The organism is Streptomyces sp. CA-251247, assembly GCF_050952975.1.
Taxonomy (GTDB): Bacteria; Actinomycetota; Actinomycetes; order Streptomycetales; family Streptomycetaceae; genus Streptomyces; species Streptomyces achmelvichensis.
Genome location: NZ_CP191861.1, coordinates 3755961 through 3810605, shown reverse-complemented (window position 1 = coordinate 3810605; position 54645 = coordinate 3755961). Strand labels below are relative to the sequence as shown.

Annotated in this window: 54 protein-coding genes, 1 tRNA gene, 2 pseudogenes and 1 riboswitch (2 of these 58 running past the window's edge); of the genes and pseudogenes, 28 read left to right on the top strand and 29 right to left on the bottom strand. The window is 70.8% G+C overall.

Annotated features, from left to right (window positions below; genetic code table 11):
• Window positions 1-230, top strand: partial view of an MFS transporter gene (locus ACQPWZ_RS16640; RefSeq protein ID WP_340473853.1) — the 3' portion only. Its footprint begins 1384 nt before the window's first position; the window shows 230 of its 1614 coding nt (coding positions 1385-1614); the start codon falls outside the window, past its left edge; its stop codon occupies window positions 228-230.
• Window positions 231-264: 34 nt separating this feature from the next.
• Here ACQPWZ_RS16640 and ACQPWZ_RS16635 read toward each other — a convergent pair whose 3' ends face one another.
• The gene (locus ACQPWZ_RS16635; protein WP_433571733.1) at window positions 265-1605 is read right to left on the bottom strand and encodes an MDR family MFS transporter; all 1341 of its coding nucleotides are present in this window, start codon (window positions 1603-1605) and stop codon (window positions 265-267) included.
• Between the two features lie 153 nt (window positions 1606-1758).
• Here ACQPWZ_RS16635 and ACQPWZ_RS16630 point away from each other — a divergent pair, with 153 nt between their 5' ends.
• The gene (locus ACQPWZ_RS16630) at window positions 1759-2520 is read left to right on the top strand and encodes a phosphoglyceromutase (protein ID WP_340473851.1); all 762 of its coding nucleotides are present in this window, start codon (window positions 1759-1761) and stop codon (window positions 2518-2520) included.
• Between the two features lie 146 nt (window positions 2521-2666).
• Window positions 2667-3245, top strand: a complete 579-nt coding sequence (locus ACQPWZ_RS16625) for a dihydrofolate reductase family protein (protein ID WP_433571732.1) — start codon at window positions 2667-2669, stop codon at window positions 3243-3245.
• Window positions 3246-3293: 48 nt separating this feature from the next.
• Here ACQPWZ_RS16625 and ACQPWZ_RS16620 read toward each other — a convergent pair whose 3' ends face one another.
• Window positions 3294-3713: a PaaI family thioesterase gene (locus tag ACQPWZ_RS16620; protein WP_405575911.1), complete on the bottom strand. Its 420-nt coding sequence runs from the start codon at window positions 3711-3713 to the stop codon at window positions 3294-3296.
• Window positions 3714-3858: 145 nt separating this feature from the next.
• Window positions 3859-4401 carry an HAD domain-containing protein gene (locus ACQPWZ_RS16615; protein WP_433571731.1) on the bottom strand — a complete coding sequence of 181 codons (543 nt, stop codon included), beginning with the start codon at window positions 4399-4401 and terminating at the stop codon, window positions 3859-3861.
• Between the two features lie 120 nt (window positions 4402-4521).
• On the opposite strand from ACQPWZ_RS16615, the gene ACQPWZ_RS16610 reads away from it, so the two are divergent.
• Window positions 4522-5691 carry an amidase domain-containing protein gene (locus ACQPWZ_RS16610; protein ID WP_433571730.1) on the top strand — a complete coding sequence of 390 codons (1170 nt, stop codon included), beginning with the start codon at window positions 4522-4524 and terminating at the stop codon, window positions 5689-5691.
• Between the two features lie 378 nt (window positions 5692-6069).
• Here the strand turns inward: ACQPWZ_RS16610 and phoU are convergent, their stop codons facing one another.
• On the bottom strand, window positions 6070-6747 hold the full coding sequence (gene phoU / locus ACQPWZ_RS16605) for a phosphate signaling complex protein PhoU (protein ID WP_313945580.1): 678 nt from the start codon (window positions 6745-6747) through the stop codon (window positions 6070-6072).
• 208 nt (window positions 6748-6955) lie between these two features.
• On the opposite strand from phoU, the gene ACQPWZ_RS16600 reads away from it, so the two are divergent.
• Both ACQPWZ_RS16600 and ACQPWZ_RS16595 read left to right on the top strand, forming a co-directional pair.
• Entirely contained in the window at window positions 6956-8245 is a 1290-nt protein-coding gene (locus tag ACQPWZ_RS16600; RefSeq protein ID WP_340473846.1) for a sensor histidine kinase, read from the top strand.
• Complete coding sequence (locus tag ACQPWZ_RS16595; protein WP_142217884.1) at window positions 8242-8922, top strand: response regulator transcription factor; 681 nt, start codon at window positions 8242-8244, stop codon at window positions 8920-8922. Before ACQPWZ_RS16600 ends, ACQPWZ_RS16595 begins: the two co-directional genes overlap by 4 nt.
• Before the next feature lie 101 nt (window positions 8923-9023).
• Here the strand turns inward: ACQPWZ_RS16595 and ACQPWZ_RS16590 are convergent, their stop codons facing one another.
• A complete protein-coding gene (locus ACQPWZ_RS16590; protein WP_340473845.1) occupies window positions 9024-9779 on the bottom strand; it encodes a DUF461 domain-containing protein in 756 nt (251 codons plus the stop codon).
• Between the two features lie 615 nt (window positions 9780-10394).
• Between ACQPWZ_RS16590 and ACQPWZ_RS16585 the strand changes: the two genes are divergently transcribed.
• The 6 genes from ACQPWZ_RS16585 (at window position 10395) to ACQPWZ_RS16560 (ending at window position 16779) form a co-directional block, all read left to right on the top strand.
• On the top strand, window positions 10395-10877 hold the full coding sequence (locus ACQPWZ_RS16585; protein WP_003953493.1) for a CarD family transcriptional regulator: 483 nt from the start codon (window positions 10395-10397) through the stop codon (window positions 10875-10877).
• Window positions 10878-11159: 282 nt separating this feature from the next.
• The gene (gene ispD / locus ACQPWZ_RS16580; protein ID WP_433571729.1) at window positions 11160-11906 is read left to right on the top strand and encodes a 2-C-methyl-D-erythritol 4-phosphate cytidylyltransferase; all 747 of its coding nucleotides are present in this window, start codon (window positions 11160-11162) and stop codon (window positions 11904-11906) included.
• Window positions 11893-12411: a 2-C-methyl-D-erythritol 2,4-cyclodiphosphate synthase gene (gene ispF / locus ACQPWZ_RS16575; RefSeq protein WP_356703974.1), complete on the top strand. Its 519-nt coding sequence runs from the start codon at window positions 11893-11895 to the stop codon at window positions 12409-12411. The genes ispD and ispF overlap by 14 nt, the downstream gene beginning before the upstream one ends.
• Before the next feature lie 199 nt (window positions 12412-12610).
• Window positions 12611-14011, top strand: a complete 1401-nt coding sequence (gene cysS, locus ACQPWZ_RS16570; protein WP_340473842.1) for a cysteine--tRNA ligase — start codon at window positions 12611-12613, stop codon at window positions 14009-14011.
• A 94-nt stretch (window positions 14012-14105) separates the two neighbouring features.
• Complete coding sequence (gene rlmB / locus ACQPWZ_RS16565) at window positions 14106-15059, top strand: 23S rRNA (guanosine(2251)-2'-O)-methyltransferase RlmB (protein WP_433571728.1); 954 nt, start codon at window positions 14106-14108, stop codon at window positions 15057-15059.
• Between the two features lie 169 nt (window positions 15060-15228).
• Window positions 15229-16779, top strand: a complete 1551-nt coding sequence (locus ACQPWZ_RS16560) for a DoxX family membrane protein (protein WP_433571727.1) — start codon at window positions 15229-15231, stop codon at window positions 16777-16779.
• A gap of 203 nt (window positions 16780-16982) precedes the next feature.
• Here ACQPWZ_RS16560 and ACQPWZ_RS16555 read toward each other — a convergent pair whose 3' ends face one another.
• From ACQPWZ_RS16555 to ACQPWZ_RS16530, 6 genes and pseudogenes are all read right to left on the bottom strand, one after another.
• A complete protein-coding gene (locus ACQPWZ_RS16555; RefSeq protein ID WP_313945588.1) occupies window positions 16983-17705 on the bottom strand; it encodes a nucleotidyltransferase family protein in 723 nt (240 codons plus the stop codon).
• 57 nt (window positions 17706-17762) lie between these two features.
• A complete protein-coding gene (locus ACQPWZ_RS16550; RefSeq protein ID WP_356703971.1) occupies window positions 17763-18185 on the bottom strand; it encodes a hypothetical protein in 423 nt (140 codons plus the stop codon).
• Between the two features lie 198 nt (window positions 18186-18383).
• A complete protein-coding gene (locus ACQPWZ_RS16545) occupies window positions 18384-19520 on the bottom strand; it encodes an ABC transporter ATP-binding protein (RefSeq protein WP_356703970.1) in 1137 nt (378 codons plus the stop codon).
• Window positions 19521-19885: 365 nt separating this feature from the next.
• Entirely contained in the window at window positions 19886-20074 is a 189-nt protein-coding gene (locus ACQPWZ_RS16540) for a zinc ribbon domain-containing protein (RefSeq protein WP_433571726.1), read from the bottom strand.
• Entirely contained in the window at window positions 20022-21071 is a 1050-nt protein-coding gene (locus ACQPWZ_RS16535) for an RNA-guided endonuclease InsQ/TnpB family protein (protein ID WP_433571725.1), read from the bottom strand. The genes ACQPWZ_RS16540 and ACQPWZ_RS16535 overlap by 53 nt, the downstream gene beginning before the upstream one ends.
• Window positions 21070-21288 (bottom strand): annotated as a pseudogene (locus tag ACQPWZ_RS16530) (helix-turn-helix domain-containing protein); the annotation flags it as partial. The pseudogene ACQPWZ_RS16530 and the gene ACQPWZ_RS16535, both read right to left, overlap by 2 nt.
• A 153-nt stretch (window positions 21289-21441) precedes the next feature.
• Here ACQPWZ_RS16530 and ACQPWZ_RS16525 point away from each other — a divergent pair.
• Window positions 21442-21514: transfer RNA gene (locus tag ACQPWZ_RS16525), tRNA-Thr, on the top strand.
• 78 nt (window positions 21515-21592) lie between these two features.
• On the opposite strand, the gene ACQPWZ_RS16520 is transcribed toward ACQPWZ_RS16525, so the two are convergent.
• Window positions 21593-22990, bottom strand: a complete 1398-nt coding sequence (locus tag ACQPWZ_RS16520) for an NAD(P)/FAD-dependent oxidoreductase (protein ID WP_433571724.1) — start codon at window positions 22988-22990, stop codon at window positions 21593-21595.
• Window positions 22991-23114: 124 nt separating this feature from the next.
• On the opposite strand from ACQPWZ_RS16520, the gene ACQPWZ_RS16515 reads away from it, so the two are divergent.
• Window positions 23115-24029: an aminoglycoside phosphotransferase family protein gene (locus tag ACQPWZ_RS16515; RefSeq protein ID WP_433571723.1), complete on the top strand. Its 915-nt coding sequence runs from the start codon at window positions 23115-23117 to the stop codon at window positions 24027-24029.
• Between the two features lie 146 nt (window positions 24030-24175).
• On the top strand, window positions 24176-24646 hold the full coding sequence (locus tag ACQPWZ_RS16510) for a GNAT family N-acetyltransferase (RefSeq protein WP_356703966.1): 471 nt from the start codon (window positions 24176-24178) through the stop codon (window positions 24644-24646).
• A 15-nt stretch (window positions 24647-24661) separates the two neighbouring features.
• Here ACQPWZ_RS16510 and ACQPWZ_RS16505 read toward each other — a convergent pair whose 3' ends face one another.
• The 5 genes from ACQPWZ_RS16505 to ACQPWZ_RS16485 form a co-directional block, all read right to left on the bottom strand.
• Window positions 24662-25717, bottom strand: coding sequence for a zinc-binding dehydrogenase (locus ACQPWZ_RS16505; protein WP_433571722.1), 1056 nt, complete (start codon window positions 25715-25717; stop codon window positions 24662-24664).
• 93 nt (window positions 25718-25810) lie between these two features.
• Complete coding sequence (locus ACQPWZ_RS16500; RefSeq protein WP_433571721.1) at window positions 25811-27001, bottom strand: FAD-dependent oxidoreductase; 1191 nt, start codon at window positions 26999-27001, stop codon at window positions 25811-25813.
• A gap of 103 nt (window positions 27002-27104) precedes the next feature.
• On the bottom strand, window positions 27105-27602 hold the full coding sequence (locus ACQPWZ_RS16495; RefSeq protein WP_433571720.1) for a hypothetical protein: 498 nt from the start codon (window positions 27600-27602) through the stop codon (window positions 27105-27107).
• 85 nt (window positions 27603-27687) lie between these two features.
• Entirely contained in the window at window positions 27688-28311 is a 624-nt protein-coding gene (locus tag ACQPWZ_RS16490) for a response regulator transcription factor (protein ID WP_313945598.1), read from the bottom strand.
• Between the two features lie 183 nt (window positions 28312-28494).
• Entirely contained in the window at window positions 28495-29697 is a 1203-nt protein-coding gene (locus tag ACQPWZ_RS16485; RefSeq protein ID WP_405570751.1) for a sensor histidine kinase, read from the bottom strand.
• Window positions 29698-29931: 234 nt separating this feature from the next.
• Here ACQPWZ_RS16485 and ACQPWZ_RS16480 point away from each other — a divergent pair, with 234 nt between their 5' ends.
• Window positions 29932-30489, top strand: coding sequence for a GlcG/HbpS family heme-binding protein (locus tag ACQPWZ_RS16480; RefSeq protein ID WP_340473830.1), 558 nt, complete (start codon window positions 29932-29934; stop codon window positions 30487-30489).
• Window positions 30490-30586: 97 nt separating this feature from the next.
• Window positions 30587-31987, top strand: a complete 1401-nt coding sequence (locus tag ACQPWZ_RS16475) for a M1 family metallopeptidase (protein WP_433571719.1) — start codon at window positions 30587-30589, stop codon at window positions 31985-31987.
• A 169-nt stretch (window positions 31988-32156) separates the two neighbouring features.
• On the opposite strand, the gene ACQPWZ_RS16470 is transcribed toward ACQPWZ_RS16475, so the two are convergent.
• Window positions 32157-32732, bottom strand: a complete 576-nt coding sequence (locus tag ACQPWZ_RS16470) for a TerD family protein (RefSeq protein WP_266547139.1) — start codon at window positions 32730-32732, stop codon at window positions 32157-32159.
• Window positions 32733-32987: 255 nt separating this feature from the next.
• Between ACQPWZ_RS16470 and arfB the strand changes: the two genes are divergently transcribed.
• Window positions 32988-33413, top strand: coding sequence for an alternative ribosome rescue aminoacyl-tRNA hydrolase ArfB (arfB, locus tag ACQPWZ_RS16465; RefSeq protein WP_313945602.1), 426 nt, complete (start codon window positions 32988-32990; stop codon window positions 33411-33413).
• A 272-nt stretch (window positions 33414-33685) separates the two neighbouring features.
• Here arfB and ACQPWZ_RS16460 read toward each other — a convergent pair whose 3' ends face one another.
• Entirely contained in the window at window positions 33686-34240 is a 555-nt protein-coding gene (locus ACQPWZ_RS16460; RefSeq protein ID WP_433571718.1) for a flavin reductase family protein, read from the bottom strand.
• Window positions 34241-34532: 292 nt separating this feature from the next.
• Here ACQPWZ_RS16460 and cdgB point away from each other — a divergent pair, with 292 nt between their 5' ends.
• Entirely contained in the window at window positions 34533-36173 is a 1641-nt protein-coding gene (cdgB, locus tag ACQPWZ_RS16455; protein ID WP_340473824.1) for a diguanylate cyclase CdgB, read from the top strand.
• A 134-nt stretch (window positions 36174-36307) separates the two neighbouring features.
• Window positions 36308-37279, top strand: a complete 972-nt coding sequence (locus ACQPWZ_RS16450) for a CBM35 domain-containing protein (protein WP_340473823.1) — start codon at window positions 36308-36310, stop codon at window positions 37277-37279.
• A 69-nt stretch (window positions 37280-37348) separates the two neighbouring features.
• Here the strand turns inward: ACQPWZ_RS16450 and ACQPWZ_RS16445 are convergent, their stop codons facing one another.
• The 5 genes and pseudogenes from ACQPWZ_RS16445 to ACQPWZ_RS16425 all read right to left on the bottom strand — a co-directional run bounded on the left by ACQPWZ_RS16445 (window position 37349) and on the right by ACQPWZ_RS16425 (window position 42440).
• On the bottom strand, window positions 37349-38194 hold the full coding sequence (locus tag ACQPWZ_RS16445) for a class II fructose-bisphosphate aldolase (RefSeq protein WP_433571717.1): 846 nt from the start codon (window positions 38192-38194) through the stop codon (window positions 37349-37351).
• A 60-nt stretch (window positions 38195-38254) separates the two neighbouring features.
• The gene (locus tag ACQPWZ_RS16440; protein ID WP_433571716.1) at window positions 38255-39181 is read right to left on the bottom strand and encodes a 1-phosphofructokinase family hexose kinase; all 927 of its coding nucleotides are present in this window, start codon (window positions 39179-39181) and stop codon (window positions 38255-38257) included.
• A gap of 121 nt (window positions 39182-39302) precedes the next feature.
• Window positions 39303-40460 carry an N-acetylglucosamine-6-phosphate deacetylase gene (gene nagA / locus ACQPWZ_RS16435; protein WP_433573831.1) on the bottom strand — a complete coding sequence of 386 codons (1158 nt, stop codon included), beginning with the start codon at window positions 40458-40460 and terminating at the stop codon, window positions 39303-39305.
• 51 nt (window positions 40461-40511) lie between these two features.
• A pseudogene (locus ACQPWZ_RS16430) lies at window positions 40512-41375 on the bottom strand (ROK family protein); the annotation flags it as partial.
• 171 nt (window positions 41376-41546) lie between these two features.
• Window positions 41547-42440: an SIS domain-containing protein gene (locus tag ACQPWZ_RS16425; protein ID WP_340473820.1), complete on the bottom strand. Its 894-nt coding sequence runs from the start codon at window positions 42438-42440 to the stop codon at window positions 41547-41549.
• Window positions 42441-42745: 305 nt separating this feature from the next.
• Between ACQPWZ_RS16425 and ACQPWZ_RS16420 the strand changes: the two genes are divergently transcribed.
• From ACQPWZ_RS16420 to otsB, 3 genes are all read left to right on the top strand, one after another.
• Window positions 42746-44002, top strand: coding sequence for an extracellular solute-binding protein (locus tag ACQPWZ_RS16420; RefSeq protein WP_356703958.1), 1257 nt, complete (start codon window positions 42746-42748; stop codon window positions 44000-44002).
• A 173-nt stretch (window positions 44003-44175) separates the two neighbouring features.
• The gene (locus ACQPWZ_RS16415) at window positions 44176-44424 is read left to right on the top strand and encodes a DUF3263 domain-containing protein (protein ID WP_313945611.1); all 249 of its coding nucleotides are present in this window, start codon (window positions 44176-44178) and stop codon (window positions 44422-44424) included.
• Between the two features lie 9 nt (window positions 44425-44433).
• Window positions 44434-45279 carry a trehalose-phosphatase gene (gene otsB / locus ACQPWZ_RS16410; protein ID WP_433571715.1) on the top strand — a complete coding sequence of 282 codons (846 nt, stop codon included), beginning with the start codon at window positions 44434-44436 and terminating at the stop codon, window positions 45277-45279.
• Here the strand turns inward: otsB and ACQPWZ_RS16405 are convergent.
• The 3 genes from ACQPWZ_RS16405 to ACQPWZ_RS16395 are packed head-to-tail and all read right to left on the bottom strand — an operon-like array spanning window position 45235 to window position 48012.
• Complete coding sequence (locus tag ACQPWZ_RS16405; protein WP_433571714.1) at window positions 45235-46716, bottom strand: alpha,alpha-trehalose-phosphate synthase (UDP-forming); 1482 nt, start codon at window positions 46714-46716, stop codon at window positions 45235-45237. The genes otsB and ACQPWZ_RS16405 overlap by 45 nt on opposite strands.
• A 58-nt stretch (window positions 46717-46774) precedes the next feature.
• Complete coding sequence (locus tag ACQPWZ_RS16400; RefSeq protein ID WP_433571713.1) at window positions 46775-47032, bottom strand: hypothetical protein; 258 nt, start codon at window positions 47030-47032, stop codon at window positions 46775-46777.
• A 38-nt stretch (window positions 47033-47070) separates the two neighbouring features.
• The gene (locus ACQPWZ_RS16395; protein WP_433571712.1) at window positions 47071-48012 is read right to left on the bottom strand and encodes a glucosyl-3-phosphoglycerate synthase; all 942 of its coding nucleotides are present in this window, start codon (window positions 48010-48012) and stop codon (window positions 47071-47073) included.
• 116 nt (window positions 48013-48128) lie between these two features.
• A riboswitch (SAM riboswitch) is annotated at window positions 48129-48297 on the top strand.
• A 17-nt stretch (window positions 48298-48314) separates the two neighbouring features.
• Between ACQPWZ_RS16395 and thrC the strand changes: the two genes are divergently transcribed.
• From thrC to ACQPWZ_RS16370, 5 genes are all read left to right on the top strand, one after another.
• Window positions 48315-49598: a threonine synthase gene (gene thrC, locus ACQPWZ_RS16390; RefSeq protein ID WP_340473814.1), complete on the top strand. Its 1284-nt coding sequence runs from the start codon at window positions 48315-48317 to the stop codon at window positions 49596-49598.
• Window positions 49599-49628: 30 nt separating this feature from the next.
• On the top strand, window positions 49629-49904 hold the full coding sequence (locus ACQPWZ_RS16385) for a MoaD/ThiS family protein (protein WP_340473813.1): 276 nt from the start codon (window positions 49629-49631) through the stop codon (window positions 49902-49904).
• A gap of 434 nt (window positions 49905-50338) precedes the next feature.
• Window positions 50339-50542 carry a cold-shock protein gene (locus ACQPWZ_RS16380; protein ID WP_005315736.1) on the top strand — a complete coding sequence of 68 codons (204 nt, stop codon included), beginning with the start codon at window positions 50339-50341 and terminating at the stop codon, window positions 50540-50542.
• Between the two features lie 406 nt (window positions 50543-50948).
• Window positions 50949-52571, top strand: coding sequence for a chaperonin GroEL (groL, locus tag ACQPWZ_RS16375; RefSeq protein ID WP_313945618.1), 1623 nt, complete (start codon window positions 50949-50951; stop codon window positions 52569-52571).
• Between the two features lie 200 nt (window positions 52572-52771).
• Window positions 52772-54280, top strand: a complete 1509-nt coding sequence (locus tag ACQPWZ_RS16370; protein WP_405570729.1) for an alpha/beta hydrolase — start codon at window positions 52772-52774, stop codon at window positions 54278-54280.
• Here the strand turns inward: ACQPWZ_RS16370 and ACQPWZ_RS16365 are convergent.
• On the bottom strand, window positions 54277-54486 hold the full coding sequence (locus ACQPWZ_RS16365; protein ID WP_433571711.1) for a DUF397 domain-containing protein: 210 nt from the start codon (window positions 54484-54486) through the stop codon (window positions 54277-54279). The genes ACQPWZ_RS16370 and ACQPWZ_RS16365 overlap by 4 nt on opposite strands.
• Window positions 54467-54645: the final stretch of a helix-turn-helix domain-containing protein gene (locus tag ACQPWZ_RS16360; protein ID WP_433571710.1), read on the bottom strand. It continues 664 nt past the right edge of the window; 179 of the gene's 843 nt are visible here — the last part of the coding sequence; its start codon lies beyond the right edge, outside the window; its stop codon occupies window positions 54467-54469. The genes ACQPWZ_RS16365 and ACQPWZ_RS16360 overlap by 20 nt, the downstream gene beginning before the upstream one ends.

Sequence of the window (54645 nt, the reverse complement as noted above, 5' to 3'; positions counted from 1 at the left end):
CGGTCACCGGCAACCCGGACGCGAAGACACCCACCGGCGACGGGCCGATCGCGACGGCGATGCGCGACTCGATGAACGCCATCCGGATGGACTTCGCCGAGGCCAACCAGTACGTGTTCTACGGCATGGCCATCGCGCTCGCCATCGCGTTCGTGTGCTCGCTGCTGCACCCGGGGACGCGGGTGACGGAGGAGACGGACACGGCGTCGCGGGTGCAGGCGGACCGCTGACGCGTAGACGCCGTGGGCGGCGGGCGGCGCGCGGTCAGGCGCCGGCCTTCTCCGCCGTGCCGGTGTCCGTGAGGGTGATGGGGGTAACCGGCGTGACGGGTGTAACCGGCGTGACGGGTGCGACCGGCGTGACCGGTGCGGGGACCTCCACTCCGGCCGGTTCCTCCTCCGGGAGGCTGCGCATCAGCAGCCAGTACCCGAGCCCGGCCACCGTCCCGAGCGCGGCGCACATGCCCCACAGCAGCCCGGCGCCGTAGTGGTCGATGACGAAACCGGCCAGCAGCGGGGCGATCAGCGCGGCGACCGACCACGACATCGTGTACATGCCCTGGTAGCGGCCGCGGCCGTGCAGCGGGGAGAGCCGGACGACCAGCCCGGTCTGCGTGGGGGCGTTGACGATCTCGGCCAGCGTCCATACGCACACGGTCAGCGCGTAGACGGCGATGGACCCGGCGAAGGCGGTGAGCCCGAAGCCGTATCCCGCGAGCAGCGAGGAGATGATCAGCAGACGGCGCGGGTCGCGGTGCTCGATGTACCGGGTGACCGGGATCTGCATGACCACGATCAGCACACCGTTGATCGCGATGGCCGTGCCGAAGTCGGAGGCGGAGAAGCCGTCGGCGCCCATCGCGAGCGGCAGGCCCATGTAGCCCTGCATGAAGACCAGCGAGACGAGGAACGACAGCCCGACGACACCCATGAAACGGCCGTCGCGCAGCACGGTCCCGAGCCCGATCTGCGGCTCCGCGGCGCCCGTGGCGGACTCCTCGGCCGACCGTTCGGGCCGCGACTCCGGCAGCTTGACGAAGACGACGACGGCGCAGATGAGGGTCATCACGGCCTCGCCGAGGAAGCCCGCGAGATAGCTGTACTCGGCGATGAATCCGGCGGCGACGGAGGAGACGGCGAAGCCGAGGTTGATGGCCCAGTAGTTGAGCGAGAACGCCCGCACACGGTCCTGTGGCCGGACGATGTCGGCCATCATCGCCTGCACGGCGGGGCGCGAGGCGTTCGACGCCATGCCGACCACGAAGGCGACGGCCGCGATCGCCACCGGGTGCTGGACGAACCCGAGCACGGCCACGGACACGGCCGTCGAGCTCTGCGCGATCAGCAGGGTGGGCCGGCGCCCCAGCCGGTCGGCCATCACACCGCCGCCGAGGGAGGAGATGACACCGCCGAGGCCGTGCAGAGCGACGACGAGCCCGGCGTACGAGGCCGAGTAGCCCTCCTCCAGCGTCAGGTACAAGGCCATGAAGGTGGCGACGAACGCCCCGAGCCGGTTCACCAGCGTGCTCGTCCACAGCCACCAGAACGCCGGGGGGAGCCCCGAGACGCTTTCGCGTACGGCTCTGCGCAGTGTGGCTGTGGACATGTGTCTCCCCCGGGGCCTCGGCAGGCGTGTAAGTGGCTTCGCTGGTATCCGCAAGTTACTTAGCGCGGGGTCCCGGCCGCCAGTCAATTGACGGCTGCCGTCAACCGTGGACGCGAGCAGTCCGCCCGGGGGGCGTCCATTAGGCTCGGACACATGGCCGAAGCACCGTACAAGCTGATCCTCCTCCGCCACGGCGAGAGCGAATGGAACGCGAAGAACCTGTTCACCGGCTGGGTGGACGTCAATCTCACCGAGAAGGGCGAGAAGGAGGCGGTCCGCGGCGGTGAGCTGCTCAAGGACGCCGGCCTGCTGCCCGACGTACTGCACACGTCGCTGCAGAAGCGTGCGATCCGCACCGCCCAGCTGGCGCTGGACTCCGCCGACCGCCTGTGGATCCCGGTCCGCCGTTCGTGGCGGCTGAACGAGCGTCACTACGGTGCGCTTCAGGGCAAGGACAAGGCGCAGACCCTCGCGGAGTTCGGCGAGGAGCAGTTCATGCTGTGGCGCCGCTCCTACGACACCCCGCCGCCGCCGCTCGAGGACGGCACGGAGTTCTCCCAGAGCGACGACGCGCGCTACGCCACGATCCCGCCGGAGCTGCGCCCGCGCACCGAGTGCCTCAAGGACGTCGTGGTCCGCATGCTGCCGTACTGGTACGACGGCATCGTCCCGGACCTGCTGACCGGCCGCACGGTCCTGGTCGCCGCGCACGGCAACTCCCTGCGCGCGCTGGTCAAGCACCTCGACGGCATCTCGGACGAGGACATCGCGGGCCTCAACATCCCGACGGGCATCCCGCTGGTGTACGAGCTCGACGCCGACTTCAAGCCCCTCAAGCCGGGCGGCACCTACCTCGACCCGGACGCGGCGGCGGCGGCGATCGAGGCGGTCAAGAATCAGGGCAAGAAGAAGTAGGTCTGCACGATCACGCCCCCGAGCTGCGCCGATGGCGCGGATCGGGGGCGTTTTCGCGGCGCGGGCCCCTGGATGCGCGATGAGTCCCGCTGTCATGGCCAGTCTGTATCTCCAGGACGCGACCAACCGCACACGAGGAGAGCGCCATGACCGCCACCTACACGTTCGACGTCTTCTCCAGCCTCGACGGTTTCGGTGCCGCCGGCGGCGACTGGACCGGCTACTGGGGCAAGCAGGGCCCCGAGCTTCTCGACCACCGCCTCTCCTTGTACGGGGAGGAGCAGCGGATGGTCTTCGGGGCCAATACCTACCGGCTCTTCGCGCAGATGCTGGCCGAGAGCACCGAGGAGTCCGAGGTGCGCGACCCCTGGGTCACACGGATGAGGAGCCTGCCGGCGACGGTGGTGTCGAACACGCTGGACGGCCCCCTCGACTGGCCGGAGGCGAAGGTCGTGAGCGGCGACGCCGTCGATGTCGTCGCCCGGCTCAAGGCGGAGTCGGACGTACCGCTGCGCTCGCACGGCAGCCTCTCGATGAACCGGGCGCTGATGGCCGCCGGTCTGGTGGACCGCCTCCAGGTGACGCTCTACCCGGTGATCACCGGCCGGACCGGGCTCGACCCGATCTTCCAGGGGGCGGCCGACTTCGACCTGGAACTGATCGAGCAGCGGACGCTCGACGGCCACATCCAAGAGCTCGTCTACCGGCCCGCGCTGCACGGCTGAGTCCGTCGGTGCACCCCACGCGTCAAGCAGCCGAACCCGCACCCGAGTTCACTGCTCCGGCCGCGCCTCGACGCGGATCAGTGTCTGCTGGCCGGTGGCCACGAGCGACCGTTCGTCGCCCCGGACGCCGAACACCTCCAGCCGGCAGACGGTGAGGGTGCGTCCGGACTTCAGGACCGTTCCGATCGCCTCGATGTGGTCGCCCAGCGCAGGCGCCAGGAGATTGATCTTGTACTCGACGGAGAGCACCGAGGTGTCCTCGGGGAACAGGGTGAACGCCGCGTAGCCTCCCGCGCTGTCGGCGATGGCGCTGGTGGCTCCCGCGTGGAAGTAGCCGTTCTGCTGGGTCACCTCGGGCCGGTGGGGGAGGGTGATGCGGACGCGGCCCGGTGCGATGTGCGCGATGCGGGCACCGAGGTGGCCCATCAGGCCCTGGCTCTCGAAACTGGCCCGGATGCGCGCCTGCATCTCGGGGCTCGCCTCGTCCTGATGCGCCTGGTCGTCCACGTGCCCTCCAGGGGCGGTCGTCGGTGCCGGTCCGGCGGGCCGAGGTGCGGGCCACGCCCATGTGCACGGACGAACCCGCCGATGGCGATCATCATGACACCCCTGGTCAGGGCCCGTCCGTACCCCGCGGACTGTCCGGCAGCGCTGTACCGAGCCAGTCCGCGAGCACCCTGAAGTCCTTGTCGGCCAGTCCCACGCTCGCGTCCACGCGGTGCAGCAGCGCCGCCCCGCGGTGCTCGGCCGCGACCCACAGGCGGTCCATCGCGCCGATCTCGTCGTCGACCCAGATGAACGGCCGTCCGCCCGCCCACTCGACGACGGTACGGGTCTTCCAGTGCAGGCCCCGCGGCCCCTCGGGAACGGCATCCGGCCACCTCACCACCGGCAGCGGCGGCAGGCCGATCCGTGGAGCGACGACCTCGTTCGCGTCGTCCAGCCACGTCGTCGCCCACACCAACTCGCAGCCCAGCGCGGCCAGACGAGGCCCGACCGAGGGATCGAGGCGTTCCAGCAGCGGGTTTCTCGGATCCTCGGGGCCCCCGAAAGCGGAAGTAGATGGTCCGGAAGAGCGGGCCGGTGACGGTCCGAAGGGTATGAGAGGGCCGTCGACATCGAGGAAGAGCAGGGGGCGTTCCAGCGGGCCGGTCACGGGCAGAACACTAGGCGCGCAACGATCCCGCCATCTCTTGGGCAACCCCCTTCACACCCCGCACACCGGGCATGCGAAGATGCCCTGCCCCGGCAGGCGTCCGGGTGGGAGGGGAACTCAGTGAAATCAAGGAAATTGAGCCGCACGCGCCGCCGCGCGACCATAGTGACGGCAGCGGTCGCCTCGGTTGTCGCCGGTGCGGCCATGCTGCCCAACTGGAGTGCCGGTGCGGCCAGTGCCGACAACGTGGCGGTGGACCCGCAGACCAGGGCCACCTTCCAGCGGCTGGCGGACGCGGTCTTCACCGACCGCACGGACGCCCTCGTGGACCGCAAGCAGAACCCGGGCAAGGCGCCGCTGACGTCCGGCTTCTCCGGCGACGTACGGCTGTCCGCGTCGCTGGAGAACAAGGAGGACTCCGCGCTCTCCTCGCTCCGCAGCCGCAAGTCCCGCCTCGCCACCCTCGGTGAGCGGTACACCTCGGCGAAGACCAGCGTCACCCTCGACAAGGCGCGCACCCGGGGACGTCACGCCACCGTCGAGGTCACCGAGACCACGACGCTGACGTACCAGAAGATCCGTGGCGACGAGCCGGGCACCACCGGTTTCCAGGCCCGCCACGAACTCACCTTCGCCGCCGACCGCCAGGGCAACTGGCAGCTGACCGGCATCCGCGACACCGATGACGGCTACATCGCGGTGAACCAGCCCGCCCAGCCGCGCGCCGGGGTGACCGCGCGCGACGGCGGCATGCCCGTGGCCACGCGCGCCGCCACCACGCGGCCCGCGCCGGCCAAGCCGAAGGCCCTCAACTCCGGTACGTACAACTACAAGGCCATGGCCGCGTACGCGGAGAAGTACTGGACCAACTACAACACCGCCTACCCCAACTACCACTCGGCCGGCGGCGACTGCACGAACTTCGTCAGCCAGTCCCTGCGGGCCGGTGGCTGGAAGGACGTCGCGGGGACGTCCACCGACTACACGAAGTGGTTCTCCAACTCCACGCGTCAGGCGGACTCGTGGGTCGGCGTGAACGAGTTCTCGTGGTTCGCCCTGTCCTCCAAGCGGGTCACCAGCCTGGCGAACGTCTACCAGATGGATCTGGGTGACGTGATGCAGATGGACTTCGACAAGGACGGGTCCAAGGACCACACCATGGTCGTCTCGTACCGCAGCTCGAAGGGCGTGCCGTACCTGACGTACCACTCCAACAACACGTACCGCAGGTCGGTCGCGAGCATCATCGCCTCGTACCCGAACTCGGCGTACTACGCGTACCGCACCTGATCCGACGCACGACGCGCTTCGGCGTACGACCACGCACGTTGAAGCGCACAGGCACAGGTGGACAGACAAGGGCCCCGTCCGGCATCGGACGGGGCCCTTGTTCGCTGTCGCAGCCGCTAGCCGCAGCAGCCTCCGCACTGGCACGGTGCCCCCGACTGGCAGCCGCAGCCGCAGCCCGAGCCGCAGCCACAGGCACCGAGAACGGGCAGGAACGTCACGTCGGTCTGCCCGCCGGACGTTTCCTGCTGAGGGTCGGTCGTGGGGGATTCGGCCATGGGTCCCTCCTCAAGGGCGTACGAGATGTGCCGCCTCTGCCCATGTCATTCCCTCCGGGGCAGGCGCATCAACAGCGCGCGGAGGCACAATCGCCCCCGGCGACTACGCGCCGTCGACCTGCGTCGGCTGCTGGAGCTCGTCCGCGTGCTCGCCCGTGACCAGGTACACGACACGCTTGGCCACCGACACCGCGTGGTCCGCGAAGCGCTCGTAGTAGCGGCCGAGCAGCGTCACGTCCACCGCCGTCTCGATGCCGTGCTTCCAGCGGTCGTCGATCAGGTGCTGGAACAGCGTGCGGTGCAGCAGGTCCATCTCGTCGTCGTCCGTCTCCAGCTGAAGCGCCAGGTCGACGTCCTTCGTGATGATGACCTCGGCCGCCTTCGCCATCAGGCGCTGCGCCAGCTGACCCATCTCCAGGATGGTCGCCTGAAGGTCCTGCGGCACCGCGGTCTCCGGGAAACGCAGCCGGGCCAGCTTGGCCACGTGCTGGGCCAGGTCGCCGGAGCGCTCCAGGTCGGCGCTCATCCGCAGGGAGGTCACGACGATCCGCAGATCCGTGGCGACGGGCTGCTGGCGCGCCAGCAGCGCGATCGCCCGCGCCTCCAGGTCGTGCTGCAGGTCGTCGACCTTCTGGTCGGCGGCGATCACACTCTCGGCAAGCTTCAGATCGGCGTCGAGCATCGCCGTCGTGGCGCGCCCGATCGCCGACCCGACCAGCCGGGCCATCTCGACCAGGCCCTCGCCGATCGAGTCCAGTTCCTCGTGGTACGCGTCCCGCATGGGATGTCCCTCTCTCAATCTGACCGGGGTCCGGAGTGGTACGGGGGTGTCTCGGACCCCCACGCTCCCACGTTCTGTCCGGAACGCGTCCGGCTCCTCCCTCGGAAGTGAACCGGCCCCATCCCCTCGGTGAACTCTGAGCGACGAGTGTTCGAGGTGCCACCCGTTTGGCTGGGAGCATGCTCGTGACCACGCCTAACCTGGAGGCATGGACGTGAACGCGGCGGTTGCCGCAGCGGCAGCGATCGCCGGGTTGTGCACCGGCGTCATCGCCATGCTGGCGTTCCGCTGGAGCGAACGCGACCAGGCGAGACCCACCCGCACCTCTCTGCACACCGACGCCGCGCTGCCGCCCGGCGTCGACACGGTCCTTTCCGTACTCCGCTCCTCCGCGGTCGTCCTCGACGAGAGCGACGCCGTGGTCAAGGCCAGCTCCGCCGCGTACGCCCTCGGCCTGGTCCGGGGCGGCAAGCTCGCGGTCGAGCCGATGCTGCACATGGCACGCGACACCCGGCGTGACGGGGAGATACGGCAGGTCGAACTGGACCTGCCCCGCCGCGGCACCGGCCGCGGCGAAGCCCTCGCCGTCTCCGCCCGCGTCGCACCGCTCGGCTCCCGCCTCGTCCTCCTGCTGGTGGAGGACCTCACCGAGGCCCGCCGTATCGAAGCGGTACGACGTGACTTCGTCGCCAACGTCAGCCACGAGCTCAAGACCCCCGTCGGCGCGCTCTCCCTGCTCTCCGAGGCGGTCATGGACGCCTCCGACGACCCCGAGGCGGTCACCCGCTTCGCCGGCCGCATGCAGATCGAGGCGACCCGGCTCACCAACCTCGTACAGGAACTCATCGACCTCTCCCGGGTGCAGAACGACGACCCGCTGGAAGACGCCGAGCCCGTACGCGTGGACGAACTGGTCGCCGAGGCCATCGACCGCTCCCGGCACCCCGCGTCCACCAAACAGATCACCATGGCCGTCGGCGGGACCACCGCGCCCGGTGCCGAGGGAGCCGGCGACCTGCACATCTGGGGCAACCGGGGCCAGCTCGCCGCCGCGCTCGGCAATCTCGTCGAGAACGCCGTCAACTACTCCCCGGCCCGCACCCGCGTCGGCATCTCCGCCCGCCGCATCACCGCGCCCGGCGGCGACCTCATCGAGATCGCCGTCACCGACCAGGGCATCGGGATCTCCGAGAAGGACCGCGAAAGGGTCTTCGAACGCTTCTACCGCGTCGACCCCGCCCGGTCCCGGGCCACCGGAGGCACCGGCCTCGGACTGGCCATCGTCAAACACGTGGCCGCCTCGCACGGCGGGGAGGTCACCGTGTGGAGTTCCGAGGGACAAGGCTCCACGTTCACCCTGCGGCTACCGGAAGCGGGAGCCGTGCGGGACCGTTCATCCACCGGACCGGATCGCGTCGACGAGGACGACGACCGGCCCTTCGACAGCGAACCCTCAGACCAGAACACCGTGATCCCTGCCCCGGAGGTCCTTCCGTGACCCGAGTGCTCGTCGTCGAGGATGAGGAATCATTCAGCGACGCCCTGTCCTACATGCTCCGCAAAGAGGGCTTCGAGGTCGCCATCGCGACCACGGGCCCCGAGGGGCTCGACGAGTTCGAGCGCAACGGCGCCGACCTCGTCCTGCTCGATCTGATGCTGCCCGGACTGCCGGGCACCGAGGTGTGCCGTCAGCTGCGCGGCCGCTCCAACGTCCCGGTCATCATGGTGACCGCCAAGGACAGTGAGATCGACAAGGTCGTCGGCCTCGAAATAGGAGCCGACGACTACGTCACCAAGCCCTTCTCCTCGCGGGAGCTGGTCGCCCGTATCCGTGCGGTGCTGCGCCGCCGCGGCGAGCCGGAGGAGGTCACCCCGGCAGCCCTGGAGGCAGGCCCGGTCCGGATGGACGTGGACCGCCATGTCGTCACGGTCTCCGGCGGCAAGGTCGACCTCCCGCTGAAGGAGTTCGACCTGCTGGAGATGCTGCTGCGCAACGCGGGCCGCGTGCTGACCCGTATGCAGCTGATCGACCGGGTGTGGGGCGCGGACTACGTCGGCGACACCAAGACGCTGGACGTCCACGTCAAGCGCCTGCGCGCCAAGATCGAGCCGGACCCGGGTGCGCCGCGCTATCTGGTGACGGTCCGCGGCCTGGGCTACAAGTTCGAGCCGTAGACCGGCCCGGCCGGAGGGATTCCCCACTGAACGGCCGTTCCCGGGGCAACGACATGAGGGCGCCCCGCCGGAGTCCCGGCGGGGCGCCCTCATGTCCGCTGTCAGTGCTCCGCGTCGCCCTCGTTCGAGGCGGAGGAGGCGTCCGAGGGAGTACCCGGGTCGCCCGACTCGCCGTTGCCCGGCTCGTCCGACGCTCCGGCCTCGCCCTCCGCCGGCTCCGAGGTGCCGTCCGACGGCTCGCTCCCGTGCTCGCCCTCCGGCGCGCCCGGGCTCTTCGACGGCTCGGCCGGGGGCGTCTGCACCGGCGGCTTGGGCAGGACGCTCGGGCCGAAGCCCTGGTAGTAGCCCGCGGCCGGGTGGACGAACGCCTGGAGCTTCACGTCGCCGGTCTCGCTGAAGCGGACGACGACATCCTGCACCCCGCCGATGTTCTTCGTCAGCTCACGGCCGTTCTCGAGCACCGCGGACGCGTTGCCCTTGCCGCCGACGATGATCGAGCCCAGCGCCGGGACGGTGACCGGGCCCGTGCCCTGGGCCGGGGACAGCTTCACGGTGCCGTTGACGCCCGGCAGCGTGACCGCGTCGATCGTCTGCGGCTCGGAGTCCTCGTTGAAGATCGTCGCGGAGAAGGTCGCGGGACCGTCGGTGTCGCTCTGCGGCTGGGTGATGACCACCGCGTTCTGGATCTTGATCGCGTCGACCGAGACCTCGGCGTTGTCGGGCCTGACACCGAGCGTCTGGGCGTTCTCGCCCGCGCTGCAGGCGCCGAGCGCGAGGACGGAGAACGCGACGGCGGTGACGGCGAGGGCGCCGCGTCGAAGGCGGGCGCCCCCGGACGGAGTTTGGGGGAGGCTCACGGCGGCGGCATCTCCTTGAACGTTCGGACTGGCTACGGACGGGCCCCCGGCGCCCGGAGGCCTCGGGGAAGGTCGAACCGGCGCAATACCGGCCGGGGCCGCGTCAGTTCGCCGACAGATTACCGAGCCACCGCTCCCGCCCCGCACCCGACCCGCCCCTTCACCCGCGACGCGCCGCCCGGGTCCCGGCACAGATCCCTGCCGGGCCACGTCCGATGATGCGCATTCGAACGCTGTTCACATATCCGCGATGATCCATTTCCCGGCCCGTCCGCATTCCCCGCGAATAGCTCCGGTGATCAATTCCGGATTCCCGGCAGCATGCCTCCGTACGGGTGACCGACCGCCGAACGGAGTACGGGAAGTTCACCACTGGAAACCCGGCAAATCGGGACGTTCATCCACGCGCGGGGGTCCTGCGCGGTGTGTGACGTGTGCGTTTCTGTCCGCCTGTGCAGCCGCTCCGACCTGCGAATACCTCGTTCCGCAGACCGCCCGCAGCACGTCCACGTTGCAGTTGTCAAGCCCCGAGATATGCCCTGACCTGCGAAAACGCCATTCAGAAGAAGCCGTATCCGTGTTACCCTGGATAGCCACGGAAGGGGTACCTGTCACATGACGTTCAAGGTTGGCGACACCGTGGTCTATCCCCATCACGGGGCCGCGCTGATCGAGGCCATCGAAACTCGCCAGATCAAAGGCGTGGACAAGACCTACTTGGTGCTCAAGGTCGCTCAGGGCGACCTGACGGTGCGCGTGCCGGCGGACAATGCGGAGTTCGTCGGGGTACGCGATGTGGTCGGGCAGGACGGGCTGGACCGGGTCTTCGAGGTGCTGCGCGCGCCGTACGCCGAAGAGCCGACGAACTGGTCCCGTCGCTACAAGGCAAATCTCGAGAAGCTCGCCTCCGGCGATGTCATCAAGGTCGCCGAAGTAGTGCGCGACCTGTGGCGTCGTGAGCGTGAGCGTGGTCTTTCCGCAGGTGAGAAGCGGATGCTCGCCAAGGCTCGCCAGATCCTGGTGAGCGAGCTCGCGCTTGCGGAGAACACCAACGAAGACAAGGCCGAGGCTCTGCTCGACGAGGTCCTCGCGTCCTGACGCAGCTGCGCCGGATGCAAAAGCTGCTATCCACATAGTGCCGCGGTGCCCGCTGACAAGCTGTGACTACAGTTCTGTCGCCGGGCGCTGCGGCATGTTCGTCTCGCGTTCACAGCGGTACCCCACCCTGTGTGTGCCGGGCCCGGGCGGCTGGCGCAGACCGATGGTCACGGAAGGGTCCGGTCAAGGCGTCGCGCCCGGCACTCCCCCAACCTACGGTCGGGGGTACCCCCAGGCCATACCCATGTCGGCCGAGGAAACAAACCTGCCGGAGTGCAACCGATGTCTGACCAAACGCGTCCGTCCCGTACCGCAGCGGTGATCCCGGCCGCCGGCAAGGGCGTACGGCTCGGCCCCGGCGCTCCCAAGGCGCTCCGCACGCTGAGCGGCACGCCCATGCTCGTCCACGCCGTACGGGCCATGGCCGCCTCCCGCGCCGTGTCCCTCGTCGTGGTCGTCGCCCCGCCCGACGACGTCGCCGGGGTGAAGAACGTCCTCGCCGAACACGCGATGTCCGACCGCACCGAGGTCCTCGTGGTCGCAGGCGGCGACACCCGCCAGGAATCCGTACGGCTCGGCCTCGACGCCCTGCCCGAGGACATCGACATCGTCCTCGTCCACGACGCGGCGCGGCCCCTCGTGCCCGTCGACACCGTCGACGGCGTCATCGAAGCCGTACGCGACGGAGCGCAGGCCGTCGTGCCCGCCCTCCCGCTCGCGGACACCGTCAATGAAGTCGGACCCGCCGAGAAGGGCGAGCCCGAACCGGTCGTCGCCACCCCCGAGCGGGCCCGGCTGCGCGCCGTGCAGACCCCGCAGGGCTTCGACCGGGACACCCTCGTCCGCGCCCACCACATCGTCCGGCCGGACGGCGAGGGCGCCACCGACTGCGCCGGCATGGTCGAGCGGCTCGGCGGCCCGGTCGTCGTCGTCCCCGGCCACGAAGAGGCCTTCAAGGTGACCCGCCCCCTGGACCTCGTCCTCGCCGAGGCCGTACTCGCCCGCAGGAGGGCCAATGACGGCTTCTAGCCACCCGCCCGTGCCGCTGATCGGCATCGGCACCGACGTCCACGCCTTCGAAGAGGGCCGCGAGCTGTGGTGCGCCGGCCTGCTGTGGGACGGCCCCGACGGCGGTCACGGCCTCGCCGGACACTCCGACGGCGACGTCGCCGCCCACGCCGCCTGTGACGCACTCTTCTCGGCCGCCGGTGTCGGCGACCTCGGCGCCCACTTCGGCACCTCCCGGCCCGAGTGGTCCGGCGCCTCGGGCGTCACCCTCCTCACCGAGGCGGCCCGGATCGTGCGCGCCGAGGGATTCGAGATCGGGAACGTCGCCATCCAGGTCATCGGCGTACGGCCCAAGATCGGCAAGCGCCGGGACGAGGCCCAGAAGGCCCTCGGTGCCGCGGTCGGCGCCCCGGTCTCCGTCTCCGGCACGACCACCGACGGCCTCGGCCTCACCGGCCGGGCCGAGGGCCTCGCCGCCATCGCCACGGCCCTGGTCTACCGGGCCCCGGCGCCCGCGTCCCCGTGAGCCTCGCCACCCCCGGGCCCGGCGGCCTCCCCGGATGTCGCCGGTACGGGTGAACCACCCGGCCGCGGCCCACTGCGACAAGGCGTCGGACAGGAGCGCGGACAAGGCGTCGTACAACACCTCGTACAAACGTCACGAACTTGTCCCCGCGGCCCGAAAGGGTCGCGGGGCACTGCCGTGGGCCCACTACCCTTGTTGCGTGACCATTCGCCTGTACGACACCAGCGCCCGGCAGATCCGTGACTTCTCCCCGCTCACACCGGGCTGTGTCTCGATCTACCTGTGTGGCGCGACCGTGCAGGCCGCCCCGCACATCGGGCACATCAGGTCGGGGCTGAACTTCGACATCATGCGCCGCTGGTTCGAGTACCGCGGCTACGACGTGACCTTCATCCGCAACGTGACCGACATCGACGACAAGATCATCACCAAGTCGTCCGAGCAGAACCGCCCCTGGTGGTCCATCGGTTACGAGAACGAGCGCGCCTTCAACGACGGCTACACCGCCCTCGGCTGCCTGCCGCCCACCTACGAGCCGCGCGCCACCGGCCACATCACCGAGATGGTCGAGATGATGCGCGGCCTCATCGAGCGCGGCCACGCCTACGAGGCCGAGGGCAACGTCTACTTCGACGTGAAGTCCTTCCCCGGCTATCTCGAACTGTCCAACCAGGACCTCGACGACCTGCGCCAGCCCTCCGGCGAGGGCGAGACCGGCAAGCGTGACCCCCGCGATTTCGCCATGTGGAAGTCCACCAAGCCCGGCGAGCCCAGCTGGGAGACCCCGTGGGGCCGCGGCCGTCCCGGCTGGCACCTCGAGTGCTCCGCCATGGCGCACAAGTACCTCGGCACCGCCTTCGACATCCACGGCGGCGGACTCGATCTGATCTTCCCGCACCACGAGAACGAGATCGCGCAGGCCAAGGCCTACGGGGACGAGTTCGCCAGGTACTGGGTGCACAACGCCTGGGTCACCATGAGCGGCGAGAAGATGTCCAAGTCGCTCGGCAATTCGGTGCTCGTCTCCGAGATGGTCAAGAACTGGCGCCCCATCGTCCTGCGCTACTACCTCGGCACCCCGCACTACCGCTCGATGATCGAGTACAGCGAGGAAGCACTGCGCGAGGCCGAGTCCGCCTTCGCCCGCATCGAGGGCTTCATCCAGCGCGTCACCGAGAAGGCCGGGGAAGCCGTCCCCGCCGCGGACGAGGTGCCGCCGGCGTTCGCCGAAGCCATGGACGACGACCTGGGCGTGCCCCAGGCGCTCGCCATCGTCCACACCACCGTCCGCCAGGGGAACTCCGCACTGGCGGCCGACGACAAGGAAGCCGCCGTCGCGCGCCTCGCCGAGGTCCGTGCCATGCTCGGCGTCCTCGGCCTGGACCCGCTCGACCCGCACTGGGCCGGCGAGACCGACCGCGGCGAAGACCTCCACGGCGCCGTCGACACCCTCGTACGCCTCGTGCTCCAGCAGCGCGAAGCGGCCCGGGCCCGCAAGGACTGGGGCACCGCCGACGCCATCCGCGACCAGCTCACCCAGTCCGGACTCGTCATCGAAGACGGTCCCGACGGGCCACGGTGGACCCTCGGCCCCCGTTGAGCACTCATGCAGATGTGCCGCCCGGCCCGCCGGGCGGCACACTTTCTTACATACGCACGCACGCAGACTTGAAGAAACAGGGAAACAGGTAGTCATGGCCGGGAACAGCCAGCGCAGGAACCGCCGCACGTCCAACAAGAAGGGCGCGCAGGTCGGCAGCGGTGGCCAGCGACGCCGCGGCCTCGAAGGCAAGGGCCCCACCCCGCCCGCGTCCGCCCGCAAGGGCCACAAGAAGAACCGCATCGCCACCGCCCAGGCCAAGAAGGCCGCCGGCCGGCGCCCCGTCGCCCGCCGCGGCGGCAAGGGCACCTCCGAGATGGTCGTCGGACGCAACCCCGTCTTCGAGGCCCTGCGCGACGGCGTCCCCGCCTCCACGCTCTACGTCCAGCAGTTCATCGACAACGACGAGCGCGTACGCGAGGCACTCCAGCTCGCCACCGGCCGCGGCAACATCAACATCATGGAAGCCCCGCGGCCCGAGCTCGACCGCATGACCAACGGGCTCAACCACCAGGGCCTCGTCCTCCAGGTCCCGCCCTACGAGTACGCGCACCCCGAGGACCTCGCGGCCGCCGCCTTCGACGACGGCGAGGACCCGCTCATCGTCGCCCTCGACGGCGTCACCGACCCGCGCAACCTCGGCGCCGTCGTCCGCTCCGTCGCCGCCTTCGGCGGCCACGGCGTCGTCGTCCCCGAGCGCCGCGCCGCCGGCATGACCGCCGGTGCCTGGAAGACCTCCGCCGGCACCGCGGCCCGCACCCCCGTCGCCCGCGCCACCAACCTCACCCGCGCCCTGGAGTCGTACCAGAAGGCCGGACTCACCATCGTCGGCCTCGCCGCCGACGGGGACCACGAGGTCGGCGACCTCGCGGAACTCGGCGGCCCGCTCGTCATCGTCGTCGGCAGCGAGGGCAAGGGCCTGTCCCGCCTCGTCGGCGAGACCTGCGACTTCCTCGTCCGCATCCCGATGCCCGGTGGCGCCGAATCGCTCAACGCCGGTGTCGCCGCCGGTGTCGTCCTCCACGAGGCCGCCAAGCGCCGCGCCTGACACCGCATTTCCGCGCTTCCGACGCGATAACCGGCCAATTCACCAGCCTTGACGGGTCTCGGACAGATAGGGCCCGTCACGGCAGTGTCCTAAGTCCACGTCACTCGGTTAGATGAGTGTGGACACCAGAACGCCCCGGCCCGGGTTCGATGATCAGCCTGCGCTGAGCATGGTCAAGGTTGACTGCGATCCCGCGCAGGTCATCGTGAACCACGCCAGCTTCCGGGTGCGGCTCGCCCAGAGCCCGCGCCCCGCACGTGCCCTCGCGGAGACCGCCCTCATTCCCGTCGTCGGCGCGGCCGGCCGGGTGGTGCGCAGGCGGGCGCCCGTCGTCTGGAGCGGCAAGTCGGCGCCCGGGGACGCCGGCGCCACCGGCCTGCTCCAGGCCGTACGCAACACCACCGCCGAGCGCGACGCCTACGAGAGCGACCGCTACGACACCGGCGCCACGCAGACCATCCCGCGCCTCGACCTCGCCGAGGACACCGAGCCGACCCGCGTCGTCCCGGCCCCCGGCGGCGGCGACCGGCCCCTCCTGCCGCCCATGCGGCAGGCGGTCGGCGCCTACGACGCGTACCACTCCTCCGGCCAGGAGCCGTACGAGGACGACGAGTTCGACCTCACCGAGAACGGCGACGACGACCGTCCGCAGCGCCACGGCGCCGACACCGTCCGGCACGCCTACTACCCCGGCCGCCGGATGAACCTCGGAGTGGTCCTGCTGCCGCTCCGCGTGTTCCTCGGCTTCATCTCCATCTACGCCGGCATGGGCAAACTGTGCGACCCCGTCTACTTCGACGGCGGCGAACGCGGCTCCATGGTGAAGTGGCTCAACTCCCTCCACCCGTGGGCCCTTGCCGAACCCCTGCGGGACTTCGCCCTCTCCCACCCCGTCGGCGCGGGCCTCACCGTCGCCTTCCTCCAGGTCGTCGTCGGCGTCCTCACCGTGCTCGGCCTCTGGCAGCGCGTCGCCGCGGTGATCGGCGTACTCCTGTCCGCCGCGCTGATCCTCACCGTCAGCTGGAAGACCGTCCCCGCCTACGACGCGCCGGACATCATCTACCTCGCCGCCTGGTCCCCGCTGATCATCGCGGGCGCCCCCGTGTACTCCATCGACGGACGCCTCGCGGGCGAGGCCTGGCGCAAACTCGGCCCCCGCTCCGAACTGTGGGAACTGCGGCAGCGTGTGCTGCGCCGCGGAGCGATCGTCGCCTCCGTGGTCGTGGGCCTCACCCTCCTCATCGGCTCCGTACTCGGCGGAGCCGTCCGCTCCACCGACATGGTCACCGTCCCCGGCCCCAACCAGGACCCGACCAACCACCGCCCCGGCTCCCCGCTGGAGCAGGAGCCGACCAGCGGACGCAGCTCCTCGGGCCCGTCCGGTGACACCGACAGGCCCACCCCGTCCGCGAGTCGCGCCCAGACCCCCGAGCAGGAGAAGTCGACGCCCTCGGAGGAGGCCGTGCGCGACAGCGGACGCGTCGCCGAACGCCCCAGCGAGACGCAGGGAAGCAGCCAGGAACAGCCCGGCCGCTCCGAGCCGGCCGAGGAACCCCCGTCCGCCGGCTCGGGCCCCAGCTCCAGCGGTGGCAGCGGTGACGGCTCCGGCGGCGGTGACGGCGGCGGCGGTTCCTCCTCCGGCGGGAACTCCACAGGCTCGTCCGGCGGATCCGGCGGCGGTTCGGGCGGCGGACGCGTGATCGGCGGCCTGCTCGGCTGACCCGACGACGCACCACGACGAAGAGGCGGCCACCGGGAGTCCGGTGGCCGCCTCTTCGTCGTGTCCGGCCCTCGGAGGGTCCGGCATGGGTCCGGCCCGGCCCGCCGGGCTCTGTACGGCGCTGTACGGGCCCGTACGGCGCCTGCGGGGCGGTGTCGGGGGTTCGGGCGGGTTCGGGCGGGGAACTTGGGGAACGCGGCGCCTCAGCGGGCCTGCGCGGCAAGCTCCTTGGCCGCTTCCGTCAGATCCTTCGCCGTGTCGATGGCCCGCCAGTACGCGCCGTTCGGCAGCGGGAACCCCGCCAGACGCCTCTCCCGCGCCAGCCCCGGGAACGTGGTCCGCTCATGGTCGCCCCGGTCCGGCAGAAGCTCCGTGAAGGCGGAAGAGAACACGTACACACCGGCGTTGATCAGATACGGCGACGGCGGCGACTCGATGAAGTCGGTGATGTGACCGAACGCGTCGGTCTCGACCGCGCCCCACGGGATCCGGGGACGGGCCAGCGCGAGCGTCGCGAAGGCGTCACGCTCGGTGTGGAAGGCCGCCATGTCCCGCAGCGAGAAACGGGTCCAGATGTCACCGTTCGTCGCGTACCAGGGCTCGTCGGGGGCCGGGAGATGCCCGGCGGCGTACTTCAGTCCGCCGCCGCGGCCCAAGGGTTCGCTCTCGACGACCGTCGTCACCCGCAGCGGCAGGTCCGCGCCCTCCAGCCACTCCTGGAGAACCTCGGCGAGATGACCGCAGGAGACGACGGCGTCCGTCACGCCCTCCGAGGCCAGCCAGGCAAGCTGATGGCCGATGATCGGGGTCCCGGTGCCCGGGATCTCGACCATCGGCTTGGGGCGGTCGTCGGTGTACGGGCGCAGCCGCGAGCCCTGGCCGCCGGCCAGGACCACGGCCTGCGTCGGATACGTAGGCGTTTGCATGCCGTGAACGATATGCGGCGCAGGCGAAGGGAAGCGGCGCGGGCCGCGGCCGGCCGGTCAGCTCCCCTGCGTCTGCTGGGCGACGCCGGTGGCGAACGAGGTGTCGCAGACGGGCTGGGAGTAGGTCTGGGCGCGAGTCGGCCCGAACCGGTCCACGGCCGCGCGGCCGAGAGCCTTCGCGATCGACATGCAGTGCTTGGCGAGGGACGGACGCTCCTCCACCGCACGCTGGAGATGGGTCAGGGCGACGCTGGGGTCCTTCTCCTGGAGCTCGGCGAGGAGCTTGTCACGGAGGACATCCTGGGGCGCGCGTGACGTGGCGCGTACGGAGACGTTCTGGGAAGAGGCGGTGAGCATCTGCGACTCGCCGGAATGCCCGGCCCACGGCACGCTGGTGACCGCGAGGGTTCCGGAGAGCACCAGGACGACGGGCAGAACGAGAGCGAGAGTGCGGCCGATTCGGCGTGCTGTGTGGGTCACGCGAGCGAGCGTAGCGGTCAGTGATGATTTGGCGACATTTAGTCACTCGCCCGGGGGATGGTTCGACGAAGCTTTTCGAATCGGGTGTTGACGAGCGATGGTGAAATGCCCGATGTGTTGGGTTATTTGTCGACACGCAAAAACGGCCCCGCAGGAACTGCGGGGCCGTTTCAGCGAGTTGCGCGCGACGCCGGAGCGTCAGTTGCTCAGACGCTCGCCCGACGAGGTCGCGAAGACGTGAATCTCACCCGGACGCGGCACCACGTGCAGCTCCGCGCCCTTCTCCGGCACGGCACGGCCACCGACGCGGACCACGAGGTCCTTGTGCTGGCCGCCGACCTGGGCGGAGCCGTAGACGTAACCGTCGGCGCCCAGCTCCTCCACGACGTTCACGGAGACCGCGAGACCCGCGGGCGCGTCCTCGGAGTCCTTCGACAGCGACTTCGCCGCAGCGCCGTTGTGCTCGACAACGTCGAAGTGCTCCGGACGGACACCGACCGTCACCGTCGTGTCGCCGCGGTCCGCGGCGGCGGTCAGCGCCTCACGGGAGACCGGGACGACGCTGTTGCCGAACTTCACACCGCCGTCGGTGATCGGAACCTCGACGAGGTTCATCGCCGGCGAGCCGATGAAGCCGGCGACGAAGAGGTTCGCCGGCCGGTCGTACATGTTGCGCGGCGAGTCGACCTGCTGGAGCAGACCGTCCTTGAGGACCGCCACCCGGTCGCCCATCGTCATGGCCTCGACCTGGTCGTGCGTGACGTACACGGTCGTGATCCCGAGACGGCGCTGCAGACTCGCGATCTGCGTACGCGTCGACACACGGAGCTTGGCGTCGAGGTTCGACAGCGGCTCGTCCATGAGGAAGACCTGCGGCTCCCGCACGATGGCGCGCCCCATCGCCACACGCTGCCGCTGACCACCCGAGAGTGCCTTCGGCTTGCGGTCCAGGTACTCGCTGAGGTCGAGGATCTTCGCTGCTTCCTCGACCTTCTGGCGGATGGTGGACTTGTTGACGCCGGCGATCTTGAGCGCGAAGCCCATGTTGTCGGCGACGGTCATGTGCGGGTACAGCGCGTAGTTCTGGAACACCATGGCGATGTCCCGGTCCTTGGGCGGCAGGTGCGTGACGTCGCGGTCACCGATCCGGATGGACCCGGCGTTGACGTCCTCGAGCCCGGCGAGCATGCGCAGGGAGGTGGACTTGCCGCAGCCGGAGGGACCGACGAGGACGAGGAACTCGCCGTCCTGGGTCTCGATCTCGAGCTGGTCGACGGCGGGCTTCTCGGTACCCGGGTAGATCCGGGTCGCCTTGTCGAACGTGACAGTGGCCATGGTGAGGCTGCTCCTTCACCGGCAGGAACGTGCCGGACGATCCGTTGTAAGGGAGTGGTGTAGTCCAGCTGACGGGACTTGCCGTGACGCTACCTGGCGATGTGCGTTCTGTCAGTAGGAGCTGGGGGAGACTTTTTCGGCTCCGAAGACGAACCGGCCAGAGCGACGGACTTTTGGCCTCGCGCACGGCTGAGCAGAGCAGTTGCCTTGTGACGTACTGCCGCACCTCGGCGGCGCTTCCTGCTTCGACGCCCAGTGCCGGCCGGACGCGGCCTTCGAGGCCACCCCAGGACGGTCTTACGCGAGCTCCACAGGCATTCCGGCCGACAGCCCGTCGGTCCGTGACACGTACTGCCGGCGTATCTCTACGCAGCGAGGAGAACTTCGGGCAGTTCCGATGCCTTGATCACCGACGGTGTTGCCCTCCCCGGGGGCAATGCGGCGGCCACCAGCCAGTACAGCCGCATCCCCTCGTCCCGCAGATTCACGGCCGCGTTCTCGTCACGGCCGTGCACCGCGCCGCAGTCCGCGCAGGTCCACTCCCGTACGGACACGTCCCAGACGCGGTCCCTTGGTGTGGCACGACGAACATCGTCGCGTGGAGGGGAAGAAGCGGTCGACGATCACGAGGGTCCGGCCGTACCAAGCGCACTTGTAGCGCAGCCGGCGCAGCAGTTCGCCCCAAGCGGCATCCGTGATCGCCTGATTCAGTTTTGCCTTCCGCTGCCGGCCCTTGCCGACGGCAGGGCGCAGCAGGTTGGTGATCGGCAGGTCCTCCACCACGAGCACTTGGTTCTCGCGCACGAGGCGGGTGGTGAGCTGGTCGAGCATGTCCCTGCGCACATCGCTGATGAGGGCGTAGAGCTTGGCGATCTTCTTCCTGGCCTTCTCCCGGTTCTGTGACCCCTTCTTCTTGCGGTGCAGTTGTCTCTGGAGGCGGGCCAGTTCGGCGGCGTACTTCCTGAGCAGCCGAGGGTGCTCGACGCGCGTTCCGTCGTCGAGCGTCACCAGAGCGGCGAGGCCCAGATCGAGGCCGACCGCCTTCGGCTCGCCACTGCCGGGCAGGAACACCGGCGGCAGCGGCTCGATGCGTTCCTCGACGAGCACCGCCAGGAACCAGCGACCCGCCCTGTCCCGCGTCACGGTCAGCTTCAGCGGGACCTCGCCGTTCGGCAGCGGTCGTGACCAGCGGACGTCAAGAGGGGCCTTCTGCTTGGCCAACGTGATCATGCCGACTCCCGGATGATCGGGATCCTCGGCCCACCGGAAACTGGTGCGGACGTAGGTCGCCGAGTCCCGGGACCGCCGTTTCGTCTTCCGCTTCGGGTGCTTCGCCGTCCCTTTGAAGAACCGGGAGAAAGCACTCTCGAGATTCCGTAGGGCCTGCTGCAACACCGCTGACGAGACATCCTGCAGCCACGCCGTCTGCTCGGCCCTGCGCCACCCGGTCAGCGCCCGGCAGGTCTCCGCGAAGCCGACCCGACACCCGGTGCTTCTCCCAGGCCTCCGACCGGAGGGCGAGATCCTCGTTGTAGACCCACCGGCAGGCACCGAACGTCTGCTGGAGTTGCCCGGCCTGCTCCGCTGTCGGATAGAACCGGAAGCGGTAGACGCGCGACTGCGTCCCGCGTTCTGTGACCCGCTGCTTCAACGGTGTCGCCGGGCGGTCGTGGTGTTTCCGCCGACCGGCGATGCCCAGTGCCTCGCGCTTCACGTACTCGGCTTCCGCGCCGGTGACGCGGACCGGCTTTTCCCGTGATTCCCCCATGCCTCTTCCCCCCAGTCCGATCTTCGGAACGGCACACCAGTCCGTTCAACGAACGATTGGGCGAGTGGTTACGAAGGTCGAATCTTCTTGGCGGAGGGGTCCGAGCGCTGTGTAGAGTGGTGACGCTTCGTTGCGTGTTCGAGCGCGCACGATGCCGCCTTAGCTCAGTTGGAAGAGCTCTCCACTTGTAATGGAACGGTCGTCGGTTCGATTCCGACAGGCGGCTCAGACCACGCCAGTGCCCCGGACCGATGCGGTCCGGGGCACTGGTACGTTCCGGGCCTTTCCGGCGCCCGTCCCTGTTCTAGCCGCGCCCCGAGATCCTGTCCGCCAGCGTCGCCACCCGGTCCGTCGCCGTCGTGCGGCCCCTCGATTCACGGCGGTCCGCGCCGCGGTAGGCCGCGTACATCGACTGGACTCCGAGCCAGCGCAGGGGCTCGGGTTCCCACTTGCGGACCTTGTGGTTGACCCAGGGCAGCGTCGTGAGGTCCGTGGGGCCGGACTGGCCCGAGTCCTGTTGGATCAGGTCGCGCAGGGTGCGCGCCGCGAGGTTCGTGGTGGCGACGCCCGAGCCGACGTAGCCGCCCGCCCAGCCGAGGCCGGTGGAGCGGTCGAGGGTGACGGTGGCGCACCAGTCGCGGGGGACGCCGAGGACGCCCGACCAGGCGTGGTCGATGCGGACGCCCGCCGTGGTGGGGAAGAAGCGGACGAGGATGTCGCGCAGGGCCTGGATCGTCGCGGGCTGGGTGCGGCCGTCGTTGTCGGTGCGGGAGCCGTAGCGGTAGGGGACGCCGCGGCCGCCGATGGCGATGCGGTTGTCGGCGGTGCGCTGGGCGTACATGTAGGCGTGGGCCATGTCGCCGAGGGCTTCGCGGCCGTCCCAGCCGATGGTGTCCCAGACGGACTGGGGGAGCGGCTCCGTGGCGATCATGGAGGAGTTCATCGGGAGCCAGGCGCGGCGTTGGCCCTTGAGTCCCGCGGTGAAGCCTTCGGTGCAGCGCAGGATGTAGGGGGCGCGGACGGTGCCGTAGGGCGTGACGGCGTGTTTGGGCCTGATCTCGGTGACGGGCGTGGACTCGTGGATCGTGACGCCGAGCGCCGCGACGGTGTCGGCGAGGCCCGTGACGAGTTTGACGGGGTGGAGCCGGGCGCCGTGGGGTGTCCAGCTGGAGGCGACGGCTCCGGCGACGCGGACGCGGTCGGCGGTCTCGCGGGCGCCGAGGAGGGCGCGGTCCTTCTCGCCGAAGGCGATCTCGACGGCGTGGAACGTCTTGAGGCGTTCGAGCTGGGCGGGGGTGTAGGCGACTTCGAGGACGCCGCCCTGGTGGATGTCGGCGTCGATGTTCTCTTCGGCGGCGGTGCGGACGACTTCGTCGACGGTGTCGTTCATGGCCTGCTGGAGGCGTACGGCGGCGTCGTGGCCGTGGAGGCGGGCGTAGCGGCCGCGGCCGGCGATGCCGTTGTAGAGCCATCCGCCGTTGCGTCCTGAGGCGCCGTAGCCGCAGAACTTGGCTTCGAGGACGGTGATGTTGAGGAAGGGGACGGCTTTCTTGAGGTAGTAGGCCGTCCACAGGCCGGTGTAGCCGCCGCCGACGATGCAGATGTCGGCGGTGGTGTCGCCGGGCAGGGGCTCCCGCGGTGCGGGGAGACCTTCCTGCGCGTACCAGAACGAGATGCCGCCGTTGACGGTGCTGGTGCTCATGTTGTCCCTGCTCCGGCGAGTGTGCCTGTGTTGTGCGGGGAGGCTACCGGCCGGCCGGCGAGGGGGAGACCTGGGGCCGGGGAAATTGCCGGTGGGGGTGGGTGGGGGTCCGTAGGATCCCGGCATGATCGAGGTTCCGGAGGAGCTCGCGGCGAAGCAGTTCATGTACGGCGGCGAGGCGGGGCGGGCGTTCATCGCGGTCCTGCCGGAGCGGGCGGCGGAGTTCCTGGCGCGGTGGGAGCTGACGCGGTCGGGTCCGGCGATGCACGGCTGGTGCGCGCTGGTGCTTCCGGTGGTGCGGCGGGACGGTTCGCAGGCCGTGCTGAAGCTTCAGGCGCTCGACGAGGAGAGTGTGGGGGAGCCGGTCGCGTTGCGGGTGTGGGACGGGGCCGGTGCGGTGCGGCTGCTGGAGCATGATCCGGGGACGGGCACGATGCTGCTGGAGCGGCTCGGGGGTGCGGCGCGGGCGGGGGATGCGGCCGGTTCGTGGGTGCATCTGTCGGCGGTGGAGGATGCGCGGGAGGCGGTGCGCGTTCTGGCGGAGCTGCTGGTGCGGCTGACGTCGGTGGTGGCGCCGCCGGGGTTGCGGCGGCTCGGGGACATCGCGGAGCGGATGCTGGCGGATGTGCCGGAGGCGCTGGGGATGCTGGGGGACGAGGGGGAGCGCCGGCTGCTGGCGGACTGTGCGGCGGCGGTGCGGGAGGTGGTGGGTGAGCCGGGGGACCGGCTGCTGCACTGGGACCTGCACTACGACAACATCATGGCGGGCGTGCGGGAGCCGTGGCTGGCCATTGACCCGAAGCCGCTCGCGGGGGACCCGGGGTTCGATCTGATGCCGGCGCTCGACAACCGTTTCGATCCGGCGGAGACGCTGTGGCGTTTCGATCTGCTGACGGAGACGCTGGGTCTGGACCGGGAGCGGGCGAAGGCGTGGACGCTGGGGCGGGTGTTGCAGAACAGCCTGTGGGATCTGGAGGACGGGGAGGGAGGGCTCCAGGAGTCGCAGACGTCCATCGCGCGGGCGCTGCTGGCGCGTTGAGGGCCGGCCGCCGGGGCGGTGCGGGCCGCAGGGGTGCGGGTTTCCGTGGTGCTGGTGGCCGGGTCGTTGCGGCGCTCGTGGTGGGGGCGGGTGGCCGCGCCGGAATCGGCTGGCGTGGTGCGTGGTCGGGCGTGCACGCTGATCACATGATTCGTGAAGCCACACCTGCTGATGTGCCCGAGATCCTTGCCATGATCCGTGAGCTGGCGGAGTACGAGAAGGCTCCGCAGGAGGCGCGGGCGACGCCGGAGCAGGTGCATGCGGCGCTGTTCGGCGAGCGCCCGGGGGCGTATGCGCACATCGCGGAGACGGATGACGGCGAGGTGGTGGGGTTCGCGCTGTGGTTCCTCAACTTCTCGACGTGGACCGGGGTGCAGGGGCTGTACCTGGAGGATCTGTTCGTCCGTCCGGACCGGCGCGGTGGCGGGTACGGGAAGGCGTTGCTGTCGGAGCTGGCGCGGATCTGTGGGGAGCGGGGTTATGAGCGCTTGGAGTGGTCGGTGCTGGACTGGAACGCCCCGTCGATCAGCTTCTACGAGGCTCTCGGTGCGAGGCCGCAGGACGAGTGGACGGTGTACCGGCTGACCGGCGAGGCGCTCAAGTCGCTGGGTTCATAGGGCAGTTGTCGCGGTCTACGGCGTGGCGTCCGGGGTGTGCCGCGGGCGTGGTTCGAGGACGACCTTGCCGATGGTGCCGCGGGTCTCGAGCGCGCGGTGGGCCTCGGCCGCCCGGTCGAGCGGGAAGCGGTGCACGGCGGGCCTCAGTCGTCCTGCGGCGGCTTCGGCCAGTGAGCGGGTTTCGAGGGTGCGGATGTCGCCGCCGGCCTTCTCCAGCATGACGGGGCCGAGGACGCCTTCGGAGGTGATGCCGCGTTCGGCGAGTTCCTCGTCGGTGAAGGTCAGCGGGCCGCTGTCGGAGATGCCCTGGCTGGACCAGCCGAAGACGATGTGGCGACCGCCCTTGCCGAGGAGGTCGACGGCGGCGCGGGCGGCGTCGCCGCCGACGGAGTCGTAGACGAGGGTGGCGCGGCGGTCGCCGAGGTGTTCGCGGACGAGGGCGGGCCAGTCGGGCCGGGTGTAGTCGACGGCGAGGTCGGCGCCGTTGCCGGTGACGCGGGAGACCTTGGCGGGGCCGCCGGCGAGGCCGATGACATGGGCGCCGGCGTTCTTGGCGTACTGCACGAGCAGGGTGCCGATGCCGCCGGCGGCGGCGGGGACGATGACGATGTCGTCGGGGCCGAGGTCGGTGAACTGGAGGATGCCGAGAGCGGTGCGTCCGGTTCCGATCATGGCGACGGCTTCGGCGGGGTCGAGCGTGTCGGGGATCTCGTGGAGCCGGGCGGTGTCGGTGACGGTGAGTTCGGCGTAGCCGCCCACGGAGCCTCGTCCGGGAGGTGCCCCTTGGGCCAGGCCGAGGTGGGCGACGACGCGTCTGCCGAGCCAGCTCGGGTCGGTGCCCTCGCCGAGTGCGTCGACGACGCCGGCGACCTCGCGGCCCGGGATGGCGGGGAGTTCCGCGGCGGCGGGGTGGGGGCCGAGGGAGCCTTGGCGCAGGGCTGCGTCGAGGAGGTGTACGCCGGCCGCGGCGACGGCGATGCGGACCTGGCCGGGGCCGGGTACGGGGTCCTCGGTCTCTTCGTAGCGGAGGTTCTCGGGCGGTCCGAAGGTGTGGAGGCGGATGGCGTGCATGGCGGGCTCCCCTGTGTCGCGTGCCGGGTCGGGTCGCGTGCGGATCCGGGCCGCGCGGGCCCGGATCCGTTCGTGGTCCCCAACCCTCCGACCTCAAGTCCGCTTGAGGTCAAGCGGCTCGGTGGTGCGCTCGGTGGTGCGCTTGGTGGCGAGGAGCGCGAGGGACGCGGCTTCGAGCCCGCTGTTGAACGACACCTCGGAGAGCAGTCCGGGTGCGGCGACCTGGTCGCCCGCCAGATAGATGCCGTTGCCGCGGTCGATTCCCGGGCGGTCTCGCCAGGTGGTGCCGGGCAGGTCGACGGCGCCGGTACGGCCGGCTGCGAGCGCTTCGCGCCGCCACTGGGTCCGCTCGCGCCAGCCGGGGAAGCCGAGGTCGAGGAGGGTTTCGGCGTGGGTGATGCCGTCGGCCTTGGACCGGTCGGGCGCGATGGGCAACTGGCCCTGGATGAGCGACTGCCCGGCGGGGGCGAGGGAGCGGTCCGAGGCGGTGAAGCGTTCCAGCCAGCCGGGGGCGTCGAGGTCGGAGACGACGAAGGGGTCGCCTCTGCGGGGCCGCAGCGCGAGGTCGATCAGGACGGTGCGGCCGCTCTGGCCCTCCAGGGTGCTGTCGCCGAGGAGGCGGCGGGCCGCGTCGAGCGAGGTCGCGACGATCACCGGGCCCCTGCGTTCGGGGAGGGCGTCGACGCGGGAGGTGGTCTCGATGCGTACGCCGAGATCCCAGGCGCGGGCGGCCATGCGCTCGATGAGCCGGCCCCAGCCCCCGCGCGGGTAGTGGGCTTCGGGCGGCAGGGAGGTGGACCGCCGCAGCCGCTCCTGGACGAAGGCGGCGGAGAGCGATCCGGGGTCGTGGTGGAAGAGGGCGACGCCCATCCAGTGGGCTGCGGCGCGGGCGCCCTCCTCGCCGACCCGGCTGCCGGCCCAGGTGAGGAAGTCGCTGTCCACCGGGGCTTGTTCGGGCCTGGTCAGGGCCAGTCGCAGGAGGGCGAGGGGCGGGGTTCTGCGCAGGACGCCGCCGCGGCGGAAGCGGAGCCGGGCACCTTCGCGCAGCGTCGGGGCGGCCACCGGCTCGAGGAGGCCGCGCTGCTGGAGCCAGGTCCAGTGGGGGCCGCGGCGGTAGAGGGCGTGAGGTCCGTCGTTGGTCCGGTACGGGCCTTCGGCGGTGCGGGCGCGGCCGCCGAGGGTGTGGTGGGCCTCGTACAGGGTCACTCGGGCGCCGGACTCGGCGGCGGCGACGGCCGCGGTGAGCCCGGCGAAGCCGCCGCCGATGACGGTGATCTCGTGCATGGCTGTCCTTCCCGTGGGTGTTCTCGGGAAGGGGACGGTTCGGGGAGGCCGATGTGTGACATCGGGGGCGGGGCCCGGCGCGGGACCCGGGTTGCGGGGAGGGTCAGGTGCGCGGGAAGCGGGCCTGGAGGTCCCAGATCACGGGGTTGTCCGCGAGGCCTTCGTGCAGGTCGGCGAGGTCGGCGATCAGGTCGTGGAGGAAGTCGCGGGATTCGCGGCGCAGCTCGTTGTGGCCGAAGGTGAGGGGCGGCTCGTCACGGGGCATCCAGTCGGCCTCGACGTCGACCCAGCCGAAGCGCCGCCGGAAGAGCATGCGGTCGGCGGATTCGGTGAAGTCCAGTTCGGCGTGCTGGGGTTTGGCGGCGCGGCTGCCGAGCGGGTCGCGGTCGATGCGCTCGACGATGTCGCACAGGGCCCAGGCGAAGTCGAGTACGGGCACCCATCCCCAGGCTGTGGACAGCTCGCGGTCCTCTTTGGTGTCGGCGAGGTAGACGTCGCCGCTGAAGAGGTCGTGGCGCAGGGCCTGGACGTCCGCGCGGCGGTAGTCGGTCTGCGGGGGGTCCGGGAAGCGCCGGGAGAGGGAGTAGCCGATGTCGAGCACGGCTCGATGGTGTCACGGTGGCGGGGTACCCGGTTCCGGGCGGTCCTGGTGGGCGGTCGCCGTGGGGCCGCGGCACGTGTGACGGCTACGGCAGCAGGCGCTGTTCCTTGGCCACCGCGACCGCTCCGGCCCGGGTGTCCACGTCGAGCTTGGCGTAGATGCGGCCCAGGTGGGTCTTCACGGTCGCTTCGCTGATGAACAGCGCGCGGGCGATGTCGCGGTTGGCGAGGCCCCGTGCCAGCTGGCCGAGGATGTCCCGCTCGCGGTCGGTCAGCGTGGGGCGGCCGGTGCCGCGCATCCGGTCCATGACGCGGCCGGCGACCGGGGCGGAGAGGGCGGTGCGGCCCTGGGCGGCGGCATGGATCGCCGAGAAGAGTTCTTCGGGCCGCTCGGCCTTGAGGAGGTAGCCCGTCGCGCCGGCCTCGATGGCCCGGGTGATGTCGGCGTCGGTGTCGTACGTGGTGAGGACCAGGACGTGGACACCGGGTGCGGCGATCCGCCGGGTGGCCTCCACGCCGTCGATGCCGGGGCCCAGCTGGAGGTCCATGAGAACGACGTCGGGCCGGAGCTTCGCGGCGGCGGCGACGGCTTCCTCGCCGCTGCCCGCCTCGCCGACGACCTCGATGTCGGGTTCGCTGGCGAGGAGAGCGAGCAGCCCGGCGCGTACGACGGCGTGGTCGTCGCAGAGAAGGATCCGTACGGCGGTCATGGGCGCTTCCCCTCCAGGCGGGCGGCGGTCATGCGTGCTCCCGGGGTGGGTGTGCGGGGGGCACGCGTGCTCCCCGGGTGGGCGAGCCGAGGGTCATGGGCGCCTCCCCTGCGAAGCGGGCGGTGTTCGTGGGCGCTCGCCGTCCGGCCGTACCGCAGCGCTCCCCTTCGGGACGTACCGCGGTCATCGGCCCTCCAGCGGGATCGACGCGGACACCACCGTGCCCTCGCCCGGCGCCGACTCGATCGTCAGGGTGCCGCCCAGCTGCCGCACCCGGGCGCGCATCGCCGCCAGGCCGTGCCCGCGTCCCCCGGACGGCGCGTCCGTCGGCGGGGCGAAGCCGTGGCCGTCGTCCGCGATGTCGAGCACCACCTGGTCGTCCAGGTGGCTGAGGGTGAGCGTCGCCGTGGAGGCGCCCGCGTGCTCGGTCACGTTCGCCAGGGCGCCCTGGGCGATCCGCAGCAGCGCCGACTGCACCCGGTCGGGCAGCGGTACCGGGGTTCCGTCGAGATGGAGGCGGACCCGCAGCGTGTCGGTGGACTCGCGCAGGGCCAGGGTGCGCAGCGCCTCGGCGAGTCCGCCGCCCTCGGCCAGGTCGGCGGGTGCGAGGTCGTGCACGAAGCGCCGGGCTTCGGCGAGGCTGCGTTCGGCGATCGACTCGGCGGTACGGACGTGGCCGCGGGCGGTCGCCGGATCGCTGTCCCAGGTGCGTTCCGCGGCCTGGAGGAGCATCTGCTGGCTCGACAGGCTCTGGGCGAGGGTGTCGTGGATCTCCATGGACAGCCGCTCGCGTTCGGCGAGCGTGCCCTCGCGGCGTTCGGTGGCGGCCAGGCGTTCGGCCTGGCGGCGCATGTGGAGGAAGACGGCGGTGGCGAGGACGGTGACGGCCGGCGGTACGAGGAAGAGGTTCGGGTCGACGCCGTCGGAGATCCGCCACTCGGCGATCATCACCAGCGCGCACAGCACGCCGACGAGCGCGACGGCCGCACGGGTGGGCAGGGTCCGCAGGACGGTGTAGATCAGGGGGACGGCGCACCAGGCGAAGCTGGGGGCGAGCAGCACGATGACGACCCAGCAGCTGACGATCGCGCCGAGCAGGACGAGCGCGGGCCGCCCCGGCCGTCCGATGAGCCGGTGGCCGGCGAGCTGGAGTACGGCGAGGGTGATGCCGAGTCCGACGACCCACGGCAGCCGCGGGCTGTCGGGGTGCTTGAGGAGATAGCGCAGCAGCGATCCGGCGAGGAGGGCGAGGAAGGCGGTGTTCATCACCGTCGCCAGCCATCGGTCGTCCGCGTCCCGGCCGCGGGCGTCCCCGGCGCCGGAGGCCCGGCTGCCGGCGGGCCCGCTGTCGGGGTCCCGTCCGGCGGCGGGCGGTGCGTGCGACATCGTCTTGTCTCCCGGGGATCTCCTGGTGGGCCGGCTCGTCCTTCTTCGCATCGTGACCCGGCGGGACCGTCCCCGCATCGACCGATCGGCTGACCCGGACGTCATCCATCATGCCTGCGTTCACCAGCCGGTACGCCGACCGTCGGCCCCCGGATCCGGCCCGAGGATCGATGGCAGGGGGGGAGGCCTTCGCTTCCCCGCCCCTTTCCGTACTCACCCCAGGAGCCGACGATCATGAAGAAGATGTCTCTGCGTGCCCGTGTCCTGACCGGTGCTGTCGCTGCCGCCGCGCTCGGCGCGGGAACGTTCGGCGCGGTGACGGCGAACGCCTCCGCGCCGGCCGCCGAGTCGCTCGCCGCGGTGAGCGCCGACCCGGCGAACCGCAACCTCCAGCAGTCCACGCATCTGACCGTCGACGCGGCGGCCAAGGCCGCGCAGGCCGCGCTGGACGCCGCCGAGAAGGCCGGACAGCGCGTCACGGTCGCGGTCGTCGACCGCAACGGCAACACCCTGGTCACCCTGCGCGGTGACGGCGCCGGTCCGCAGTCGTACGAGTCGGCGGAGAAGAAGGCGTTCACCGCGGTCTCCTGGAACGCTCCGACCTCCGAGCTCGCCAAGCGCCTGGCGCAGGCTCCGAACCTGAAGGACATTCCCGGCACGCTGTTCCTCGCGGGCGGCGTCCCGGTGCAGGCCAAGGGTGCTCCGATCGCGGGTGTCGGCGTGGCCGGTGCGCCGAGCGGCGACCTGGACGAGCAGTTCGCCGCGGCGGGCGTGGCGGCGCTCGGCCGCTGACGGGTACGTCAACTTCCGCCAGCGGCAATGGAGTTGACGCAGGACATACCGTGCGGACCCTGGTGGTCGGTACATGTCCCGTGTCTAGGATCGGGACATGTACCGAAGACGCCTCTTTCCGGTCGCGATGTCCGTCGCAGCGACGCTGCTGCTCACGGGCTGTCCGAGTCTGCACGGCGGACATCCGCAGGTGCACGGAAAGCCGGGCGCGGCCGGGGTGGGTGATCCGCTGTTCGCGAAGCTGGGCAACGGCGGTTACGACGTGAGTCATTACGGTCTGGCGCTCGACTACGACCCGGTGACGGGCCATCTGTCGGGCACCGCCGAAATCATCGCGAAAGCGACGCAGGACCTCAGCGCCTTCAACCTCGATCTGCACGGGCTCACCGTCGACAGCGTCGCCCTCGGGGCCCGTAAGGCCGCGGTCGACCAGGCGGGGGACGAGGTGACAGTGCACCTCGACGAGGCGGTGGCGAAGGGGGACGGCCTGCGGGCGCTCGTCCGCTACTCCGGCACCCCCCGGACCGTCGTCGACGTCGACGGCGCCGAGGAGGGCTGGCTGCGGAGCGCGGACGGCGCGCTGGCGGTCGGTCAGCCGGCGGGCTCGATGGCGTGGTTCCCCGGCAACCACCACCCGAGCGACAAGGCCACGTACGACATCAAGGTCACGGTGCCGAAGGGGCTCCAGGCCATCTCCAACGGAGTGCTGCACGACCAGTACTCCACGGGTGACAGGACCACCTTCTTCTGGCAGTCGACGGACGTGATGCCGTCGTACGCGGCGACGGTCGCGATCGGCCGCTACGAACTGAAGCCGTCCGCGGTGCCACGCACCGGACAGCCGGTCGTCACGGCCGTCGACCCGGCGGTGGCCGAGCGGACCGAGGAACTGCTCACCCAGGTCCCCACGATGATGAGCTGGTCGGCGAAGAAGTTCGGCCGGTATCCCTTCGGGGCCTTCGGTGTGATCGTCGTTCCCGACGGCGAGGTGGACTACGCCCTGGAGACGCAGACCCGGCCCGTCTTCCCGGTCGGTGAGTTCAAGGAGGAGACCCTCGTCCACGAGATCGCCCACCAGTGGTACGGCAACTCCGTGACGCCGAAGACGTGGAAGGACATGTGGCTCAACGAGGGCTTCGCGACCTACGCGGAGTGGCTCTGGGACGAGGACCACAACGACATACCGGCGCAGGAGAGCTTCGAGGAGGCCTTCGCCGACGACGCCAACTGGAGGTTCCCCGCCGCCGATCCGCCGAGCGCGGCGGACATCTCCGAGGACCCGGTGTACTGGCGGGGCGCGATGGTCCTGCACAAGGTCCGCGAGGCGGTGGGCGACCCGATGTTCTTCAGGATCCTGCCGCTGTGGGCCCAGACGCGGATGTACGGCAACGCGTCGACCGCCGACTTCACGTCGTACGTGGAGAAGATGTCGGGCAAGGACCTGGACGCGGTGTGGGACACCTGGCTGTACGGCGAGGAGAAGCCGGACGCTCCGTGACGGCGGGCCGCGTGAGTTGAGCGATGGACGTCCGGGCTCTGAACCGTGCTCCGGGCTCCGAACTCCGGGCTCCGAACTCCGGGCTCCGAACGACGGAAGCCCGCGGCCGGTGCGGCCGCGGGCTTCCCCGCCGAGGCGGACGTCGGACGTAGGACGTCGACGGTGAGGATCAGAGGTTGACGCCGAAGTCGCGGGCGATGCCCTCCAGGCCCGAGGCGTACCCCTGGCCGACCGCGCGGAACTTCCACTCCGCGCCGTTGCGGTACAGCTCGCCGAAGACCATCGCGGTCTCGGTGGCCGCGTCCTCGCTCAGGTCGTAGCGCGCGAGCTCGGCGCCGCCGGCCTGGTTGACGATACGGATGTAGGCGTTGCGCACCTGGCCGAAGTTCTGGCTGCGGGTGACGGCGTCGTAGATGGAGACCGGGAAGACGATCTTGTCGACGTCGGCGGGCAGGCCCGCGAGGTTGACGTTGATCTGCTCGTCGTCGCCGCCGCCCTCGCCCGTGCGGTTGTCGCCGGTGTGGACGATGGTCTGGTCCGGCGTCGCCTTGTTGTTGAAGAAGACGAAGTGGGCGTCGGAGGCCACCTTGCCGCCGGGGTTGACGCCGATCGCCGAGGCGTCGAGGTCGAAGTCGGTGCCGGTGGTGGTGCGGACGTCCCAGCCGAGGCCGACCGTGACGGCGGTCAGGCCCGGTGCCTCCTTGGTGAGCGAGACGTTGCCGCCCTTGGACAGGCTTACTGCCATTGGGATGTCCCCTTCGTGTTCGAGTGTGCGGGCTTCGAGCCCTCCCGAAGCTACCGTCACCCGACATAACGCGGGCAGGGGACTGCGAGGTTCCATGCGAAGAGGTTCCGTACGGGATTCGTACGAAAGAGGTCCGCCGGGTTCCGCCACGTTCCGTCGGGTTCGCCGCCGGATCGCGCCGTGTTCCGCCGGATTCCGCCGGACGGCGTCGAAAACGGGGTGACGCGAGTGGCGCGGGCACGCGACCATGGACACATGTCCGGGCCCTACATCATCCGCGGTTCGGTCTCCCTGCCGGAGGCCGAGCTCATCTGGCGTTTCTCCCGGTCGTCCGGGCCCGGCGGCCAGCACGTCAACACCAGTGACTCGCAGGTCGAGCTGCGCTTCGACCTGGCGAACACGGACTCGCTGCCGCAGGTCTGGAAGGACCGCGCGCTGGAGCGGCTCGCGGGGCGGCTGGTCGGCGGTGTGATCGCGGTCCGCGCATCCGAGCACCGCTCGCAGTGGCGCAACCGTGAGACGGCGGCGGTCCGGCTGGCGGCACTGCTCGCCGAGGCGACGGCGCCGCCGCCGAAGCCGCGGCGTGCGACGAGGATTCCGCGGGGCATCAACGAACGGCGGCTGCGGGAGAAGAAGCAGCGGGCGGAGACGAAGCGGGGCCGTGCGGGGCGGGACTGGTAGTTCCGGGGTTCGGCCCCGGGCCCCGGGCCCCGTGGCCCGGCTGCCGGTTGCGCCGGGGTGCGCGCCTCGGTACCGCCCTGCGGGCGGTGTCCTCAAGCGCCGGACGGGCTTGGGGCGTGGCCTTGTCCTCAATCGCCGGGCACGGTGTGCGGGCCCGTCCTCCATCGCCGGACGGCTTCATGTGCGGCCGGTGCGCTCACCCCGATAGGTCGGCGTACACGCCGTGCCCTCACCCGCCCGACCGGCCGGCGTACGGACCGGGCACGCTCACGTTAATTCAACTGGCGGTACCTGCCCCGGAAATACGTCAGCGGGCCGCCGTCCCCGCTCGGCAGGTTCGCCTCCAGGACCCGGGCGATCACCAGTGTGTGGTCGCCCGCCACCACCCGCTGTTCCGTACGGCACTCCAGCGTCGCCAGCGCACCGCCGACCAGCAGTGCACCGCTCACCTCGCCCCGGATGTAGGGGATGTCCTCGAACAGCAGCCGGTCGCTGATCCGCCCCTTCATCGCGAAGCGGCCCGCGATGTGACGCTGGCTCTCGGACAGCACCGAGACCCCCCACATCGGCTGTTCCGCCAACAGATCGTCCATCCGGGAGCCGTCGCGCAGGCTCACCATCACCAGCGGGGGTTCCAGCGACACCGAGACGAACGCGGTCGCGGTCATGCCGACGTCCTCGCCGCGTGGGCCGTCGTCGGCGTCGTACGCGGTCACCAGCACCACACCCGCGGCCAGCCGGGACATGGCTGCGCGGAAATCCTCGTTCGTCACCCCCTCAGGATGGGGGATGACGGCGGGCGCGGAGGCAGGGGTCGTCGGAAGCACACCGGGAACGCTAACCTCGGCCGTCCCGGACCCGCATCGGGCCCGGGGACCAGGCAGGACCTAGGTCCAGCGGCCAGGATTTGCGTTCCGGGAAGGCCGGGAAAGTCCGAGCGCACATCCACCCGTCACCGCAACCCCTGGTCATTTGATGTGACTTGAGTCACAGAGTGCACTATTTGTTGACCCTGTGTACCGAGTGGACAGCTCGCTGTGATTCAGTGGCCGTGATACCGCAACGAGAAGGCCGATCAGAACCCTGGAGTTTGCTGTCGAGGTCTCGGGGAGAGCGAGCATGGAGACCGAGTCGGAGCCCTACGTCCGTCTTGCGACCCTGCGGCAGCTGCACAAGGTGGTCGCCGACCTCAACACGGCCCGAAGCCTGGCCGACACCCTGCAGACCGTCGCCGACGGGATCGTGGCGGGACTCGGTTACGAGCTGGCGTGTGTGAACCTCGTACGCCCCGACGGTGATCTCGTGGTCGCCGCGTTCGCCGGCAGCGCCGCCGCCGAGGCCCTGATCACCGGCCGGGTCGGCTCGCGCCCCTCGTGGGAGCGCCGGCTGTCCATGGGTGAGGCCTGGGGCGAGCTGCGGTTCATCCCGCACACCGAGGGCTGGGTGCTCATCGAGGACGACGTGCCGCAGTGGCACACCGAAGGTCCCGATCCCCGCTTCGAGGACGAGTGGCACCCCCAGGACCGGCTCTACGCGCCGATGTACGCGTCGGGCGGCGGCCGCGAACTCCTCGGAGTCATCTCGGTGGACCGGCCGCGCAACGGCCGCCGGCCGGGCCCGTGGGGCCAGGAAGCCCTCCAGATGTACGCGTCCCAGGCGGCGATTGCGATCAGCAACGCCCGGCTGCGAGCAAACATGCAGCGGGCGCTGGTCCGCCTCGAACGCGAGCAGCAGGCGCTGCGCGCGAGCGAGGAGTCGTTTCGCCAGGCGTTCGAATACGCGCCGAGCGGCATGGCGATCGCGGAGATGGGCGGCGACCAGCACGGCAGGCTGCTGCGCACCAACGACGCGCTGTGCCGGCTGCTGGGGCGGCCGGCGTCGGCGATGCGGCGTTACTCCTTCGCCGACCTGGTGCACCCCGAGGACGTCGGCACGCTGCTGCGGACCTCCGCCGAGGGCGGGCGGGCCGAGCTGCGGCTGGGGCGGCGGGACGGTTCGTACGTCTGGGTCTCGCTGCGGAACTCCGTGGTCGCCGACACCGCCGACGGGCCGCGCTTTCTGCTCACGCACGTCGAGGACATCGAGGACCGCAAGCGGCACGAGCTCCAGCTGGCGCACCGGGCCTCGCACGATGCGCTGACCGGGCTGCCCAACAGCGCCGAGCTGCGGGCCCGGCTCAGCTCGCGGCTGTGCGAGCGGCCGCACGGGGCGCGGGAGGCGGCGATCGAGGCGCTGGACGCGGCGTACGACGCCGACCCCGACACGATCTTCCACACCGAGGGCTTCGACTTCGGGCCGGTGGGCGTCCCGTACGACCACCATGTGCACACGATCGCGCCGGACAGTGAGATCGACGACGGTACGAAGGGGCTGGCGGTCCTCTTCTGCGACCTGGACGGATTCAAGTCGATCAACGACCGGTTCGGGCACCAGACCGGCGACGAGGTGCTGGTCGAGGTCGCGCGCCGGCTGACGACGGGTGTGCGCGAGGGGGACACCGTCGCGCGGCTCGGGGGTGACGAATTCGTCGTCCTCGCCGACGGCCTGGGGGCGGCGGACGCCGCTGACCTGGCTGTTCGCCTGCGGAACGCCATCATTCTGCCGATCCGGGTGGACGGCCGGGGTGTGCGGGTCGGGGCGAGCTTCGGCATCGGCTGGGCGAGCTGCGGGATGTCCGTGGACGAGGTCCTCCAGTCCGCCGACCAGCGGATGTACGTGGAGAAGCGGTCCCGGGCGAAGGTCCACCGCCGCGCGGGCTGAGGGCGAGCGGGCGCGTCGGCGGAGGATGAGCGGGCGGGCCGGATGAGGCCAAGGCCACCCATGTGGTTACTCCGAACCGGGTAGGCTCGCCCGCGTCGGCGTTGTGCTGACGAGATGGTGAGGAGTGACTAGGGATGACGGCCGCGAACAACGGCGCGAGCACGCCCGAGGACGACGATCCGTTCGGCTACCTCTACGAGGACGGCCGGGCAGCGGGCGCGACACCGCCTGGACAGGGCCGCGGTTACGGCTACCCGGGTCCGGCGGCGCAGCCCGGTGTCCCCAGAACCTCTTACAACCAGGTGCGGACGGTCGGCGAGCGCCAGTACGGCCAGCAGGTCCCGCAGCAGCAGACGTATGCGCAGCAGGGCCAGCCCACCGCGCAGTACGCGGCCCCGGAGACCTACCCCGGCGGCGCGCCCACCCGCCAGACCCCGCTCCCGGGCACCCCGAGCCATGGCGGCGGCCACGGCGGCGGCCGCAGCGGCGGCCCGAACACCAAGGGCCTGCTGATCGGCGCGATCGCGGTGGTGGCGGTCGTGGTGATCGGCATCGCGGCGGCGCTGATGACGGGCGGCGGCGAGGACGACAAGGCGGACGGCTCGGGCAAGCCGGGCGGCGACTCGACGGCGGCGGAGTCGGTGGAGCCGAGCGGTGAGGCGTCGGACGGCCCGGCGGACCCCCCGCTGCCGAAGCAGGACGCGGCGACGCTCCAGCTCGGTGCGCCCGCGGTGCTCGCGAAGGACATCAAGGGCGCGGAAGGCTCCGGCGGCGCTTATGTCACCGGGTTCAACGCGCCGGGTGCGTCGGTCACCTGGAAGGCGAGTGTCGGCGAGGAGAAGACGTACCGCCTGTATGTGCGTTACGCCATCCCCGCGCAGGACGCCAATGCCACTTTGACCGTGAACGGCAAGGCGAACACCAACCCGCTGGGCCTGAAGAACTTCGTCAAGTCCTCGGACCCGAACTGGGAGAAGAACTGGCAGACCACGTGGGCGCCGGTCAATCTCCAGAAGGGTGAGAACGAGATCAAGATCTCGTGCGAGGCGGGCAATCAGTGCAACGCCATCCTCGACTGGCTCCAGGTCAGCGACGGGCCGATCTAGGCTCCCGAAGGCGCTCCGCCCGGACAGCCCGGGCGGAGCCGAGTGATGGCCCCGGGCCCGGCCCGGCTGTCACAGCAGCCCCAAGAACCCCGCCACCGTCGCCGACATCGCCTCGCGTGCCGGCGCCAGATACTTCCTCGGGTCCACCGTCTTCGCGTCCCCGTCCAGGAACGCGCGCACCGCTCCCGTGAACGCCGTGTTCAGGGCCGTGCCGACGTTGATCTTGACCATGCCTGCTGCCACCGCCGCGCGGATCTCCTCGTCCGGGACGCCCGACGAGCCGTGCAGGACCAGGGGGACCGGGACCGCCTCGCGCAGGGCGGCGATCAGGGTGTGGTCGAGCGTCGCCGTGCGCTGTGTCATCGCGTGGCTGGAGCCGACCGCGACGGCCAGTGCGTCCACTCCCGTCGCCGTGACGTAGGCCGCCGCCTCCTCGGGGTCGGTCCGGACACCGGGGGCGTGGGCGTCGAGCGGGGCCTCGCCCTCCTTGCCGCCGACCTTGCCCAGTTCCGCCTCGATCCACAGGCCCCGTTCGTGGGCCCAGCGCACCGCGTCCTCCGTGGCCTCGATGTTCCGCCCGTGGGCGAGCCGTGAGGCGTCGTACATCACCGAGCTGAAGCCCTCGTCGGCCGCTGCCCGCAGCAGGGCCCCGGTGACGACATGGTCGAGGTGGAGCGAGAGCGGGGCGGAGGAGGCGCGGGCGACGGCCGCCGTGGCGGCGGCGATCGCGGAGAGGGTGCCGCCGTGGAACGTCACCGCGTTCTCGGAGATCTGGAGGATCGCGGGCGCTCCCGCCGCCTCCGCTCCGGCCGCGATCGCCTCCGCGTGCTCCAGCGTGATGACATTGAAGGCGGCGATTCCGCGGCCTTCGGCCGCCGCGGCCGAGACCAGGTCACCGGTGTTGACGAGGGGCATGGTGCGTCTCACTTCCCGGGCGCCTGGCCCGATTGTCCGGGCCGCTGCCCTGGTGGTGGCTCACGCCGCGGTCGCCTCTTCGGTCACGGTGACGCGCGGCAGCAGTTCCTCGTACGCGGCGGGGTCGAACTCGCCCGCCGCCGGGGCCAGTACGGTCGCCGCCGACAGGGCGACCGCGCGGGCCAGCCGGTCCGGCCAGGGCAGCCCTTCGACGAGTCCCGCGAGCAGGGCCGCGACCACCGAGTCCCCGGCGCCCGTCGGGTTGCCGTGCACGGGCGCCGGCGGAGCGGCCTGCCATATGCCGTCCGGGGTGGCCGCGAGCAGGCCCTCGGGGCCGAGGGAGGCGACGACGGCGTGGGCTCCGCGGCGGCGCGCGTCCCGGGCGGCCCGCAGCGGTTCGCGGGAGCCGGTGAGCCGGGCCAGTTCGTCGGCGTTCGGCTTGGCGAGGTCGGGGCGGGCGGCGATGCCGCGGCGCAGGGGTTCGCCGCTGGTGTCGAGGAGGGTGGGGACGCCCGCGGCGCGTGCTCTGCGGACGAGTTCGGCGTACGCGCCGACGTGGATGCCGGGCGGCAGACTGCCGCACAGGGCCACCGCGTCGGCGTCCCGCAGGAGGGTCTCGTACGCGGCGAGGAAGGCCGTCCACTCCGGGGGTGTGACGGTGGGGCCCGCCTCGTTCAGCTGGGTGGTGTCACCGGTCGCGGCGTCGACGACGGCGACCGTGCGGCGGGTGCTGCCTTCGATGGGCACGAGCGCGTCGCGCGGGGGCAGCGGGGCGAGCAGTTCGCGCAGGACGGTGCCGACGGATCCGCCGACGAAGCCGGTGACGACGCTCTCGTGGCCGAGCGCGGCGAGCACCCGGGCCACGTTGAGCCCCTTGCCGCCGGGGCGTTCGCCGACCCGGTCGACGCGGTGACTGGTGTGCGGGGTGAGGGCGTCGACCGTGTAGGTGATGTCGAGTGCGGTGTTGAGCGTGACCGTCAGGATCACCCGGTGACACCCCTTCGGAACGCGTGAGCCGTATCCGTACGGGTCCTGATCATGCCAAACACAGGGCGGTCGGCCCAGCCCCCCGGCCAACCGCCTTGCCATGTTCCGTGGCGAAATGCCGCTACTTGGGGTCAATCACCCATTCGCCCTTGCGCATCACGCCGACCAGCGTGAAGTCCTCGTCCAGCACCACGAGGTCCGCGTCCTTGCCGGGTTCCAGCGAGCCGATCGTGTCGTCCATGCCGAGCAGCTTCGCGGGGTTGGCCGAGATCGCCCGGACGATGTCCTCCACGGGCAGCCGGTCCACGATCGCCGCGCGCCGGAACGCCGTGTCCAGGGTGAGGGTGGAGCCGGCGATCGAGCCGCCGTCGACCAGGCGGGCCACACCGTCGGTGACGTCGACCGCGAGCGGGCCGAGCTGGTAGCGGCCGTCCCCGAAGCCTGCGGCGTCCATCGCGTCGGTGATGAAGGCGACGCGGTGCGCGCCGGCGCGGTGGAAGGCGAGTTCGAGGGCGGCGGGGTGCAGATGCGTGCCGTCGTTGATCAGCTCGACGGTGACCCGCTCGTCCTCCAGCAGCGCGGCGATCGGCCCGGGTGCGCGGTGGCCGAGCGGGGGCATCGCGTTGAACAGGTGGGTCGCCACCGTCGCGCCCGCCTCGATGGCCTCGACGGTCTGCTCGTAGGTCGCGTCGGTGTGTCCGATCGCGGCGATCACGCCGTGGTCGGCGAGCAGGCGTACGGAGTCGATGCCGCCGGGCAGTTCGGTGGCCAGCGTCACCATGCGGGCGGTGCCGCGTGCCGCGTCGACGAGCCTCCGCACATCGGCCGGGTCCGGGTCGCGCAGCAGTTTCTCGCTGTGTGCGCCCTTGCGGCACGGCGAGATGAACGGTCCTTCGAAGTGGATGCCCGCGAGGTCGCCCTGCTCGACGAGTTCGGACAGGAACCCGGCGCGGCGGGCGAGGAAGTCCATCTCGCCGGTGACGGTGGAGGCGACGAGCGTGGTGGTGCCGTGCTCGCGGTGGGTCTGCACGCCGCGCAGGACGTCCTCGGCGCTGCCGCTGGTGAAGGACGCTCCGCCCCCGCCGTGGTTGTGGATGTCGACGAAGCCGGGGACGACCCAGTGTCCGGACAGATCGCGGACGGGCGCGCTGTCGGGTGCCGCTGCCACGATCTTCGTGCCCTCGACGGAGATCCGCCCACCGTCGACGGTCCCGGTCGGCAGGACCACCCGGGCGCCGGTCAGAACGGTGCTGTCGGCGCGTACGGCGCTTGCGGCCATGAGTGCGGTTACCTCCGAGTCGGTGGCGAGCAGGTCCCAGGCGAGCAGTCCCGCGCCCAGGCATCCGGCGGTGTCCCCGAGGGCTGCGGGGACGATGGCGGGCAGCTTCTGGAAGGTGACGCGCTCCTCGACCGCTGCCCGCAGCGGTGTGAACAAGGTTTCCCCCGCCTCCGCGAGACCGCCACCGATGATCAGGGTGCGGGGGTCCAGGAGGGTGAGGGCGGTGACGAGGCCGGCGGCCAGGGCGTCGACCGCGTCGGCCCATACGGCGGCGGCCTTCGGGTCGCCGGACTCGACGGCCTTGGCGCAGTCCGCTGCGTCGGCCTCCGGGTCGCCGCTCGCCGCCGCCCAGGCGCGGGTGACGGCCGCGGCGGAGGCGAGGGTCTCCAGACAGCCGCGCTGGCCGCAGCCGCAGTCGGGGCCGTCGGGGCGTACGACGATGTGGCCGATCTCTCCGGCGTATCCATGGGCGCCCGCCTCGATCGCCCCGGCGATACCGATGGCGCCGGCGATGCCGGTGCCGAGGGGGACGAAGAAGAACCGGTCGGCTCCCTTGCCGGCGCCGATGCGGCCTTCGGCGAGTCCGCCGGTGCGCACGTCGTGGCCGAGGGCGACGGGCACGCCGTCCAGCCGCTCGCTGAGCAGGTCGCGCATGGGGACGTCGCGCCAGCCGAGGTTCGCGGCGTAGACGGCGATGCCGTGTTCGGCGTCGATGATGCCGGGCACGGCGACACCCGCGGCGACCGCGCTCTCACCGAGGTGTTCGCCGCCGTACGCGCGCAGCTCGACGGCGAAGTCGAGAATCGACCGGACGACCGCGTCGGGACCGCGCTCGCGCCCGGTGGCGCGGCGGGCCTCGTACAGGAGCGTCCCGTCCGCCCCGACGAGGGCGGCTTTCATGCCGGTGCCGCCCACATCGAGGGCGATGACGTGTCTCACGGAGACAGTCTGGCGCGAGAGTGGCAGAAAGGTCTAGTCCACTGCGTCCGATTGTTGCGTGAGCGTACAAACTCCGGGGGTGCGGGCACCTGTCCGAGCACCCCCGGAGCCGCCCGGGGCCGTGAGCCCCGGCTCAGCAGACCTGCCTCACGTCAGGATCACGCTGCGCGTCAGGTTCCTCGGACGGTCCGGGTCGAAGCCCTTGGACTCCGCCAGGATCACGGCGAGGCGCTGCGCGCGGATCAGGTCGGCCAGCGGGTCCGCGCCCTGGTTCGCGACCAGCGTGCCGCCCACCCGTGAGACGTCCACCGACAGGCCGTCCGGCAGTGCGCCGAACACCCAGGTCACCCGGCCCGGACCGGTGATCGAGATCGGACCGTGGCGGTACTCCATCGCCGGGTACGCCTCCGTCCAGGCGCCCGCGGCCTCCCGCATCTTCAGTCCCGCCTCCAGGGCGAGGCCGTACGTCCAGCCGCGGCCGAGGAAGGTCCACTGCTCCGCACCGAGGACCGCCTCCGGCAGCGGTTCCGTGACCGCGAGCTCCGCGTCCACGGCCGCCTCGGCGACCGTCTTCACGCCGGGGATGTCGCCGAGGCCCGCCCGCAGGAACGCCAGGGCCGTCGTCGCGAACCGGGTCTGGACGACCGACTCCTCGTCCGCCCAGTCCAGCACCGCCACCGAGTCCGCGGCTTCCATCACCGGCGTCTTCGGGTCCGCGGTCAGCGCCAGCGTCGGCACCTTGCCCTTCAGCGCGGTCAGCAGCTCCAGGACCTCGGTCGTGGTGCCGGAACGGGTGATCGCGACCACCCGGTCGTAGGCCCGGCCGGCCGGGAACTCGGAGGAGGCGAACGCGTCGGTCTCGCCGAGACCCGCCGCCTCCCGCAGCGCCGCGTAGGCGATGGCCATGAACCAGGACGTCCCGCAGCCGGTCACGGCGACGCGCTCACCCGGCCGCGGAAAACCGTCGAAGGCGGCGGCTACGTCGGCCGCCCGGCGCCAACAGGTGGGCTGAGTGGCTATCTCTGCTGCGGTACGGGACATGCGGCAAGGCTCCTAGCGCGTACGCGGGACGGGGGACCGGTATCGGCCTCGTGCTGCCGAAACGGCCTGGCAGGTCGTGCTTAGCAGGCCGCGGCGGAAGCGGGCAATGCTGACCCTGAGTGGGACAGACGTTGCAGAAGAGATACCGCGTGGAGTAGACCTCTACCCTTCGCATGGTGAAAAATCGTCGCTCATCTCGCGAGACGTCACGGGGGACGTCATGCGGGGCGGACGGGGGGACGGTCGGGGGACCAAATCCAACAAGCAGCAGAGGGTGGGGCAAGAGAGCTGTGCACCGGCATTTCTTGGGTCTGACAGCGGCGGTCGCCGCGCTCGGTATGACGGTCGCCCTCGCGGGCTGCGGCAGCTCCGGCGGTTCCTCGGACGTCACCCTCACTTTCGTGGCCGCGGACTACGACGTCGCGGGCGGCGAGAGCAGCAAGAAGTACTGGGCCGACCTCGCGGCCGCGTTCGAGGCCGAGAACCCCGGCATCAAGATCGACGTCCGGATCGAGTCCTGGAACGACGTCGACCGCAAGGTCGCCGAGATGGTCAAGGCCGACAAGGCCCCGGACATCGCGCAGATCGGCGCGTACGCCGACTACGCCGCGAGCGGCAAGCTCTACACCGCCGACCAGCTGCTCTCCATCCCCGTGCAGTCCAACTTCCTCGGCCCGCTCGTCGACGCCGGCGAGCAGAAGCGCGTGCAGTACGGCCTGCCCTTCGTCGCCTCCACCCGGCTGCTCTTCTACAACAAGAAGCTGTTCAAGGAAGCCGGGATCAAGGGCGAGCCGACGACCTGGGAGGAGCTGCGCGAGGACGCCGAGAAGCTCGCGCAGAACACGGACGTCACGTACCCCTTCGCGCTGCCGCTCGGGCCCGAGGAGGCCCAGGCCGAGACCATGATGTGGCTGCTCAGCGGTGGTGACGGCTACGTCGACCCGGTCGGCAGATACGCGATCGACTCCACGCAGAACATATCGACCCTCGAGTGGGTGAAGACCAACCTCGTCGAGAAGGAGCTCACCGGCCCCGTCGCCCCCGGCAAGCTCAACCGCAAGGACGCCTTCGCCGCCTTCACCCGCGGCGAGGTCGGGATGCTCAACGGCCACCCCTCGCTGATGAAGGCCGCGGCCAAGGCGAACATCGATCTCGGCAAGGTGGCCATGCCCGGCCGCACCGGCAAGCCGAAGGCCGCGATGGGCGTCGCCGACTGGATCATGGGCTTCAAGCAGAACGGCCACAAGGTCGAGATCGGCAAGTTCCTGGACTTCGTCTTCGACGACAAGAACGTCCTCGACTTCGCCGGGCAGAACGATCTGCTGCCGGTGACGATCTCCGCCTCCGAGGCGATGCAGAAGGACCCGGAGCACCAGGACCTGAAGGAGTTCCTCCAGGAGCTGCCGACCTCGATCCTGCCGCCCGTCGGCAAGACCTCGTGGGCCGCCGTCAGCGAGAGCGTCAAGCAGAACATCGGCAAGGCGGTCGCCCCCGAGGGAGACCCGCAGACCGTGCTGCGCCAGATCTCCCAGAAGGCGACGACCGCGGAGAACGCCGAGTAGCGCGCGCACCCGCGGGCGCCGGTGCCGCACAGCCGGCCCGGGGATGCCGAGCAGTCCGCCCGCACCGCCACCCGCCGAGTAGCGCGCGCACCCGCGGGCGCCGGTGCCGCACAGCCGGCCCGGGGATGCCGAGCAGTCCGCCCGCACCGCCGCACGGGGGACACCCCGCCGATATGTTGGACCGTATGACCGAGCACCAGGCGCTGTCCGACCGTGACCGGGCCGTGCTGGCCATGGAGCAGCGCTCCTGGCCGGGCCCCGGTGCGAAGGAGCGGGCCATCAGGGAGCAGCTCGGCATCTCCCCGGTGCGCTACTACCAGCTCCTCAACGCCCTCCTCGACGACGAGCGGGCCCTCGCCCACGACCCCGTCACGGTCAACCGGCTCCGCCGTGTCAGGGACGCCAAACGATCGCGCCGCTAGGGTCGTGGCATGGGCAGCTCTCCGTATGTGCATCCCCTGCCGTCACCGTCGACGCCGGCGGGCCGTGAAGGCCTGGCCGCGCTTCTGGCCCGTCCCGGCAAGGCGGTCGTCGCCCTCGATTTCGACGGCACGCTCGCCGAGATCGTGCCCGACCCCGAGCAGGCGCGCGCGCACCCCGAGGCGGTGCCCGCGCTGGCTCAACTCGCGCCTCGGGTCGGCTCCGTCGCCGTCGTCACCGGCCGCCCGGCCGGGGTCGCGGTCCGCTACGGCGGCTTCGCCGGGGTGCCCGGCCTGGACCATCTCGTCGTCCTCGGCCACTACGGCGCCGAGCGCTGGGACGCGGTCACCGGCACCGTGCACACGCCCGCCCCGCATCCGGGCGTCGCCGCCGCCCGCGCGGAACTGCCCGGCTTCCTCGACGAGATCGGCGCCTGGCAGGGTACCTGGATCGAGGAGAAGGGGCAGGCGGTCGCGGTCCACACCCGCCGGGCCTCGGACCCGCAGGCCGCCTTCGAGGCGCTGCGTGATCCGCTGGCCGGGCTCGCGGCCCGTCACGGTCTGATCCTGGAGCCGGGCCGGATGGTCCTGGAGCTGCGCCCGCCGGGCATGGACAAGGGCGTGGCGCTGGCGGAGTACGTACGCGAGGTGGATGCCGAGGCCGTCCTGTACGCGGGCGACGACCTCGGTGATCTGCCGGCCTACGCGGCGGTGGAAAAGCTCCGCTCGGACGGCGTCCCCGGACTGCTGGTGTGCTCCGGCACCGCGGTGCCGGAGCTGGCGGAGCGCGCCGATCTGCTGCTGCCCGGCCCGTCAGCCGTCGTGGCGTTCCTGGCCATGCTCGCGCAGCGCCTCTAGCTGGTCGAGGAACCACCGTTGCGGCGGCAGCGCCGTCGCCGCGGTGGCGAGCCGCTTGGTGTGCCGGGCCCGTTCGTCGTGCGGCATGGTCAGCGCCTCGTGGAGGGCGTCGGCGGTGCCGGTCACGTCGTACGGATTGACCGTGACCGCGTCGTCGCCGAGTTCCTCGTGCGCGCCGGCCTCCCGGGAGAGCACCAGTGCGCAGCCGTCGTCGGAGACCACCGGGATCTCCTTGGCGACGAGGTTCATGCCGTCCCGGATGGGGTTGACCAGGGCGACGTCGGCCAGCCGGTAGGCGGCCAGCGAGCGGGCGAAGTCGTCCTGGACATGGAGGACGACCGGGGTCCAGCCGTCGGTGCCGTACGCGGCGTTGATCTCGTCGGCGACCCGCTGGACCTCGGCCGTGTAGTCGCGGTACACCGCGAGGTCCTGCCGGGAGGGGTAGGCGAAGGCGACGTGGACGACGCGCTCGCGCCATTCGGGCCGGGTGTCGAGCAGATGCCGGTAGGCGAGCAGCCCGCGGACGATGTTCTTGGACAGCTCGGTGCGGTCCACCCGGACGATCGTCTTCCGGTCCGGGCCGATCTGCTCGCGCAGGGTGGCCATGCGCTCGTCGACGTCGGCCTCGTGGGAGCGGGCCCGCAGGAAGTCCGCGTCGGCGCCGAGTCCGTGCACGGCCACCTCGGTGGTCCGCGCCGAGGTCCGTCCGGTGCGCGCGTGCTCCACGTACAGCCGTGGACTGCCGCCGCTGGGGAAGTGCGCGGTGGCCTTCTCCAGCCGGTCGGCGCAGGACATGAACGCGGTCGCCCACCGCGAGGTCAGGAACCCCAGCCGGTCGGCGCCGAGCATGCCCCACAGCAGCTGTTCGGCGATGTCGTCGGGCAGCATCCGGAAGTAGTCCACCGGCGCCCACGGGGTGTGGGAGAAGTGGCCGATGCGCAGGTCGGGGCGCATGGCGCGGAGCATGCCGGGCACCAGGCACAGGTGGTAGTCCTGCACCAGCACCGCGGCGCCCTCGTCCGCGTGCTCGGCGAGCGCCTCGGCGAAGGCGCGGTTGTAGCTCTCGTACGCGCCCCACTGGCGGCGGAACTCGGCGTCGAAGGCCGGCTCCAGCGGGGTCTGGTACAGCATGTGGTGGACGAACCACAGCACCGAGTTCGCGATGCCGTTGTACGCGTCGGCGTGGACGGCCTCGTCGATGTCGAGCATCAGGACCCCGTCCGCGCCTTCTTGGCGCCGGACCGCCTCGCGGTCGCCGTCGCCGAGCGCGGCGCACACCCACAGGGCGTCCGCCTCGGACCCGATGGCGGACAGTCCGGAGACCAGGCCGCCGCCGCCGCGCTTGGCGTCGAGGCTCCCGTCGTCCTTCAGGGTGTACGAGATGGGGCCGCGGTTCGACGCGACGAGGACCTGCGCAGCGGAATGCTCGGAGACCATGTGCCGAACCTAGCCCGTCCTGTAATCCCTCAAACGTGCGTACGCCCGGCTCCGCCTGTCACTGGTCACGGCGTCCACGGGTGGCGGCGACGGCGACGACACCGGCCGCGGCCAGGCTGAGGGCGAGGCCGCCCAGCAGCCACAGGCGTTCGGTGCTGTGCCCGCCGCCCCCGGCGACGGCGATCGTGGTGACCGGTGGTGCCATGCCGACCGTGGTGGCGATGACGACGGCCAGGGTGCCGAGCATCGTGGTGAGTCCGAGCGCGCCGCGTCGGGAGCCCGTCCTGCGCTGTCCGTCCGGAGACTGTGCATCCATAACTACGATATTCATACAAGACGTCCGGTTGTCTTCGGTTATGCCGCGCGACGCGCCGCATACTCACCGATCTCGCCCATCGGCGGGCGCTCCTCGGTGTCCACCGCGTGCGTCCGTGGGACGAAGCCGTCCGAGCCCCGCTCGAACTGGGTCAGCGAGGGCCGCACCAAGTGCCCGCGGGAGAGCCTCAGTTGCGCCGTGCGGTAGATGGCGGCCGCCATCCTGCCGAGCGCCTGTCCGTCCTGATGGCGGTGCCGGCGCTCTCCCACGTCCACCTGCGCCAGCGCCTCCAGGCCCACGGTGTGCAGCGCGTCGACGAGAAGCCCCAGTTCCACGCCGTATCCGACGGGGAAGGGCAGCCGTTCCAGCAGCGACCGGCGGGCCGCGTACTCCCCGCCCAGCGGCTGGACGAACCCGGCCAGCTGTGGCCAGTGCAGATTGAGCAGCGGGCGCGCCACCAGCTCCGTGACCCGGCCGCCCTGGCCGGCGACGTCGCCCAGGGGCCGGTCGTACATCGCCTTCACGAACTGCACGTCCGGCTCGGTCAGCAGCGGGCCGACGATCCCGGACACGAAGTCGGGCGAGAACTCCCTGAGGTCCGCGTCCACGAAGCAGACGATGTCGCCCCGCGTCACCATCAGCGAGCGCCACAGCACCTCGCCCTTGCCGGGGACGGCCGGGATGCCGGGCAGGATCACGTCCCGGTGGACCACCCGCGCGCCCGCGGCGGCGGCCACCTCGCCCGTACGGTCGGTGGAACCCGAGTCGATCACCACCAGCTCGTCGACGAGGGGGAGGGGCCCGGACATCAGCTCGCGCCGGATGACGGTGACGATCTGCCCGACCGTCGCCTCCTCGTTCAGGGCGGGGAGCACCACACTGACCGTGGCGCCCTGCTTGGCCGTGACCAGCCGGTCCACCGGGCGGTCCGCCGCCGACCAGGACCGCCGGGACAGCCAGCGCTCCACCTCTTCCAGCACAGGATCTCCATCTCGCGGATCGGACGACCATCTCAACCGTCCGGGGTGTCGGTTACAGTCTTGAACAACGCGCGGGACCGTCGCATGCCGGGGGTCCCACGCCGACAATCGAATACCGCTCATCCAGAGGGGCAGAGGGATACGGCCCGTTGAAGCCCCGGCAACCCTCCAGCCGGTCTCCGTTGCGCCGCCCGTCCATGGGACGTGGCAGCCACCGCGAGGCTCCCGGCTAGGGAAGGTGCCAAGTCCGTCTCGTGACGAAATGCGTCACGGGGAAGATGAGGAGAAAGGGCCTCGCCACCATGGCTGTGCAGACTGTCGCCAGCACCACCCCCGTCGACCTGGGACCGGCCGCGGCGCTCTCGTGCCGCGAATGCGGGGAGCGTTTCGAACTCGGCCCGATCTTTGCCTGTGCCTCGTGTTTCGGACCGCTGGAAGTCGCCTACGACCTCCCGAGCGGCGACCCCGAAGGCCTGCGGAAGCGGATCGAGGCGGGTCCGGACAACATCTGGCGGTACGCGCCGCTGCTGCCCGTGCCGGCCGATGTGGCCGACAAGCCGAACATCAACCCCGGCTTCACCAAGCTCGTCAAGGCCGACAACCTCGCCCGTGAGCTGGGTGTGACCGGCGGTCTCCACATCAAGGACGACTCCGGCAACCCGACGCACTCCTTCAAGGACCGTGTCGTCGCGATCGCCGTCGAGGCCGCCCGTGCCTTCGGTTTCACCACGCTCTCCTGCTCCTCCACCGGCAACCTCGCGGGCGCGGTCGGTGCCGCGGCCGCGCGCGCCGGCTTCCGCTCCTGCGTGTTCATCCCGCACGACCTGGAGCAGGGCAAGGTCGTCATGGCCGCGGTGTACGGCGGCGAGCTGGTCGGCATCGAGGGCAACTACGACGACGTCAACCGCTTCTGCTCCGAACTCATCGGCGACCCGCTCGGTGAGGGCTGGGGCTTTGTCAACGTCAATCTTCGGCCGTATTACGGAGAGGGCTCCAAGACCCTCGCCTATGAGATCTGCGAGCAGCTCGGCTGGAAGCTGCCGGACCAGATCGTCATCCCGATCGCCTCCGGCTCGCAGCTCACGAAGATCGACAAGGGTCTCCAGGAGCTGATCAAGCTCGGTCTGGTCGAGGACAAGCCGTACAAGATCTTCGGCGCCCAGGCCGAGGGCTGCTCGCCGGTGTCGACCGCCTTCAAGGCCGGGCACGACGTGGTCCGCCCGCAGAAGCCGAACACCATCGCCAAGTCGCTGGCGATCGGCAACCCCGCCGACGGCCCGTACGTCCTGGACATCGCGCGCCGCACGGGCGGCTTCGTGGAGGACGTCAACGACGAGCAGATCGTCGACGCGATCAAGCTGCTGGCCCGTACCGAGGGCATCTTCGCCGAGACGGCGGGTGGCGTGACCGTGGGTGTGACGCGGAAGCTGCTCGAGGCGGGCGTGCTCGACCCGGCGCTCACGACCGTCGTGCTCAACACCGGCGACGGTCTCAAGACCCTGGACGCGGTCGCCCCGACCACCGGCCCCAGCGCGACCATCCGCCCGAGCCTGGACGCGTTCCGCGACGCCGGCCTGGCCGGCTGACACTCCCGAGACTCAAGGAAGGCACGCAGCATGAGCGTCAACGTCCGCATCCCCACCATCCTCCGCACGTACACGGGCGGCCAGGCCGAGGTCCCGGCGGAGGGCGGGACGCTCTCCGAGGTCATCGCCGACCTGGAGAAGAACCACACCGGTATCGCCGCCCGTGTCCTGGACGACCAGGGCAAGCTGCGCCGCTTCGTGAACGTCTACGTCAACGACGACGACGTCCGTTTCGAGCAGGGTCTCGAGACCGCCACGCCCGACGGCGCCGGTATTTCGATCATCCCCGCCGTCGCCGGCGGCTGATACGCACCGTCACTGCTGTTGCCCCCTCCGCGAGAGAAGCGGAGGGGGCAATTCTGCATGGTTGAGCGGGGTACAGTTGGGGAAGCCCCCGCCGCTGCCCGTGCCCGCCGCATATGAGAATGCGCCCTGGCCCGACAAGAAGCAGCCAATGTGGGCGATCAAAATGCCTCTTAAGTGTCATTTGCCGGGCCCGAGTTGCCCTGGATCTTCTTGAATTAGCGTCAAAGGTCCGTTCCCGCGTGCCCAGATTTCTCGTCCGATTGACCTGTTGCAGAGGGCAGTTGGACAGATACATTCAGCCGCGGTCGACGCGTTCCGGCGCACATCCCGAGGGCCTCCTTCCACCTCTGGCGGAGGGAATTCTCGGCGGTGAGGTATGACCCGGGTCCGCGAAGTGCGGTCCTGTGCAAGGGCCAGTAATAGGGGAGTTAGGCATGGCTCAGGGCACCGTCAAGTGGTTCAACGCGGAGAAGGGGTACGGCTTCATCGCGGTCGACGGTGGTGCGGATGTTTTCGTCCACTACAGCGCGATCCAGATGGACGGCTACCGCACCCTGGAGGAGGGTCAGCGAGTCGAGTTCGAGATCTCGCAGGGCCAGAAGGGTCCGCAGGCGGACATGGTCAAGCTCGCCGTCTGATCTCGGCGCGATCGGCCACCGACGCACTCACGCGACACTCACGAGGGGCCCGCATCCCACCAGGGAGGCGGGCCCCTCGTGCATGCCCGGGGGCGGGCGGATTCGAACCCGCCGCCCCTCGCCGAGGCTTCCGCGAAGCCGCTTGCGCCCGACCGTCACCCCTCATCGAGGCTTCGTCGAAGCCGCTTGCACTCGAGGGGGTCGAGTGCTAATCATTGGCGTTAGCACTCTGCAGGTGAGAGTGACAACTTTATGGATCGGGCCGGTGAGGTCCGAGGGCCGTCGGGGCAAGGAACCGTACGGCTCTCAGGCCGTCCGTCGCGGGCGCCAGCGCGGTCCGGAAGCAATCCTCCCCCGTAGCCCTGCGGGCGCGGGGGGACCCCCAAGTCCGGGAGGACCACTTCACATGGCCAAGATCATCGCGTTCGACGAGGAGGCACGGCGCGGTCTCGAGCGCGGGATGAACCAGCTCGCCGACGCCGTCAAGGTCACCCTTGGCCCCAAGGGTCGCAACGTCGTCCTCGAGAAGAAGTGGGGCGCCCCCACGATCACCAACGATGGTGTGTCCATCGCCAAGGAGATCGAGCTCGAGGACCCGTACGAGAAGATCGGCGCCGAGCTGGTCAAGGAAGTCGCCAAGAAGACGGACGACGTCGCCGGTGACGGTACGACCACCGCGACCGTCCTCGCCCAGGCGCTCGTCCGCGAGGGCCTGCGCAACGTGGCGGCCGGCGCCAACCCGATGGCCCTCAAGCGCGGCATCGAGCGTGCCGTCGAGGCCGTCTCCGGCGCCCTGCTGGAGCAGGCCAAGGACGTGGAGACCAAGGAGCAGATCGCTTCGACGGCCTCCATCTCCGCCGCCGACACCCAGATCGGCGAGCTCATCGCCGAGGCGATGGACAAGGTCGGCAAGGAAGGCGTCATCACCGTCGAGGAGTCCCAGACCTTCGGTCTGGAGCTGGAGCTCACCGAGGGTATGCGCTTCGACAAGGGCTACATCTCGGCGTACTTCGCCACCGACATGGAGCGTATGGAGGCGTCGCTCGACGACCCGTACATCCTGATCGTCAACTCCAAGATCGGCAACGTGAAGGACCTCCTTCCGCTGCTCGAGAAGGTCATGCAGTCCGGCAAGCCGCTGCTGATCATCGCGGAGGACGTCGAGGGCGAGGCCCTGTCCACCCTGGTCGTCAACAAGATCCGTGGCACCTTCAAGTCCGTCGCCGTCAAGGCCCCGGGCTTCGGCGACCGCCGCAAGGCGATGCTGAACGACATCGCCATCCTCACGGGCGGCACGGTCATCTCCGAGGAGGTCGGCCTCAAGCTCGAGAACGCCGGCCTGGACCTGCTGGGCCGCGCCCGCAAGGTCGTCATCACCAAGGACGAGACCACGATCGTCGACGGTGCCGGTGAGAGCGACCAGGTCCAGGGTCGCGTCAACCAGATTCGTGCCGAGATCGAGAACAGCGACTCGGACTACGACCGTGAGAAGCTCCAGGAGCGCCTCGCGAAGCTGGCCGGCGGCGTGGCCGTCATCAAGGCCGGTGCCGCGACCGAGGTCGAGCTCAAGGAGCGCAAGCACCGCATCGAGGACGCGGTGCGCAACGCCAAGGCCGCCGTCGAGGAGGGCATCGTCGCCGGTGGTGGCGTGGCTCTGCTCCAGGCTTCCTCGGTCTTCGAGAAGCTCGAGCTCACGGGCGACGAGGCGACCGGCGCCAACGCCGTGAAGCTCGCGCTGGAGGCCCCGCTCAAGCAGATCGCCGTCAACGGCGGTCTCGAGGGTGGCGTCATCGTCGAGAAGGTGCGCAACCTGCCCGTCGGCCACGGCCTGAACGCCGCGACCGGTGAGTACGTCGACATGATCGCCGAAGGCATCATCGACCCCGCGAAGGTGACCCGCTCTGCCCTGCAGAACGCGGCCTCCATCGCGGCGCTGTTCCTCACCACCGAGGCCGTCATCGCCGACAAGCCGGAGAAGGCCTCCGCGGCCGCTCCGGGCGGCATGCCGGGCGGTGACATGGACTTCTGATCCTCCACGGATCGGACCCGTCCTTGACCGAGGGCGGCACCTCTCTCCCAGGAGGTGCCGCCCTCGGGCGTGTTGTGGGCGCCTCGGCCCGCCCGATGTCCCTCAGCCGCTGCCCCTACCGGCCGGGTGGGGCAAACCCCCCTGGGAACAGGCCAGGAGGCACCGTGGGAGCCGGGCGCCCGTTCCGCGAGGGTCATCACATGCGAATCCTCGGCAGTACGACATCCGGCTTCACCGCGGCGGCGCTCACCCTCCCGGTCCTGGCGACGACGCTCCTCGCTCTCCCGGCGCCCGCGTCGGCCTCAACTCCCCAACCGGACCCGGCAGTCCGCTGGGAGAAATGCACCGGCACGGGACTCGACCCGCGCCAGGAGTGCGCGGACATCTCCGTACCCCTCGACCACGCGAAGCCCCGCGGGCCGCAGATCACCCTCGCCGTCTCCCGCATCCGCAGCGAGAACCCCGACAGACGACGCGGCACCCTTCTGATCATCCCCGGAGGACCGGGCGGCTCCAGCATCAACGACCCGTCGGGCAAGGGGAAGAAGCTGCCCGCGTCGGTGCGCGACGCCTACGACATCGTGGGCTTCGACCCGCGCGGCGTCGGCCGCAGCACACCGGTGAGCTGCGGTCTCACCCACGACGACCTCGCCCTGGTGAACGTCAGGGGATGGCCCGCCGCGGACGGCAGCATCGACAAGAACACCGAGACCGCCCGACGCCTCGCCGCCGCCTGCGCCACGAACGGGGGCGAGGTGATGCGCAGCATCAGCACCCGCAACGAGGCCCGGGACATCGACCGCATCCGGCAGGCACTCGGAGAGCGCAGGCTGTCCGCCTGGGGCTTGTCCTACGGGACATACGTGGGAGCCGTCTACGCCCAGATGTTCCCCCACCGCACCGACCGCTGGGTCCTGGACAGCAGCGGCGACCCCGACCCGAAGCGGGTGGCCCGGGGCTGGCTCGCCAACTACGAGATCGCCATCGAGGACGCCTTCCCCGATTTCGCCGCCTGGGCCGCGGACCCCGCCAACCCCGACCGCCTCGCCGAAACGCCTGCCGAGGTCCGGCCGATGTTCCTCGCGCTCGCCACCCGCCTCGACCACGCACCCATCCCGTGGCCCGGCGCCAACCCGGCGGAACTCAACGGCAACGTCCTGCGGCAGACCCTGCTGGACAGCCTCTACTCCGTCACGCGGTTCCCCGCGCTGGCCAAGCTGATGGCCGCCGCCCGCGACGGACGCGAACTGCCCGCCGCGAACACGCCCCCGGACCAGGTCATGCAGAACTCGGTCGCCGTCACCGGCGCCACCATCTGCAACGACGTCGACGCCTGGCCGGCCACCGACCCGGCCCCCTACGCCCGTGACGTCGCCAGGAGCCGCGAGCAGTACCCCCTCACCGCGGGCATGCCCAGGAACATCTGGCTGTGCGCCTTCTGGAAGGACAAGCCGCGCGAGCGGCCCACCCGCATCACCCCGGACGGCGGCCCCTCGAACGTCCTCATGATCCAGACCCGGCGTGACCCCTCCACGCCGCTCGCCGGTGCGCTGAAGATGCGCGAGGCGTTCGGCGCGCGGGCCCGGATGGTCACGGTCGACACCGTGGGCCACGGTGCCTACGTCGCCAACGGCAACGCCTGCGGGGACGACGCCGTGACCACCTTCCTGCTCACCGGTGAACGCCCGGCCCGCGACAAGGCCTGCTAGTCGCGCTGCAGACCGGCGACGAAGGCGGACCAGGCGGCGGCTCTGAACACGAGTTCGGGGCCGCCGTTGTTCTTGGAGTCACGTACGGGAACGATGCCGGGCGTGCTGTCGGCGACTTCGAGGCAGTCCGCGCCGTCTCCGCCGCTGTAGGTGGACTTGCGCCAGGCGGTGGCGCTCAGATCGTGGTCATCGCTGCTGATTGTCATGTGCGTAATCCTCCGCCACTGACCGGATCAGAGCCAAGGACGCTTCTGGTGACAATGCGTTGGCCCTGAGTAGATCGTAGGTCAGCTCATGGCGGGCGACGGAAGCCGGATCGTCCAACAACTGCCCCACGCCCGGGCCGTCGATGTAGGACAACGCCG

What these genes read in the sequence shown, in the direction of transcription:
- ACQPWZ_RS16635 (WP_433571733.1), bottom strand. Translation starts at nt 1,605, where the DNA reads ATGTCCACAGCCACACTGCGCAGAGCCGTACGCGAAAGCGTCTCGGGG.
- ACQPWZ_RS16630 (WP_340473851.1), top strand. Translation starts at nt 1,759, where the DNA reads ATGGCCGAAGCACCGTACAAGCTGATCCTCCTCCGCCACGGCGAGAGC.
- ACQPWZ_RS16625 (WP_433571732.1), top strand. Translation starts at nt 2,667, where the DNA reads ATGACCGCCACCTACACGTTCGACGTCTTCTCCAGCCTCGACGGTTTC.
- ACQPWZ_RS16620 (WP_405575911.1), bottom strand. Translation starts at nt 3,713, where the DNA reads ATGCAGGCGCGCATCCGGGCCAGTTTCGAGAGCCAGGGCCTGATGGGC.
- phoU (WP_313945580.1), bottom strand. Translation starts at nt 6,747, where the DNA reads ATGCGGGACGCGTACCACGAGGAACTGGACTCGATCGGCGAGGGCCTG.
- ACQPWZ_RS16600 (WP_340473846.1), top strand. Translation starts at nt 6,956, where the DNA reads ATGGACGTGAACGCGGCGGTTGCCGCAGCGGCAGCGATCGCCGGGTTG.
- ACQPWZ_RS16585 (WP_003953493.1), top strand. Translation starts at nt 10,395, where the DNA reads ATGACGTTCAAGGTTGGCGACACCGTGGTCTATCCCCATCACGGGGCC.
- ispD (WP_433571729.1), top strand. Translation starts at nt 11,160, where the DNA reads ATGTCTGACCAAACGCGTCCGTCCCGTACCGCAGCGGTGATCCCGGCC.
- ispF (WP_356703974.1), top strand. Translation starts at nt 11,893, where the DNA reads ATGACGGCTTCTAGCCACCCGCCCGTGCCGCTGATCGGCATCGGCACC.
- rlmB (WP_433571728.1), top strand. Translation starts at nt 14,106, where the DNA reads ATGGCCGGGAACAGCCAGCGCAGGAACCGCCGCACGTCCAACAAGAAG.
- ACQPWZ_RS16560 (WP_433571727.1), top strand. Translation starts at nt 15,229, where the DNA reads ATGGTCAAGGTTGACTGCGATCCCGCGCAGGTCATCGTGAACCACGCC.
- ACQPWZ_RS16555 (WP_313945588.1), bottom strand. Translation starts at nt 17,705, where the DNA reads ATGCAAACGCCTACGTATCCGACGCAGGCCGTGGTCCTGGCCGGCGGC.
- ACQPWZ_RS16545 (WP_356703970.1), bottom strand. Translation starts at nt 19,520, where the DNA reads ATGGCCACTGTCACGTTCGACAAGGCGACCCGGATCTACCCGGGTACC.
- ACQPWZ_RS16520 (WP_433571724.1), bottom strand. Translation starts at nt 22,990, where the DNA reads ATGAGCACCAGCACCGTCAACGGCGGCATCTCGTTCTGGTACGCGCAG.
- ACQPWZ_RS16515 (WP_433571723.1), top strand. Translation starts at nt 23,115, where the DNA reads ATGATCGAGGTTCCGGAGGAGCTCGCGGCGAAGCAGTTCATGTACGGC.
- ACQPWZ_RS16510 (WP_356703966.1), top strand. Translation starts at nt 24,176, where the DNA reads ATGATTCGTGAAGCCACACCTGCTGATGTGCCCGAGATCCTTGCCATG.
- ACQPWZ_RS16505 (WP_433571722.1), bottom strand. Translation starts at nt 25,717, where the DNA reads ATGCACGCCATCCGCCTCCACACCTTCGGACCGCCCGAGAACCTCCGC.
- ACQPWZ_RS16500 (WP_433571721.1), bottom strand. Translation starts at nt 27,001, where the DNA reads ATGCACGAGATCACCGTCATCGGCGGCGGCTTCGCCGGGCTCACCGCG.
- ACQPWZ_RS16490 (WP_313945598.1), bottom strand. Translation starts at nt 28,311, where the DNA reads ATGACCGCCGTACGGATCCTTCTCTGCGACGACCACGCCGTCGTACGC.
- ACQPWZ_RS16485 (WP_405570751.1), bottom strand. Translation starts at nt 29,697, where the DNA reads ATGTCGCACGCACCGCCCGCCGCCGGACGGGACCCCGACAGCGGGCCC.
- ACQPWZ_RS16480 (WP_340473830.1), top strand. Translation starts at nt 29,932, where the DNA reads ATGAAGAAGATGTCTCTGCGTGCCCGTGTCCTGACCGGTGCTGTCGCT.
- ACQPWZ_RS16475 (WP_433571719.1), top strand. Translation starts at nt 30,587, where the DNA reads ATGTACCGAAGACGCCTCTTTCCGGTCGCGATGTCCGTCGCAGCGACG.
- ACQPWZ_RS16470 (WP_266547139.1), bottom strand. Translation starts at nt 32,732, where the DNA reads ATGGCAGTAAGCCTGTCCAAGGGCGGCAACGTCTCGCTCACCAAGGAG.
- arfB (WP_313945602.1), top strand. Translation starts at nt 32,988, where the DNA reads ATGTCCGGGCCCTACATCATCCGCGGTTCGGTCTCCCTGCCGGAGGCC.
- cdgB (WP_340473824.1), top strand. Translation starts at nt 34,533, where the DNA reads ATGGAGACCGAGTCGGAGCCCTACGTCCGTCTTGCGACCCTGCGGCAG.
- ACQPWZ_RS16450 (WP_340473823.1), top strand. Translation starts at nt 36,308, where the DNA reads ATGACGGCCGCGAACAACGGCGCGAGCACGCCCGAGGACGACGATCCG.
- ACQPWZ_RS16445 (WP_433571717.1), bottom strand. Translation starts at nt 38,194, where the DNA reads ATGCCCCTCGTCAACACCGGTGACCTGGTCTCGGCCGCGGCGGCCGAA.
- nagA (WP_433573831.1), bottom strand. Translation starts at nt 40,460, where the DNA reads ATGGCCGCAAGCGCCGTACGCGCCGACAGCACCGTTCTGACCGGCGCC.
- ACQPWZ_RS16425 (WP_340473820.1), bottom strand. Translation starts at nt 42,440, where the DNA reads ATGTCCCGTACCGCAGCAGAGATAGCCACTCAGCCCACCTGTTGGCGC.
- ACQPWZ_RS16415 (WP_313945611.1), top strand. Translation starts at nt 44,176, where the DNA reads ATGTTGGACCGTATGACCGAGCACCAGGCGCTGTCCGACCGTGACCGG.
- otsB (WP_433571715.1), top strand. Translation starts at nt 44,434, where the DNA reads ATGGGCAGCTCTCCGTATGTGCATCCCCTGCCGTCACCGTCGACGCCG.
- ACQPWZ_RS16405 (WP_433571714.1), bottom strand. Translation starts at nt 46,716, where the DNA reads ATGGTCTCCGAGCATTCCGCTGCGCAGGTCCTCGTCGCGTCGAACCGC.
- ACQPWZ_RS16400 (WP_433571713.1), bottom strand. Translation starts at nt 47,032, where the DNA reads ATGGATGCACAGTCTCCGGACGGACAGCGCAGGACGGGCTCCCGACGC.
- thrC (WP_340473814.1), top strand. Translation starts at nt 48,315, where the DNA reads ATGGCTGTGCAGACTGTCGCCAGCACCACCCCCGTCGACCTGGGACCG.
- ACQPWZ_RS16385 (WP_340473813.1), top strand. Translation starts at nt 49,629, where the DNA reads ATGAGCGTCAACGTCCGCATCCCCACCATCCTCCGCACGTACACGGGC.
- ACQPWZ_RS16380 (WP_005315736.1), top strand. Translation starts at nt 50,339, where the DNA reads ATGGCTCAGGGCACCGTCAAGTGGTTCAACGCGGAGAAGGGGTACGGC.
- groL (WP_313945618.1), top strand. Translation starts at nt 50,949, where the DNA reads ATGGCCAAGATCATCGCGTTCGACGAGGAGGCACGGCGCGGTCTCGAG.
- ACQPWZ_RS16370 (WP_405570729.1), top strand. Translation starts at nt 52,772, where the DNA reads ATGCGAATCCTCGGCAGTACGACATCCGGCTTCACCGCGGCGGCGCTC.
- ACQPWZ_RS16365 (WP_433571711.1), bottom strand. Translation starts at nt 54,486, where the DNA reads ATGACAATCAGCAGCGATGACCACGATCTGAGCGCCACCGCCTGGCGC.